This window comes from Ramlibacter montanisoli (genome assembly GCF_013087525.1).
Taxonomy (GTDB): Bacteria; Pseudomonadota; Gammaproteobacteria; order Burkholderiales; family Burkholderiaceae_C; genus Ramlibacter; species Ramlibacter montanisoli.
In genome coordinates, this window is the sequence record NZ_JABFCS010000001.1 from 4,284,959 (window position 1) to 4,332,500 (window position 47,542).

The 47,542-nt window shown below is 69.9% G+C and carries 35 protein-coding genes and 14 pseudogenes (1 of these 49 only partly in view); 20 read left to right on the top strand and 29 right to left on the bottom strand.

Annotated features, from left to right (window positions below; genetic code table 11):
• A pseudogene (locus HK415_RS21310) lies at nt 1–2,714 on the bottom strand (L-glutamate gamma-semialdehyde dehydrogenase) (it extends 254 nt beyond the left edge of the window).
• A gap of 90 nt (nt 2,715–2,804) precedes the next feature.
• On the opposite strand from HK415_RS21310, the gene HK415_RS21315 reads away from it, so the two are divergent.
• Both HK415_RS21315 and HK415_RS21320 read left to right on the top strand, forming a co-directional pair.
• On the top strand, nt 2,805–3,284 hold the full coding sequence (locus HK415_RS21315; RefSeq protein ID WP_171562730.1) for an Lrp/AsnC ligand binding domain-containing protein: 480 nt from the start codon (nt 2,805–2,807) through the stop codon (nt 3,282–3,284).
• Nucleotides 3,285–3,362: 78 nt separating this feature from the next.
• A complete protein-coding gene (locus tag HK415_RS21320; RefSeq protein WP_171562732.1) occupies nt 3,363–3,908 on the top strand; it encodes a DUF3617 domain-containing protein in 546 nt (181 codons plus the stop codon).
• On the opposite strand, the pseudogene HK415_RS21325 reads toward HK415_RS21320, so the two are convergent.
• Nucleotides 3,909–4,600 (bottom strand): annotated as a pseudogene (locus HK415_RS21325) (YggS family pyridoxal phosphate-dependent enzyme). It abuts the gene before it with no gap.
• Nucleotides 4,601–4,664: 64 nt separating this feature from the next.
• Between HK415_RS21325 and HK415_RS21330 the strand changes: the two are divergent.
• The 3 genes from HK415_RS21330 (at nt 4,665) to HK415_RS21340 (ending at nt 7,869) form a co-directional block, all read left to right on the top strand.
• On the top strand, nt 4,665–5,708 hold the full coding sequence (locus tag HK415_RS21330; protein WP_171562734.1) for a type IV pilus twitching motility protein PilT: 1,044 nt from the start codon (nt 4,665–4,667) through the stop codon (nt 5,706–5,708).
• Nucleotides 5,709–5,721: 13 nt separating this feature from the next.
• A complete protein-coding gene (locus tag HK415_RS21335; protein ID WP_171562736.1) occupies nt 5,722–6,858 on the top strand; it encodes a PilT/PilU family type 4a pilus ATPase in 1,137 nt (378 codons plus the stop codon).
• 108 nt (nt 6,859–6,966) lie between these two features.
• Complete coding sequence (locus HK415_RS21340; protein ID WP_171562738.1) at nt 6,967–7,869, top strand: NAD(P)-dependent oxidoreductase; 903 nt, start codon at nt 6,967–6,969, stop codon at nt 7,867–7,869.
• A 31-nt stretch (nt 7,870–7,900) separates the two neighbouring features.
• On the opposite strand, the pseudogene HK415_RS21345 reads toward HK415_RS21340, so the two are convergent.
• Nucleotides 7,901–8,655: pseudogene (locus HK415_RS21345) on the bottom strand (BON domain-containing protein).
• Nucleotides 8,652–9,251: a phosphoheptose isomerase gene (locus HK415_RS21350; RefSeq protein WP_171562740.1), complete on the bottom strand. Its 600-nt coding sequence runs from the start codon at nt 9,249–9,251 to the stop codon at nt 8,652–8,654. The pseudogene HK415_RS21345 and the gene HK415_RS21350 overlap by 4 nt, the downstream one beginning before the upstream one ends.
• Nucleotides 9,252–9,538: 287 nt before the next feature.
• Between HK415_RS21350 and HK415_RS21355 the strand changes: the two genes are divergently transcribed.
• Nucleotides 9,539–9,889, top strand: coding sequence for a hypothetical protein (locus tag HK415_RS21355; protein WP_171562742.1), 351 nt, complete (start codon nt 9,539–9,541; stop codon nt 9,887–9,889).
• Nucleotides 9,890–9,933: 44 nt separating this feature from the next.
• Here HK415_RS21355 and HK415_RS21360 read toward each other — a convergent pair whose 3' ends face one another.
• A complete protein-coding gene (locus tag HK415_RS21360; RefSeq protein WP_171562744.1) occupies nt 9,934–10,290 on the bottom strand; it encodes a YraN family protein in 357 nt (118 codons plus the stop codon).
• Nucleotides 10,291–10,314: 24 nt separating this feature from the next.
• Between HK415_RS21360 and rsmI the strand changes: the two are divergent.
• Nucleotides 10,315–11,220 (top strand): annotated as a pseudogene (gene rsmI, locus HK415_RS21365) (16S rRNA (cytidine(1402)-2'-O)-methyltransferase).
• Between the two features lie 33 nt (nt 11,221–11,253).
• Here rsmI and priA read toward each other — a convergent pair.
• Together priA and hemE are read right to left on the bottom strand one after the other, a co-directional pair.
• Nucleotides 11,254–13,289, bottom strand: a pseudogene (priA, locus tag HK415_RS21370) (replication restart helicase PriA).
• 354 nt (nt 13,290–13,643) lie between these two features.
• Nucleotides 13,644–14,752: pseudogene (gene hemE, locus HK415_RS21375) on the bottom strand (uroporphyrinogen decarboxylase).
• Nucleotides 14,753–14,800: 48 nt separating this feature from the next.
• On the opposite strand from hemE, the gene HK415_RS21380 reads away from it, so the two are divergent.
• Entirely contained in the window at nt 14,801–15,910 is a 1,110-nt protein-coding gene (locus HK415_RS21380; RefSeq protein WP_171562746.1) for a tetratricopeptide repeat protein, read from the top strand.
• Here HK415_RS21380 and HK415_RS21385 read toward each other — a convergent pair.
• The 8 genes and pseudogenes from HK415_RS21385 to HK415_RS21415 all read right to left on the bottom strand — a co-directional run bounded on the left by HK415_RS21385 (nt 15,894) and on the right by HK415_RS21415 (nt 22,855).
• On the bottom strand, nt 15,894–17,216 hold the full coding sequence (locus HK415_RS21385) for an O-acetylhomoserine aminocarboxypropyltransferase/cysteine synthase family protein (RefSeq protein ID WP_171562748.1): 1,323 nt from the start codon (nt 17,214–17,216) through the stop codon (nt 15,894–15,896). The genes HK415_RS21380 and HK415_RS21385 overlap by 17 nt on opposite strands.
• A gap of 36 nt (nt 17,217–17,252) precedes the next feature.
• Nucleotides 17,253–17,744, bottom strand: coding sequence for a CoA-binding protein (locus tag HK415_RS21390; RefSeq protein ID WP_171562750.1), 492 nt, complete (start codon nt 17,742–17,744; stop codon nt 17,253–17,255).
• A gap of 34 nt (nt 17,745–17,778) precedes the next feature.
• The gene (locus HK415_RS21395; protein ID WP_171562752.1) at nt 17,779–19,911 is read right to left on the bottom strand and encodes a protein-disulfide reductase DsbD family protein; all 2,133 of its coding nucleotides are present in this window, start codon (nt 19,909–19,911) and stop codon (nt 17,779–17,781) included.
• Between the two features lie 40 nt (nt 19,912–19,951).
• A pseudogene (locus HK415_RS21400) lies at nt 19,952–20,691 on the bottom strand (alanyl-tRNA editing protein).
• Between the two features lie 172 nt (nt 20,692–20,863).
• On the bottom strand, nt 20,864–21,124 hold the full coding sequence (locus HK415_RS26670; RefSeq protein WP_309246783.1) for a hypothetical protein: 261 nt from the start codon (nt 21,122–21,124) through the stop codon (nt 20,864–20,866).
• Nucleotides 21,125–21,156: 32 nt separating this feature from the next.
• Nucleotides 21,157–21,915: a Fic family protein gene (locus tag HK415_RS26675; RefSeq protein ID WP_309246784.1), complete on the bottom strand. Its 759-nt coding sequence runs from the start codon at nt 21,913–21,915 to the stop codon at nt 21,157–21,159.
• Nucleotides 21,916–22,082: 167 nt separating this feature from the next.
• Nucleotides 22,083–22,256 (bottom strand): hypothetical protein, encoded by a 174-nt coding sequence (locus HK415_RS21410; RefSeq protein ID WP_171562754.1) that lies wholly within the window; start codon nt 22,254–22,256, stop codon nt 22,083–22,085.
• 127 nt (nt 22,257–22,383) lie between these two features.
• Nucleotides 22,384–22,855, bottom strand: a pseudogene (locus HK415_RS21415) (Lrp/AsnC family transcriptional regulator).
• A gap of 104 nt (nt 22,856–22,959) precedes the next feature.
• Here HK415_RS21415 and mdeB point away from each other — a divergent pair.
• The 6 genes and pseudogenes from mdeB (at nt 22,960) to cynS (ending at nt 28,195) form a co-directional block, all read left to right on the top strand.
• Nucleotides 22,960–25,571 (top strand): annotated as a pseudogene (gene mdeB, locus HK415_RS21420) (alpha-ketoglutarate dehydrogenase).
• A gap of 25 nt (nt 25,572–25,596) precedes the next feature.
• On the top strand, nt 25,597–26,406 hold the full coding sequence (locus HK415_RS21425) for a creatininase family protein (protein WP_171562756.1): 810 nt from the start codon (nt 25,597–25,599) through the stop codon (nt 26,404–26,406).
• A gap of 129 nt (nt 26,407–26,535) precedes the next feature.
• A complete protein-coding gene (locus HK415_RS21430) occupies nt 26,536–27,039 on the top strand; it encodes a CBS domain-containing protein (protein ID WP_171562758.1) in 504 nt (167 codons plus the stop codon).
• Nucleotides 27,040–27,061: 22 nt separating this feature from the next.
• Nucleotides 27,062–27,385, top strand: a complete 324-nt coding sequence (locus HK415_RS21435; protein WP_171562759.1) for a plasmid stabilization protein — start codon at nt 27,062–27,064, stop codon at nt 27,383–27,385.
• A 126-nt stretch (nt 27,386–27,511) separates the two neighbouring features.
• The gene (locus tag HK415_RS21440; protein ID WP_171562761.1) at nt 27,512–27,682 is read left to right on the top strand and encodes a hypothetical protein; all 171 of its coding nucleotides are present in this window, start codon (nt 27,512–27,514) and stop codon (nt 27,680–27,682) included.
• A gap of 69 nt (nt 27,683–27,751) precedes the next feature.
• Nucleotides 27,752–28,195 (top strand): cyanase, encoded by a 444-nt coding sequence (gene cynS, locus HK415_RS21445; protein ID WP_171562763.1) that lies wholly within the window; start codon nt 27,752–27,754, stop codon nt 28,193–28,195.
• A gap of 61 nt (nt 28,196–28,256) precedes the next feature.
• Here cynS and HK415_RS21450 read toward each other — a convergent pair whose 3' ends face one another.
• The 5 genes from HK415_RS21450 to HK415_RS21465 all read right to left on the bottom strand — a co-directional run bounded on the left by HK415_RS21450 (nt 28,257) and on the right by HK415_RS21465 (nt 31,417).
• Nucleotides 28,257–28,565 carry a KGG domain-containing protein gene (locus HK415_RS21450; protein WP_171562765.1) on the bottom strand — a complete coding sequence of 103 codons (309 nt, stop codon included), beginning with the start codon at nt 28,563–28,565 and terminating at the stop codon, nt 28,257–28,259.
• Between the two features lie 136 nt (nt 28,566–28,701).
• Nucleotides 28,702–29,082, bottom strand: coding sequence for a thioredoxin family protein (locus HK415_RS21455; RefSeq protein ID WP_171562767.1), 381 nt, complete (start codon nt 29,080–29,082; stop codon nt 28,702–28,704).
• A 24-nt stretch (nt 29,083–29,106) separates the two neighbouring features.
• Complete coding sequence (locus tag HK415_RS25680; protein ID WP_253261981.1) at nt 29,107–29,676, bottom strand: phosphoethanolamine transferase; 570 nt, start codon at nt 29,674–29,676, stop codon at nt 29,107–29,109.
• Between the two features lie 7 nt (nt 29,677–29,683).
• The gene (locus tag HK415_RS25685) at nt 29,684–30,733 is read right to left on the bottom strand and encodes a phosphoethanolamine transferase (protein WP_253261982.1); all 1,050 of its coding nucleotides are present in this window, start codon (nt 30,731–30,733) and stop codon (nt 29,684–29,686) included.
• Nucleotides 30,734–30,736: 3 nt separating this feature from the next.
• Nucleotides 30,737–31,417 carry a phosphatase PAP2 family protein gene (locus HK415_RS21465; protein ID WP_171562769.1) on the bottom strand — a complete coding sequence of 227 codons (681 nt, stop codon included), beginning with the start codon at nt 31,415–31,417 and terminating at the stop codon, nt 30,737–30,739.
• A gap of 55 nt (nt 31,418–31,472) precedes the next feature.
• Between HK415_RS21465 and HK415_RS21470 the strand changes: the two genes are divergently transcribed.
• Genes HK415_RS21470 through HK415_RS21480 form a run of 3 tightly spaced genes read left to right on the top strand, consistent with a single transcriptional unit; the run spans nt 31,473 to nt 33,519 of the window.
• Nucleotides 31,473–32,159, top strand: a complete 687-nt coding sequence (locus HK415_RS21470) for a response regulator (RefSeq protein ID WP_171562771.1) — start codon at nt 31,473–31,475, stop codon at nt 32,157–32,159.
• Nucleotides 32,156–33,307 (top strand): histidine kinase dimerization/phospho-acceptor domain-containing protein, encoded by a 1,152-nt coding sequence (locus tag HK415_RS21475; protein ID WP_171562773.1) that lies wholly within the window; start codon nt 32,156–32,158, stop codon nt 33,305–33,307. The genes HK415_RS21470 and HK415_RS21475 overlap by 4 nt, the downstream gene beginning before the upstream one ends.
• Nucleotides 33,226–33,519 carry an ATP-binding protein gene (locus tag HK415_RS21480; protein ID WP_171562775.1) on the top strand — a complete coding sequence of 98 codons (294 nt, stop codon included), beginning with the start codon at nt 33,226–33,228 and terminating at the stop codon, nt 33,517–33,519. The genes HK415_RS21475 and HK415_RS21480 overlap by 82 nt, the downstream gene beginning before the upstream one ends.
• On the opposite strand, the gene HK415_RS21485 is transcribed toward HK415_RS21480, so the two are convergent.
• From HK415_RS21485 to HK415_RS21515, 7 genes and pseudogenes are all read right to left on the bottom strand, one after another.
• Nucleotides 33,510–34,181, bottom strand: coding sequence for a histidine phosphatase family protein (locus tag HK415_RS21485; RefSeq protein WP_171562777.1), 672 nt, complete (start codon nt 34,179–34,181; stop codon nt 33,510–33,512). The two genes, HK415_RS21480 and HK415_RS21485, sit on opposite strands and share 10 nt — an antisense overlap.
• 28 nt (nt 34,182–34,209) lie before the next feature.
• Complete coding sequence (locus HK415_RS21490) at nt 34,210–34,887, bottom strand: VOC family protein (protein WP_171562779.1); 678 nt, start codon at nt 34,885–34,887, stop codon at nt 34,210–34,212.
• Nucleotide 34,888: 1 nt separating this feature from the next.
• Nucleotides 34,889–35,755 carry a PhzF family phenazine biosynthesis protein gene (locus HK415_RS21495; RefSeq protein ID WP_171562780.1) on the bottom strand — a complete coding sequence of 289 codons (867 nt, stop codon included), beginning with the start codon at nt 35,753–35,755 and terminating at the stop codon, nt 34,889–34,891.
• Between the two features lie 2 nt (nt 35,756–35,757).
• The gene (locus tag HK415_RS25690; RefSeq protein WP_171562782.1) at nt 35,758–36,378 is read right to left on the bottom strand and encodes a glutathione S-transferase family protein; all 621 of its coding nucleotides are present in this window, start codon (nt 36,376–36,378) and stop codon (nt 35,758–35,760) included.
• A pseudogene (locus HK415_RS21505) lies at nt 36,372–37,578 on the bottom strand (aminotransferase-like domain-containing protein). Before HK415_RS21505 ends, HK415_RS25690 begins: the two are co-directional and overlap by 7 nt.
• Nucleotides 37,575–38,503, bottom strand: a pseudogene (locus HK415_RS21510) (DMT family transporter). Before HK415_RS21510 ends, HK415_RS21505 begins: the two co-directional pseudogenes overlap by 4 nt.
• Nucleotides 38,500–39,114 carry a LysE family translocator gene (locus HK415_RS21515; protein ID WP_171562784.1) on the bottom strand — a complete coding sequence of 205 codons (615 nt, stop codon included), beginning with the start codon at nt 39,112–39,114 and terminating at the stop codon, nt 38,500–38,502. Before HK415_RS21515 ends, HK415_RS21510 begins: the two are co-directional and overlap by 4 nt.
• A gap of 126 nt (nt 39,115–39,240) precedes the next feature.
• Here HK415_RS21515 and HK415_RS21520 point away from each other — a divergent pair, with 126 nt between their 5' ends.
• Nucleotides 39,241–40,683, top strand: a complete 1,443-nt coding sequence (locus tag HK415_RS21520) for an aminotransferase-like domain-containing protein (RefSeq protein ID WP_171562786.1) — start codon at nt 39,241–39,243, stop codon at nt 40,681–40,683.
• A gap of 239 nt (nt 40,684–40,922) precedes the next feature.
• Here HK415_RS21520 and HK415_RS21525 read toward each other — a convergent pair.
• Nucleotides 40,923–42,479: pseudogene (locus tag HK415_RS21525) on the bottom strand (phospholipase D family protein); the annotation flags it as partial.
• A 2-nt stretch (nt 42,480–42,481) separates the two neighbouring features.
• Nucleotides 42,482–44,354, bottom strand: a pseudogene (locus HK415_RS21530) (ATP-binding cassette domain-containing protein).
• A 111-nt stretch (nt 44,355–44,465) separates the two neighbouring features.
• Between HK415_RS21530 and HK415_RS21535 the strand changes: the two are divergent.
• Together HK415_RS21535 and HK415_RS21540 are read left to right on the top strand one after the other, a co-directional pair.
• A complete protein-coding gene (locus HK415_RS21535) occupies nt 44,466–44,918 on the top strand; it encodes a (2Fe-2S)-binding protein (RefSeq protein ID WP_171562788.1) in 453 nt (150 codons plus the stop codon).
• Nucleotides 44,915–47,180, top strand: a pseudogene (locus HK415_RS21540) (xanthine dehydrogenase family protein molybdopterin-binding subunit). The gene HK415_RS21535 and the pseudogene HK415_RS21540 overlap by 4 nt, the downstream one beginning before the upstream one ends.
• Nucleotides 47,181–47,542 lie beyond the last annotated feature (362 nt).

A 47,542-nucleotide genomic window follows, 5' to 3' on the forward strand; every position in this document is an offset into this window, starting at 1 on the left:
CGTAGCCGATCCGGTTGATCGCATGGATCACCTCCTGCGGGTCGCCGCGCCAGCGCGCCACGTGCAGCACCGGGCCGAAGATCTCGTGCTTCACCTGTTCGACCGAGGCCACCTCGAAGGCCTGCGGTGGGATCAGCCGCGTCACCGGATCCGGTGTCGCCGGTGGCAGCAGCGGTTTGGCTTCCGCCTGCAGGCGCGCCAGGTGGCGCTGCAGGCCGGCGAAGGCGTCGCCGTCGATCACCGGGCCGACATCGGTGCGCCACTGCGAAGGATCGCCGGTGACCAGTTCGCGCGCCGCACCCTGGATCATGCGGATCACGCCGTCGGCCACCGCCTCGTGCACCACCAGCAGCCGCAGCGCGGAGCAGCGCTGCCCCGCGGAGCGGAAGGCGCTCTGCACCACCGCATCGGCCACCTGTTCGGGCAGCGCGGTGGAGTCCACCAGCATCACGTTGATGCCGCCGGTCTCGGCGATCAGGGGCACGATGGGCCCTTCCTTGGCGGCCAGCGCGCGCTGGATGATCTTGGCGACCTGGGTCGAGCCGGTGAACACGACGCCGGCGATGCGCGGCTCGGCCGGCCACCAGCGCCGCGCCGACGGTCTCGCCGGGGCCGTGCAGCAGCTGCAGCGCATCGGCCGGCACGCCGGCGGCGTGCAGCAGGCGCACGGCTTCCAGGGCGATCGCCGGCGTCTGTTCCGCCGGTTTCGCCAGCACGGTGTTGCCGGTGACCAGCGCCGCCGCCACCTGGCCGGTGAAGATCGCCAGCGGGAAGTTCCAGGGGCTGATGCACACCCAGGCGCCGCGGCCGGTGAGGCGCAGCACGTTGCTTTCGCCGGTGGGGCCGGGCAGCGTGACCGGCTGCAGGATGCGCTCGGCCTCGTTGGCGTAGTAGCGCAGGAAGTCCACGGCCTCGCGCACTTCGGCGACGCTGTCGCCCCAGGCCTTGGAGCCTTCCTTCACCAGCAGCGCGCACAGGCGCGGCAGGTCCGCTTCCATCGCGTCGGCCGCCCGCCGCAGGATGGCCGCGCGCGTTGCCACGGGGACGCGCTCCCAGGAACGCCCCGCTTCGAGCGAGCGGTCCACGGCCTGCGGCACCTGCGCCGCATCGGCGAACGGGATCGCGGGCACGACCGTCGCCGCCAGCGCCCGCTCCAGCGGAGCGCGCATCGCCGGCACCGCGAGGTCCAGCCCCAGGCTGTTGCGCCGCGCCGGCCCGTACAGGTCCGGCGGCAAGGGCAGCGAGGGTTCGGGCGCCAGGTGCAGCGGCGACTGCAGCAGTTCTTCCAGGCCGATGGACTCGTCGGCCAGCTTGTGCACGAAGGAGGAGTTGGCGCCGTTTTCCAGCAGCCGGCGCACCAGGTAGGCGAGCAGGTCGCGGTGCTGCCCCACGGGCGCGTACACGCGGCAGGCGAGCAGCGGGTTCTGCAGCACCTCGCGGTAGATGCCCTCTCCCATCCCGTGCAGCCGCTGCAGTTCGAAGGCCGCGCCGTTGCGGTTGGCCATCTGCACGATGGCCGCGATGGTGCCGGCGTTGTGGGTGGCGAACTGGGGGAAGATCACGTCGTGCGCGTCCAGCAGCGCCCGCGCGCAGGCGAGGTAGGACACGTCGGTGTGGTGCTTGTGCGTGAACACGGGATAGTGCGGCAGGCCCAGTTCCTGTGCGCGCTTGATCTCGGCGTCCCAGTAGGCCCCCTTGACCAGCCGGCACATGAGGCGGATGCCGTGCCTGCGGGCGATGACGGCCACCTCCGTAATCAGTTCGACCGCGCGGGTCTGGTAGGACTGCAGCGCGAGGCCGAAGCCCTGCCACTGCGGATGCGCACGCCCGACCTGCGGGGCGAGCGCCTCGAACACGTCCAGCGACAGCTCCAGGCGGTCCACCTCCTCGGCGTCGATGGTGAGGTTGATGTTGGCCTTCGCCGCCAGCTCGCACAGGCCCCACACGCGCGGCACCAGTTCCTGCATCACGCGTTCCTGCTGCAGGGCCTCGTAGCGCGGATGCAGCGCGCTCAGCTTGATGGAGATGCCGTCGTTGTGCTGCACCGGGCGATCCGGCTGCGCGCCGGCGGCGATGGCGGCGATCGCTTCCTGGTAGTGCAGCAGGTAGCGCTGCGCGTCCTCCTCGGTGCGCGCGCCTTCGCCCAGCATGTCGTAGGAAAAGCGCAGGTTGGCCTGGCGGCGGCGCGCCCCGGCGGCCTCCTGCATCGCTTCGGCGATCGTCTGTCCCAGCACGAACTGGCGACCGAGCAGCTGCACGGCGCGCAGCGTCGCGCCCACCACCGTGCGCGCGCCCAGCCGCGCGAACAGCCCTCCCTCGGCCTGCGCGCCGTCGCCGGGCAGGAAGCGCTTGGACAGCGAGATCGCGCTGTGCGACAGGCGCGCCAGCGCGCTGTCGGCCGAGCCTTCGAAATCGGCGCGCGAGAGCTGGTCGGCGGTCAGCGCGATCGCGGTCTCGGCATCGGGCACCCGCAGCAGGGCCTCGGCCAGGCGCATGAGCGCCAGGCCCTCGGCGCTGGAGATCGGGTACTCCTTCAGCAGGCTTTCCATCGCCCAGAAAGGCGGTGGGTTGCGTCGCACCGCCGCCACCCAGGGCGCGGCGGCCTGTGCCGCGCCGGCCCAGTCCAGAGCACCCTGCAGGGCCTGCAGTCGGTCGGCGACGATGGCGGCCTCGGGCCGGTACGGGTTGGGCAGGCGTTGGGTGGAATTCGGCATGGCATCCAGTGTGGAACGACTGGATCGTCGCTGGTGCGCTGACGAATGTTTCGCTAAAGTTGGCCAATCTGACGAAAGAAAATCCGGCCAGTGGAACTGAACGCCTCCGACATCGACCGCATCGACCTCAAGATCCTGCAGGTCCTGCAGGCGGACGGCCGCCTCTCGAACCTCAAGCTCGCGGAGGCGGTGGCGCTGTCGCCGACCGCCGTGCTGGCGCGCGTGCAGCGGCTCACCCGCGACGGCTTCATCCTCGGTTACGAGGCGCGGCTGGACCCGGTGAAGCTGGGCGTGGGCATGCTGGTGTTCGTGGAGGTGCTTCTGGACCGGACCACGCCCAACGTGTTCGAGGCCTTCAAGGCCGCCGTGCAGGTGCACCCGCAGATCCTGGAATGCCACATGGTCGCGGGCGGCTTCGACTACCTGCTCAAGACGCGCGTGGGCGACATGCAGGCCTACCGCGACTTCGCCGGCACCGTGCTGTGGCAGCTGCCAGGGGTGCGCGAGACGCGGACCTACGCGGTGATGGAGGAAGTGAAAAGCACCACGCGCCTGCCCCTGCGGGTGTAGCGCGCAGGCCATGCGGTGCTGTGCAGTCCACCCGCCGCGCGGCAGAATGGACCGGTTCCCAAGGAGAGAGAGGTCCCCATGCGCATCCCGTCCCTGATCGCCTGCGGCGTGCTCGCCGCCGCCTGCCTGCCCGCCGCGGCCCAGACCCTGAAGCCCGGTCTGTGGGAAATCCACAACAACATGAAGGGCGGCGAAATGGACCAGGCCATGGCCGAAATGCAGAAGTCCATGGCGCAGATGTCGCCGCAGCAGCGCAAGCAGATGGAAGCCGCGATGGGGCAGCAGGGCATGCGGATGGCGCCGGGGTCCGGCGGCGGCATGGCCATGCAGATGTGCTTCACCAAGGAGATGGTCGAGCGCAACGACGTGCCCATGCAGGACGGCTGCCGCACCACCGTGAACCAGCGCAGCGGCAACACGCACAAGTTCGCCTTCACCTGCAGCAACCCGCCTTCCAGCGGCGAGGGGCAGGTCACCTACTCGGGTCCGGAGGCCTACACCAGCAAGATGACCATGAAGATGGCATCGCAGGGCCGCAGCGACACGACCACGATGGAAACCAAGGGCAAGTGGCTCAAGGCCGACTGCGGCAACGTGAAGCCGATGCCCGCGCCCAAGAAGTAGTCAGGCCTTCGCGGGGCGCGCCCCGAAGATCGCCGTCCCCACCCGCACCATGGTGCTGCCGGCGTGGATCGCCGCTTCGAGGTCGCCTGTCATGCCCATCGACAGGGTGTCCAGCGGCAGTCCCGCCGCGCGCAGTTCCTCGTAGAGAGCCCGCGCCCGGCGGTGCACGGCGAGCTGGGCGGCGAACTCCTGTGCGGGTTCGGGAATCGTCAGCAGGCCGCGCAGCTTCAGGCGAGGCAGCGCGTGCACCTCGCGCGCCAGCGCCAGTGCCTCGCCCGGGGCACGCCTGCCTTGCTGGCGCCGCCGTCGATGTTCACCTGGATGCACACCGACAGCGGCGGCATCACCTGCGGCCTCTGCTCGGACAGGCGCTGCGCGATCTTCAGCCGGTCGATGGTGTGCGCCCAGGCGAAGTGCTGCGCGACCAGCCGCGTCTTGTTGCTCTGGATCGGCCCGATGCAATGCCATTGCAGCGGCAGGTCCGCCAGCAGCGCCTGCTTCTCCACCGCCTCCTGGATGTAGTTCTCTCCGAAGGCGGTTTCGCCCGCGGCATGGGCTTCGCGCACCGCCTCGGGGCCGAAGGTCTTGGACACGGGAAGCAGCGTGACTTCGTTCACGTGGCGTTGCGCGGCTGCGCAAGCGTCGGCGATCCGCTGGTGCACGCTCTGGAGGTTGGCTGCAATCGTCGTCATAATGGGCCGGCCACCCTCGGTGGGGCACCGTTGGCGAGGACCATAAAGGAACAAAGAGGGACCCGTGGATATTACCCAGCTGCTCGCGTTCAGCGTGAAGAACAAGGCGTCGGACCTGCACCTGTCGGCCGGCCTGCCGCCCATGATCCGCGTGCACGGCGACGTGCGCCGCATCAACATCGACCCCATGGACCACAAGCAGGTGCACTCCATGGTGTACGACATCATGAACGACACGCAGCGCAAGGCGTACGAGGAGTTCCTGGAGTGCGACTTCTCGTTCGAGATCGAGGGGCTGGCCCGCTTCCGCGTCAACGCCTTCAACCAGAACCGCGGCGCCGCCGCCGTGTTCCGGACGATTCCCTCCAAGATCCTCACGCTGGAGCAGCTCAACGCGCCCAAGATCTTCGGCGACCTGGCGCTCAAGCCGCGCGGCATGGTGCTGGTGACCGGCCCCACGGGTTCGGGCAAGTCCACCACGCTGGCGGCGATGGTCAACTACCTGAACGAGACCGAGTACGGCCACATCCTGACGGTGGAAGACCCGATCGAATTCGTGCACGAGTCCAAGAAGTGCCTGGTCAACCAGCGGGAAGTCGGCCCGATGACGCTGTCCTTCGCCGCCGCGCTGCGTTCGGCCCTGCGTGAGGACCCGGACTGCATCCTGGTGGGCGAAATGCGCGACCTGGAAACGATCCGCCTCGCCATGACGGCCGCCGAAACCGGCCACCTGGTGTTCGGCACGCTGCACACCTCCAGCGCCGCCAAGACCATCGACCGGATCATCGACGTGTTCCCCGCCGACGAAAAGGAAATGGTCCGTGCCATGCTGTCGGAATCGCTGCAGGCGGTGATCTCGCAGACCCTGTGCAAGACCAAGGACGGCAGCGGCCGGGTGGCGGCGCACGAGATCATGATCGGCACTTCGGCGATCCGGAACCTGATCCGCGAAGCCAAGGTGGCGCAGATGTACTCCGCCATCCAGACCGGCAACAGCGTGGGCATGCAGACCCTGGACCAGAACCTCACCGAGCTGGTCAAGCGCAACCAGATCAGCGCCGCCGAAGCCCGCAGCAAGGCGAAGATCCCCGAGAACTTCCCCGGATAAGGAGCCGCGCACCATGGAACGCGACCAGGCAACAAAGTTCATCAACGACCTGCTGAAGCTGATGGTGGGCCGCAACGGCTCCGACCTCTTCATCACGGCCGACTTCCCGCCGGCCATCAAGGTCGACGGCAAGGTGACCAAGGTGTCGCCGCAGCCACTGAACGGCACCCACACGCTGGCGCTGGCGCGTTCGATCATGAACGACAAGCAGGCGGCGGAATTCGAGCGCACCAAGGAGTGCAACTTCGCGATCTCGCCGCCGGGCGTGGGGCGCTTCCGCGTCAATGCCTTCGTGCAGCAGGGCAAGGTGGGCATGGTGCTGCGGGTGATCCCGCAGGTGCTGCCGACCATCGACGGGCTGGGCGTGCCGCAGGTGCTCAAGGAAGTGGTGATGTCCAAGCGCGGCCTGGTCATCCTGGTGGGCGCCACCGGCTCGGGCAAGTCGACCACTCTGGCGGCCATGGTCGACTGGCGCAACGAGCAGAGCTACGGCCACATCATCACCATCGAGGACCCGGTGGAGTTCGTGCACCCGCACAAGAACTGCGTGGTCACGCAGCGCGAAGTGGGGCTGGACACCGACAGCTGGGAAGCGGCGCTGAAGAACACGCTGCGGCAGGCGCCCGACGTGATCCTGATGGGCGAGATCCGCGACCGCGAGACCATGGAACATGCCATCGCCTTCGCCGAAACGGGCCACCTGTGCATGGCCACGCTGCACGCCAACAGCACCAACCAGGCGCTGGACCGCGTGATCAACTTCTTCCCGGAAGAGCGCCGGCCGCAGCTGCTGATGGACCTGTCGCTGAACCTCAAGTCCTTCGTGTCGCAGCGCCTGATTCCCAAGCAGGACGGCAAGGGCCGCTCGGCGGCGGTGGAAATCCTGCTGAACACGCCGCTGATCTCCGACCTGATCTTCAAGGGCGAAGTCTCCGAGATCAAGGAGATCATGAAGAAGAGCCGCAACCTGGGCATGCAGACCTTCGACCAGGCGCTGTTCGACCTCTACGAGAACAACATGATCACCTACGAGGACGCGCTGCGCAACGCCGACTCGCTCAACGACCTGCGCCTGCAAATCAAGCTGAACTCGCAGCGCGCGAAGTCGTCGGACCTGTCGGCGGGCACGGAGCACCTGGCGATCGTCTGACCGTCATCCCCGTGCAGGCGGGGACCCAAGGCATCGAACGAGCGGCCCCGCGGGGCCGCTTTCCTTTGCGGCCATCCTAGAATCGCCCTTCGATCAAACGGAGGACGCATGGCCAGCACCAACCCCAAGACTTACGAATCCACCCCCTCCCGCAAGGTCGCCTTCCTCGGCCTGGGCGTGATGGGCTTTCCCATGGCCGGGCACCTCGCGCTGGCCGGCCACCAGGTGACGGTCTACAACCGCAGCGCGGAAAAGCGCGAGGCCTGGCGCAAGGAGTTCAAGGGCAATGCCGCAGCCACGCCGCGCGAGGCCGTCGCGGGCTGCGAACTGGTGTTCTGCTGCGTCGGCAACGACGACGACCTGCGCTCGGTGGTGCTGGGCGAGCAGGGCGCCTTCGCCGGCATGAAGCCGGGCGCGATCCTGGTCGACCACACGACCGCTTCGGCCGACGTCGCGCGCGAACTGTCCGCCGAGGCGAAGCAGCGCGGCCTGCAGTTTGTCGATGCGCCGGTGTCCGGCGGCCAGGCCGGCGCCCAGAACGGCATGCTGACCGTGATGTGCGGCGGCGAGCAGGCGGCCTTCGATGCCGCGAAACCGGTGGCCATGGCCTTCTCGCGTGCCTTCACGCTGCTGGGTGCCAGCGGCTCGGGTCAACTCGCCAAGATGGTCAACCAGGTGGCGATCGCCGGCCTGGTGCAGGGCCTGTCGGAAGCCATCGCCTTCGGCATGAAGGCCGGCCTGGACATGGAGCAGGTGCTGGAAGTGATCGGCAAGGGCGCCGCCCAGAGCTGGCAGATGGACAACCGCGGCAAGACCATGATCGCCGACAAGTTCGAGTTCGGCTTCGCGGTGGACTGGATGCGCAAGGACCTGGGCCTGGTGCTGGACGAGGCCAAGCGCAACGGCGCGCGCATGCCGGTCACCGCGCTGGTGGACCAGTTCTATGCGGACGTCCAGGCCATGGGCGGCAAGCGCTGGGACACCTCCAGCCTGATCAAGCGCCTGCGCTGACGCGCCGCCCGGGCGCGCCGGCGCACCGCCGCTAGCGCACCGGCGTGGCGATCGCGCCGCCGGCGGCGGGCGCTTGGCCTGCTGCCGGCGCGCTGGCCGGCGCGAGCGAGGTGGGCGCCACGGTGGTCGCGGGCGCGACCGTCGCCGGCGTCAGCGGGCCGGCCGGCACGTCCACGCCGGCCTGCCGCAGTTCCTCGGGCGACATCACCTCGAAGATGCGCACCACGCGCTGCACGCCGTTGATCTGGCGCGCGATGTTGGTGGCGCGCTCGGCCTCCCGTGGCGTGACGCGACCCATCAGGAACACGCTGCCGCGTTCGGTGACGACCTTGAAGGCGTTCGCCTGCAGGTCCTGCGCGTCCACGAAGGAGGCGCGCACCTTGCCCGTGATCAGCACGTCGGCCGAGCGCTGCGGCAGCGTGGTGGGCGACATGATCGCGATCTCGTTGACGATGGAGCGCACGTTGTCCACGCGCGAGGCGATCTGTTCGGCCTGCTGGCGGATCGCCTCGGTGGGCGCCTCGCCGGTCAGCAGCACCTGGCGGTTGTAGCTGGTGATGTTGATGTGGGCGCGCTCGCCGATCTGCTCGCGCAGGCGGGCGCCCGCGCGCAGCTCGATCGCCTCGTCGTCGATCTGGGCGCCGGAGCTGCGCCTGTCGTTGACCATCAGCACGGTGCCGACGGCGGCGCCGCCGAGGATCAGGGGGCGCAGCCGGCCAGCGTGGTGGCCAGCAGGGCGGCGGCCAGCGAGGCCAGGGGCAGGGAAGAGAGGGCTTTTCGGGTCATGTGGGGTTGTCCTGGTCGCCGAGGAGTTGCGCATCCACGCCGTCGCAGATGCAGTGCAGCGCGAGGATGTGCACTTCCTGGATGCGCGCGGTGCGTTCGTGGGGCACGCAGATGTGCACGTCGGTCTCGCGCAGCACGCCCGCCATCTTGCCGCCGCCGCGGCCGGTGAGCGCCACCACCGTCATCTCGCGCTCGTGCGCCGCCTCGATGGCGGCCAGCACGTTGGCGGAGTTGCCGCTGGTGGAAAGGGCCAGCAGCACGTCGCCGGCCTGTCCCAATGCGCGCACCTGCTTGGAGAAGATGCGGTTGTAGTCGTAGTCGTTCGCGATCGCCGTCAGGATGGAACTGTCGGTGGTGAGCGCGATGGCACCGAGCTCGGGGCGTTCGCGTTCGAAGCGTCCCACGAATTCGGCGGAGAAGTGCTGCGCGTCGGCGGCGGACCCGCCGTTGCCGCAGGCGAGCACCTTGCCCCCGCTGGTGACGCACGCGAGGATGGCTTGCACCGCCTGCGCGATCGGCTTGCTGAGGGTCTGCGCCGCCTGGTACTTCAGGTCGGCGCTGTCGATGAAGTTCTGCTGTATGCGTTGCTCGAGCATGGCCTCTGATGATACCGCCGTGCCTCGCCGTGAAAAATGTCCGGCCTGTGCAGCGTGCGTGAACATCGCGTTACCCCATCTGTCGCAATGTTTCGCCCGATGCGCCTCATGTAGTCCGCATCGGACGCGCGTGGGGAGGCAATGGCCGACGCACCCCCGACCTGACCCGACACGAGGTCCCGCATGGAACTGACCCCCGCCAAAGTTGCGGCTCACTATTCTTGCGTTGCTGGCTTAGATGCCTGCAGGGTTCAAGTTCCACAAATCAAGTTCTAGGAGAAGTTGCAATGGCTGTTCTGAAAAAAATTGCCGGTCTGGTTGCCGGTATGTCCGCTGTCGCCGTGATCGGTGTTGCTGTCGCCCAAGGCGTGCCGCCGAACCCGTTCGTCACCAACCATGCGCTGGGCGCTGGCCAGCAGAGCTCCCACATCACCTCCATGGGTGAGACGGGCGTTCCCGGCCTGATCGACCAGGTCCAGACCGCCCAGATCACCACCGTGGCCCCCGTGGCCGTGGTGGAGCAACCCGCCGTCGTCGCGGAAGCCCCGGCTCCCGTGATCGTGGAAGAGCGCCAGGCGATGGGTGCGGCCCCCGCCCCCGCCGAACCCGTGATGGCCCCCAAGGCCGACCGCGGCTAAGCACCGAGTGCGTTTTCTGCTGGGGCTCGTCCTGCGGGCCAGCCTCAGCCAGCATCGAAGGCGGCACGCATCCACTGGATGCTGCCGCCTTCCATGCTGATGACGTCGAAACGGCATGGCGGCGGCGCCTGCAGCCTCATCAGGTAGTGCCGCGCGGCGAACACGATGCGCCGCTGCTTGTCCCAGCCTATGCTCGCGGCCGCGCCGCCGAAGCTGCGGCTCGCGCGCTTGCGCACCTCCACGAACACCAATGTGCCGTCGCGATCGCGCATGACCAGGTCGATCTCGCCGCCGCCGCGCCCGGGCGTCCGATAATTGCGCACCAGCAGAGCCAGGCCCCGCGCGCGCAGGTGCGCGAGGGCCCGGTCTTCCGCGGCATCGCCCTGTTCCTTGGTGCTCACCCCCGGCCTTTCGAAGGAGACTGATTGAGCGCTTCCTTTGCATCCGCGCTCGCCGCGGCGCGCGACGCGGCCGCGGCGCAGCAGTACCCGCAGGGTAGCCTGTACGTGCTGGCCACGCCCATCGGCAACCTCGCGGACATCACGCTGCGCGCGCTGCACGTCCTCCAAATGGTGGACGCCGTGGCCTGCGAGGACACCCGGCACACGCAGGCCCTGCTGCGCGCCTATGGCATCGACAAGTCGGCCTGGCTCGGCGTGCACCGCCACAACGAGGCGGAAGGCGCGCAGGAAGTGGTTCGCCGGCTGCAGCTGGGCCAGCGCGTGGCCTATGCCAGCGACGCCGGCACGCCGGGCATCAGCGATCCCGGCGCGCGCGTGGTCGCCGCCGTGCGGGCCGCGGGCCTGCCGGTGGTGCCGGTGCCGGGTGCCAGCAGCGTGACCGCGATCCTGAGCGTGCTGCCGGCCCAGGCGGAAGAAAGCGCGTTCCTGTTCTTCGGCTTCCTGCCCGCCAAGGGCGGCGAGCGCCAGCAGGCGGTGGAATCGCTGAGGCAGGAAGTGCGCGCCGTGGTGCTGCTGGAGGCGCCGCACCGCATCGCGGCCCTGGCCGAGACCCTGGCGGCCCTGGGGGAGCGCGAACTGACGGTCGGCCGCGAGCTCACCAAGCAGTTCGAGGAGATCGCCACCCTGCGCTGCGCGGACTTCCCGGCATGGCTGCAGGGCTCGCCGCAGCGCACGCGCGGCGAATTCGCGCTGGTGCTGCACCCGTGACGGCGGTCCGCGACGAGGGACGCGCAGCGGGTGCTGAAGCTGCTGCTGGCGGAACTGCCTGTGAAGACGGCGGTGAAGCTGGCGGCGGAGATCACGGGGGCGCCGCGCAACACGCTGTACCAGCAAGCCCTGCTTTTGAAAGGCGGTGCGGCGGATTCGTAGGCTGGCGGTGCAAGCGAAGCGGCACCCCAGCGGTCAGATCGCCAGCGGATCCACGTCCACCGCCCAGCGGATCAGCCCCTTCACCCGCAGGCCCTGCAAGACCGGCTGCCACGCGGCCAGGAAGGCCTGCAGCGCCGGCCGCGAGCCGCTTTCCAGCAGCAGCTGCGCGCGTTCCACGTTGGCCACGCGCTGCACCGCCAGCGGCACCGGCGCGTACACCACGACGTGGCCGCTGCCCTCCAGGCCGGCACTGTGCTCCGCGGCCGAGCGCAGGAACTCCTGCGCCACCTCCTGCGTGCGCGCGTCGGCGCGCAGCAGCGCCTGGTAGGCGAAGGGCGGCATCGCGGCCTGCTGCCTTTCCTTGAGCTGCTGGCCGGCGAAGGCCGGATAGTCGTGGCGCTTGAGCGCGGTGAACAGCGGATGCTCCGGATTCCAGGTCTGCACCCACATCTCGCTCGCCTGCGCGTGCACCACGTCGCGCCCCGCGCGGCCCGCCGCCTGCATCAGCAGGCTGAACAGGCGCTCGGGCGCGCGGAAGTCGCTGGAGAACAGCGCCGAGTCCGGGTTCACCGCCGCCACCAGCGTGATGCTGCGGAAATCGTGGCCCTTGGTCACCATCTGGGTGCCGACCAGCACGTCGACCTCGCCCGAATGCACCTGCGCGAGCTGCTGCTCCAGCGCGCCCTTCAGGCGCGTGCTGTCGGCATCCATGCGGGCGATGCGCACCGGCTCGCCGTCCGGCCGGCGGGTGTCGGCCAGCAGTTCGGCCAGCTGCTCCTCCAGCCGTTCCGTGCCGCGGCCCAGCGGCTGGATGTCCACGTTGCCGCACTTGGGGCAGGAGCGCGGCACGCGCTCCGGTGAAACCGCAGTGGTGGCAACGCAGCGTGCGGTCGATCTTGTGGAAGACGCGGAAGGCGCTGCAGTGGGGGCATTCGCTGCGCCAGTCGCAGGCCATGCAGGCGAGCACCGGCGCGTAGCCCCGGCGGTTCAGGAACACCAGGGACTGTTCGCCGCGGGCCACGCGCTGGGCGATCGCCGCCAGCAGGGGCGGGGAGAACAGCGTGCCGCGCGGCTGGTGGTTCATGTTGACGATGCGCACCGCCGGCAAGGCGCCGGACCCCACCCGGCTGGGCATCTCCAGGCAGCGGTAGCGCCCCCGCTCGCAGGCCTGCCAGCTCTCCAGGGAGGGCGTTGCCGACCCCAGGATCACCTTCACGCCCTCCAGCCGGCCGCGGTACACCGCCAGGTCGCGCGCCGAGTAGCGGGCGCCCTCCTGCTGCTTGTAGCTGGGGTCGTGCTCCTCGTCGACCACGACCAGGCCCAGCCGTGGCAGCGAGGCGAACACCGCCATGCGCGTGCCCAGCACGATGCGGGCGCTGCCCAGGTGCGCGGCGATCCAGCTGCGCAGGCGCTGCGGGTTGGTCATGCCGCTGTGCAGCGGGACGACCGCGCCGGTTCCGAAGCGCTGCTCGAAGCGCGCCTGCAGCTGCGGCGTGAGGTTGATCTCCGGCACCAGGACCAGCGCCTGCGCCTGCGGGTCGCGTTGCAGCAGTGACTCGACCGCGCGCAGGTAGACCTCGGTCTTGCCGCTGCCGGTGGCGCCGAACACCAGGAAAGGCCCTGCTTCCGCTGCGATGGCCGCCAGCGCCTGCGCCTGGTCCGGCGTGGGCTCGGGCCTGGCGTCGGCGACGCCGGAGTCCACCTCGGCCGTTGCGCGCTTGAGACGGCGCGCCAGCTGCACCGCGTCGAGCTCGCGCAACTGCGGGGGCAAGGCGGCCAGGGCGACTTCCCCCAGGCTGCGCTGGTAATAGGTGGCGGCGAAGCCCACCAGCTCCGCCATGCGGCGGACAGCGGGGAGCCCGCCCAGGGGGCGCCGATGGATTTCAATTCGGCCGGGGCCGCAGCTGTATCGGCCGGCGCGTCCCAGGCCACGCCGCAGACTTCGCGGCGCCCGAGGGGCACGCGCACCAAGGAGCCCGGGGCGAGTGGGAACTCACTGCGGTAGCTGAGGGGGCCCCCACCGTGCTGTGCGCCGGCGTCGGGACCACGACATGGACCAAGGTGCTCATCCGTTCGCGAGCTTAGGCTGGCTGCTTAAGCCCAGCTCTTGAAAACCCGGGTAAGTCCTTGATTCCACATGATTTTGATCCCACCCCTCGATTCTGTGGATAACTTTGTTGATAGGGGCCCGCCCGCTGGCCGGAAGACCCCGAAAAATCAATGGCTTGGCTGGGCCGTGCGAAAAATGTGCATCCGCGCGACCCTAGCAAAATCAACAACTTACGAGCGCTACTGATTTTGAAGCGCTCTTTTGTTGCGGCTGGGCTGGCGCGGCCCCCGCAACACAGTTTTTGTGCATAAGTCAAGCTCGCGCGGTCGTCATTCCCTGCCTTGTCAGCTAGGGAACTCCCTGATGCACGGACTCAGGCCTTGCGTCCTGCAGCGCGCATGTGCGCGGAATGTGAATGCACCGCTTCCACCAGCGCATGCACGTGTTCCGGCGGGGTATGTTGGCTGATGCCGTGCCCGAGGTTGAACACGTGTGTGGGGCCGGTGCCCGTGCCGCTGTGCGGCGTGCCGAAGTCCTCGAGCACGCGGCGCGCTTCCGCGGCCACCTGTTCGGGCGGCGCGAACAGCACGGCCGGATCGAGGTTGCCCTGCAGCGCCTTGCTACCGCCCACGAGGGCGCGCGCCCGCGCGAGGTTCACCGTCCAGTCCACGCCGAGCACGTCGCAGTCCAGCTTCTCCATCTCGTCGAGCCACAGGCCGCCGCCCTTGGTGAAGACGATGCGCGGGATGGTGGTGCCGGCGGCGTCGGTGCGCTTGAGCTTGGCGAGCACCTGCGCCGTGTAGCGCAGGCTGAATTCCTGGAAGGCATTGTCGGCCAGGGCGCCGCCCCAGCTGTCGAACACCATCACGGCCTGGGCGCCGGCGTCGATCTGCGCGTTCAGGTAGCCGGCCACCGCTTCGGCATTCACGGCAAGGATCCGGTGCATCAGGTCCGGGCGGCTGTACAGCATGCTCTTGACGCCGCGCCAGTCGTCCGAGGAACCGCCGCCTTCGACCATGTAGCAGGCCAGCGTCCACGGGCTGCCGGAAAAGCCGATCAGGGGCACGCGGCCATTGAGCGCGCGCCGGATCGAGGTCACCGCGTCGAACACGTAGCGCAGTTTCTCGAGGTCCGGCACCTGCAGGGCGCCGACGCTCTTCTCGTCGCGCAGCGGCCGTGCCAGCTTGGGGCCTTCGCCCTCGGCGAAGCTCAGGCCCAGGCCCATGGCGTCCGGCACCGTGAGGATGTCGGAGAACAGGATGGCCGCATCGAGCGCGAAGCGGTCCAGGGGCTGCAGGGTCACCTCGGTGGCGTATTGCACGTTGGTGGCCAGGCCCATGAAGCTGCCGGCCCGGGAGCGGGTCGCCTTGTATTCGGGCAGGTAGCGGCCGGCCTGGCGCATCAGCCACAGGGGCGTGTAGGGGTGGCCTGGCGCAGGCAGGCGCGCAGGAAGGTGTCGTTGGCAAGCGGCGGGAAGGACATGGGCGTGATTGTCGCAGGCCCTATCATCCCGCCTCTTTGAGGGAAAGCATGGACAGTGAACTCGAGCGTGCGCGGGCGCTCTTCCTGGACGGCGTGGGGCACTACCAGGCCGGCCGGCTGCGGCAGGCGGAGCAAGCCTTCGCCGCCGCCCTGGTGCTGGCGCCGGGCCGGCCGTCCGTGCTGACCAACCTGGGCGTCGTCCGCCTGAAGCTGGGTCGCCTGCCGGAGGGCCTGGCCCTGTTGCAGCAGGCGCTGGCCCAGGAGCCGGACAACACCGAGGCGCTGGGCCATTGCGGCACGGCGCTGGCCGACCTGGGCCGGCCGGCGGAGGCGCTGGCGCACTTCGACCGGGCCGTGGCGCTCGATCCCTCGGCACCGGCCCCCTGGATGTTCCGCGGCAACGTGCTGAAGGAACTGGGTCGCCCGCAGGAAGCCGCGGCTTCCTTCCGCGAGGCGCTGGCCCGCGGCGGCGATCCCCAGCTGCTGGCCTATTACCTCGCGGGGGTGGAAGCGGGTGAGGCGCCCGCCCAGCCGCCACGCGTCTACGTGGAGGCCCTGTTCGACGGCTATGCGACGGGCTTCGACCAGCACCTGCAGCAGGCGCTGCGTTACGACGCACCGCAGGTGCTGGTGCAACGCATGGCGGCCGCAGGCGCGCGCTTCCGCAATGCGCTCGACCTGGGATGCGGCACCGGCATGGCCGGCCCGCTGCTGCGGCCGCTGGCCGAACGCCTCACCGGCGTGGACCTGTCGGCCAACATGCTGGACCAGGCCCGCGCGCTCGCGGTCTACGACGCGCTGGAGCACGCGGACGCGCTCGAATTCCTGGCGGCCGCGCCGCAAGCCTTCGACTGCGTGCTGGCCGCGGACGTGTTCATCTATGTCGGCGAGCTGTCGCAGGTGTTCCGCGCGGTGGCCGCCCGCATGTCCCCCGGCGGCGTGTTCGCCTTCACGGTGGAGGAAAGCACGCGGGGCGAGCTGGAGCTGCGCTCCACGCTGCGCTACGCGCATTCGGAAGCGGGCATCCGGCGGCTGGCGCAGGAGCACGGCTTCCGGGTCGCGGCGATGGAGCGGCGGCCGGTGCGCGAGGAGCAGCGGCAGGCCATCCCCGGCCTGTTCTGCTGGCTGGAACGCGAACCGGCTACACGGCCTTCCTGAGCGCCTGGTCCAGGTCCCACAGGATGTCCTCGACATCCTCGATGCCCACGGAGAGGCGGATCATGTCCGGCCGCACCCCGGCGCGCGCCAGTTCTTCCTCGTCCAGCTGGCGGTGCGTGGTGGACGCCGGGTGGATCACCAGCGTCTTGGCGTCGCCGATGTTCGCCAGGTGGCTGAAGAACTCGCAGGCGTCGATGAAGCGCTCGCCGGCCTTCACCGCATCGGCGGCCCGGATGCCGAAGGTGAGGATGCCGGACGCGCCCGGCTGGCCGTCGATCGCGCGGAACTGCTTCTTCGCCAGCGCATGGTGCGGCGAATTCTCGAGGCCGGGGTAGTTCACCCAGCTCACCAGCGGATGGTCGCTCAGGAATTCCGCGACGCGGCGCGCGTTGCGGCAATGCGCCTGCATGCGCAGGTGCAGGGTCTCGATGCCTTGCAGGATCAGCCAGGCGTTCAGCGGCGACAGCGCGCCGCCGAAGGTGCGGTTGACTTCCATGCGGGCCTTCATCGTGTAGCCGAAGTCGCCGAAGGTCTCGTAGAACTTCACGCCGTGGTACGCGCGGCTCGGTTCCAGCATCTCCGGGAACTTCTGTCCCGCGAGGCCGCTGCCCCAGTCGAACTTGCCCGACTCCACGACGACGCCCGCCATGGTGGTGCCGTGGCCGCCGAGGTACTTCGTCGCGCTGTGCACGATGATGTCGGCGCCGAAGGCGAAGGGGTTGCACAGGTAGGGGCTGGCCACCGTGTTGTCGATGATCAGCGGCAGGCCCTCGGCGTGCGCGACCTGCGCCACCGCCTCGATGTCGAACACGTTCACCAGCGGATTGCCCAGCGTCTCGCCGTACACGGCGCGCGTGTTGGGGCGGATCGCGCGCCGGAAGTTGTCGGGGTCTTCGGGATCGACGAAGGTGGTCGCTATGCCGAGCCGGCCGAAGCCGATGCCCAGTTGTCCCACCGTGCCGCCATAGAGCGTGGAGGCGGCGACGATGTGGTCGCCCGCCTTCAGGATGGCGAGGATCGCCGTCATCTGCGCCGCCATGCCGGTGGCGCAGGCCAGTGCCGCGCGGCCGCCTTCGAGCGAGGCCACCCGTTCCTCCAGAACTGCGACGGTCGGATTGCTGATGCGGCTGTAGACGTTGCCGAAGGTCTGCAGGTTGAACAGGCTGGCGGCGTGCTCGGCGGAGTCGAACACGAAGCTGGTGGTCTGGTGGATGGGTGTGGCGCGGGCGCCGGTCACCGGGTCGGGGATGGCGCCGGCGTGGATCGCGCGCGTGCCGAAGCCGTAGTCGTGGTCTTTCTGGCTCATGGTCGTAGGCTGGTGGTGAGCGAAGCGAACCCCAGCTCAGTAGAACAATTGCTGCGGCCGGCGCGCCGAGATCACCTTGGTGTTCACGCCCGCCCAGTTGAGGCCGCCGAACAGGCGGGCGTGCTCGATCTTCACGCAGCGGTCCATCACCACGTCGAGGCCGGCGGCGCGCGCCTTGGCCGCCGACGCTTCGTCCACCACGCCGATCTGCAGCCACAGGCACTGCGCGCCGATGGCGATGGCTTCTTCGGCGATCGGCGGGATGTCGCTGCTCTTGCGGAAGCAGTCCACCATGTCGATCTTCTGGCCCTGCTTCTCCAGCGCCTCGGCGGCGGCGGTCACGCTGGCGTAGCTGCGCTCGCCCAGGATCTCGGGGGCCGAGGGATTGACGGGCACGATGCGGTAGCCGTGCTCCTGCATGTACTTGGCGGCGAAGAAGCTGGGGCGGTGCCATTGCGGCGACAGGCCCACCACCGCGATCGTGCGGCAGGTGCCGAGGATGCGGCGCAGTTCGTGGATCGTGCTCATGGGGGCAGTGTACGCACCGCCGCCCACCGGGGGACTAGAGCGCGATCGCGCTGCGCACTTCGTCGACGCTCAGCACTTCGGACAGCACCACCGGCGGCCGGCCCGGCCGGTACACCACGTACACCGGCACGCCGTTGCGACCCAGCTGCGCCAGGGCGGCGGTGATCGCCGGGTCGCGCCGCGTCCAGTCGGCGCGCAGCAGCGTGTACTTCCCGGCGGCGAAATCAGCCATCACCTCGCTGCGCGAGAGCGTGGTCTTCTTGTTGTACTGGCAGGTGACGCACCAGGCGGCCGTGAAGTCCACGAACACCGGCTGCCCCGCGGCCACCAGCTGCTGCACGCGTTCGGGCGCCCAGGGCTGCCAGCCGTCCGCCTTGGCCGCTGCGGCCACCGGGCCGGTGCTGGCACGCGTGATCGCCGCACCCGTGGACCAGCCGACGAACAGCAGGCCCGCGACCGCGATCGAGGCGAGGGCCACCCGCGTGCGACCGCGCAGCGTCAGCGCCCACACGACCATGCTCATGGCCACCAGCAGCGCCAGCAGCGCGCCGGCGCCGTCGATGCCGCTTTGCTGCCCCAGCACCCAGACCAGCCAGGCCACGGTGGCGAACATGGGGAAGGCCATCAGGCGGCGGAAGGTTTCCATCCACGCGCCCGGACGCGGCAGGTGCTTGGCGAAGGCGGGGATCCAGCTGGCCAGCAGGTAGGGCAGCGCCATCCCGAGTCCCAGCACGACGAAGATCGCGAGGGCTTCCGCGGCCGGCAGCGAGATCGCCAGGCCCAGCGATGCGCCCATGAAGGGCGCGGTGCAGGGCGAGGCCACGGCCACCGCCAGCACGCCGGTGAGGAAGGCATTGGCGACGGGGTGCCGCGCCTCCAGCGTCGCCAGGCTGCTGGGGAGCATGGAGCGGAACTCGAACATGCCGGCCAGGTTCAGCGCGATCAGCGTGAACAGCGCCGCCAGGGTGGCGACCACGGCGGGCGACTGCAGCTGGAAGCCCCAGCCCAGCTGTTCGCCGGCCGCGCGCAGCGCCAGCATCACGGCACCGAGCGCAGCAAAGGACGTGACGACGCCGGCCGTGTACGCCAGGCCGCTGATGCGGTGGCCGCGCCTGTCATCCGCGTGTTTCGTGAAACCGACGACCTTGATCGCCAGCACCGGGAACACGCAGGGCATCAGGTTCAGGATGATCCCGCCCAGCAGCGCGCCGAGCAGCGCCGCCAGCAAGGTGCTGGCGGGCGTGGCGGCCGGCGCGCCGGGTGCCGCTGCGGCATTGCGCAAGGCCTCCTGCAGGGCCGGGGAGACGGCCGCGACCGGGGCGGCGGCGGCCGGCCAGGTGCCGCTGACCTTGGCCTCGCTGCGCCAGCCCTGGTCGCCCAGCGCCAGCACCAGCGGCATGACGGAGGGGCTTTGCGAGCGATGCGGCGACAGCGGCACGCTCGCGGTCCAGGTGTTGCCCTTCCAGGCCTGGGTCCAGCGGCCGGCGGGCTCGATCACTTCCCCGGTTTCGGGGAAGAACTCCAGGTCCTTGCCCACCACCTTGGCGGGGAGGCCGCGCACGGTCACCTGCAGCGCCTGGCCCTCGACCACCGCTTCCGCCGGCGACTTGAGGGCCTGCGGCTGCTGGTCCCAAGCCGCCTGGAAGGCGGCGCCATGCATGGCCGTCGTGCTGCGCGCGGGCAGCTTGAGCGTGAAGCTGCCGTCTTCGGGAATGCATTCCTTCTTGCAGACCAGCCAGGTGGACTTGAGCTTGATCTCGGCCTCGCCGAACACCGAGGGCTGCCAGGCAGCCGTGACCTTCAGCGGCACCGGCAGCAGCACCGTGCCTTCGTAGCCGTAGTTGGCCAGCGGCCCGACCGGGATCTTCTTGGGCACCGGCCAGGCGACCTCGCCGGCCTCGATGCCGGCCGGCAGCGTCCACTCGAAGGTGGTGGGCAGGCCGGAATCGCCCGGGTTCTTCCAGTAGGTATGCCACTCGGGCTGGTGGGCGATCTGCAGCCCCAGCCACAAGGGCTTGCCGGGCGCTATGCCTTCCGGGGCGTGGGCCACGAGTTCGGCCCGCACGCGCTCGGTGGTGACCACGGGCCCCTTGGCCTGCGCCGACGCGGCGGCGGGCAGGAGGGAGGCGGCCAGGGCGGCGGCGGCGAACAGGTGTGCGAAATTCATCACTTCAGTGGAGCTCGGCAGGCGGGCGAAGTTCCGGCGTTCAGGAAAAGCCCAGCACCACCCGGCGGGTGGTGGCGCTCTTCTTCTCGATCTTGGTAACGACGACCCCCTATTTCGGAGGTACTTGCAACATGCGTGCCGCCGCAGGGCTGGTAGTCCACCAAGGCCTCGCCGCCGATGCGGATGGTGCGGATGCGCCCGGTGCCGCGCGGCGGCTGGACGGACATGCTCTTGACCAGCGCCGGGTTCGCATCGAGCTCCTCGTCGGTGATCGAGCCGATCTGGACCGCGTGTGCCGCGGCCACCAGGCGGGCGATCCCCTCGGTGAGCGTTTCCTTGTCCAGCGGATCGGTCATGTTGAAGTCCAGCCGCGCGTAATCGGGCGTGATGGAGCAGCCGTTCACCAGCTTGCGGCACCAGGTGGCACAGCAGGTGGGTGCTGGTGTGGAAGCGCATCAGCCGGTGGCGGCGGTCCCAGTCGATCCGGGCCACGACGCCGTCGCCGGGATGAAGACGTGCGAGCACCTGCTCCTGCCCCGGGGCCGGCACGTGCGCGATCTCCGCCGTGGGCTTGCCCTCGGCGTCCTTGCACTTGCGGGTGTCGGCGACCTGCAGCTCGGTGCCGTCCGCCAGCACCAGCACGCCGGCGTCGCCGGCCTGGCCGCCGCCCAGCGGGTAGAACACGGTGCGGTCCAGGACGATGCCCTGCTCACCGACGGCAGTGACCGTGGCGGGCGTCTCGCGGAGATAGGCGTCCTGGCGGAACAGCTCTTGGGTCATCCCGGCATTGTCCCGCTTTCACCAGCCACCCTCGCCAAGTGAGGTCAAGCAGGCAGCTTGCGCCCAGGTCAGGCCGCGTCCGCCTCCGCCTCCGGCCACAGGCGTGGGAACAGGAAGCGCAGGGCGTGCTGCGGCAGCCCGAAGCGGACCTTGCCCTGGGGTGAATCCGACTTCAGCAACCCCTCTTCACAAGCGCGCCCAGGGCGTCGGTGGCGCTGCGCTCGGCCATCCCCAGCATGGCCTTGAACTCACCGCGCGCGATTTCCTCGCCGCTCAGGAAAAGGTAATGCAGCGGTCGCAGGGCCTCCGGGCGGACGCCGGATTTCATCGCCTTCGCCTCGTACACCAGGCAGGCTTCGATGCGCTCCTTCATCGCCCCGAAATCGAGCATTCCCGCCATGAAGTCCACCTGGTCCAGGCAGGTGTCGAGCACGTAGGCAATCCAGTCGACCAGGGCCTGTTCGCTCAGGTTCCCGCGGCCGTCCAGGTCGCCGCGGCGCGGTGCGTCTGCGTCGGCCAGCAGGGCGTAGTAGCGCTCCGTGTTGCGCGCAAAACCACGCAAGGGCGACCAGAGTCCCCCGTGTAACCCAGCGCGCTCAGCATGGTGTGTGTGTGCAGCCGCATCACGCGGCCGTTGCCGTCCACGAAAGGGTGGATCCATCCCAGACGCTGGTGTGCGGCTGCCAGGGCGATCAGCGCTGCCTCGCCGCGCCGCACGCCGCGGTAGAACGTGCCCCATCGCTCCAGGAAGGCAGGCAGGCTGCCGTGGGTTGGTGGCACGTGCTGACCGACGCGGACCTCGCGTTTGCGCAACTGCCCGGGTACGACGGGCTCCTCTTCGGAGGTGAGCAGGTCCTTGGCAGGGAGGCGCGCGAACAGCTCGCGGTGCAGGTCCTGCACGGCCTCCGTGGAGTACAGGGCAAGCGCGCCTTCGTCGCCCTGGTAGCGCGTTTCCAGCGCGGTCTCGGCCTCGATGTGGGCGACGGCCAGCCTTTGGCGCGCGGCCAGGTCTGCGTTCCTGGAGAAGTCCCGGCGCAGCGCCTCCTCGATCTCATGGGGCCGGGTGTGCTGGCCCTCGATGCGGTTGGTGTAGTAGGAGTTCATGCTGCGCAGCAGGGTGCGCAGCTCGGGAGGCACGCGGGTGCCGGCCAGGGTGGTGGCTTGCCGGGCCAGGTCGTGCGCCTTGGCCAGCAGCGGCTCCAGCCGCGCCTCGGCCGGCAGCAAGGGCTCGAACTGGTGAGGCCGGCTGTACATGCCCCGATTGTTGCCAAGGTCAAAGGTTTTGTAAACCGATGATTTTCATTGGCTTTTCTGGGAATGAGCCAAGTTTTTTGCCAACTCTGATGCGTGCCCTGGCGCAGGGGCCTCGTCACAGGGGCCCGGTGAGGGCTTCAGGCGACCAGGTGCGACAGGGTGGACAGGTTGGCCAGCACCATGGCGGTGATGGAGGGGCCACGGGTGCAACCGTCCAGGGCTGCCGCGACGGTGATCGCCAGGGACGGCCAGAAAGCTCGGTTCCAGCTCTCGCGCCAGGCGGTTTCAGCGAAGGTGTGCAGCGTTTCCATGAAGACATGGTCGCGCGATCGCGGGGCCCTGTGATTCGGCGGACTTCGCTACTGCGATGCCGCCCGCAGGCTGCGCGGCGGTCAGCATCGGGGCGCCGGGGGCGCGCGCCGGTACTACGTATGTCGGTCAGGACCGCACGGGCAGCGGGAGCGCCGTCTTGTAGCGGACCTGCTTGAGGGCGAAGCTCGAGCGGATCTTCTCGATGCCGGGGATGGGCGTGAGCTGCTCCAGGATGAAGCGCTCCAGGGCCGCGATGTCCGGGACCGCCACGCGGATGAGGTAATCGCTGTCGCCGGTCATGAGGTAGCACTCCATCACCTGGTCGTGTTCCGCGATGCGCTGCTCGAACTCCGCCAGAGCCTGCTTCGATTGCGTCTTCAGGCTGATGTTGATGAAGACGTTCAGTCCCAGGCCCCCAGCTTTTGGCGCTGGCCAGGGCAACGTAACGCTCGATCACGCCGCCCGCTTCCAGCGCCTTCACCCGCGCCAGGCAGGGCGAGGGCGACAGGTGCACCCGCCGCGCCAGTTCCACGTTGCTCAGGGAGCCGTCTTCCTGGAGCTCGGCGAGGATGCGCAGGTCGAGGGCATCGAGTTGCATGGAATGCTGTTGGAGGTGAATTCGGCGGCATTTTATGCCGTGACTCGGCCGTTGCGGCCCACATTCGGTAGCCCATGCCGGCCGGGAACGCCTACAGTGGCAGCATGGCCGACGACAGCATCACCCGTTACCTCGCCGACCAGGCCGGCGACATCGACCCCGGCGAGACCGCCGAATGGCGCGAGGCCTTCCAGGCGCTGGTCGCCACGCATGGCGCGGCGCGCGCCCGCTTCGTCCTTGACCAGCTGGCCGTGCTGGGAAGGCACCCCGCCGTCGGCTGGTCGCCCGAACTGGTCACGCCCTATGTGAACACGGTGCCCGTGGACCGGCAGCCGGTGTTCCCCGGCGACCTGGCGATCGAGGAGAAGCTCGCGTCGATCATGCGCTGGAACGCGCTGGCGATGGTGGCGCGCGCCAACAGCGCCTACGGCGAGCTCGGGGGCCACATCGCCAGCTATGCGAGTGCCGCCGACCTGTTCGAGGCCGGCTTCAACCACTTCTTCCGCGCGCGCAACGCGCAGCACGGTGGCGACCTGGTGTTCTTCCAGCCGCACAGCGCGCCGGGCGTCTATGCCCGCGCCTTCCTCGAAGGGCGGCTGCAGGAGCAGGACCTCGCGCATTACCGGCAGGAGCTCACGGCACCGGCGCAAGGCGCGCGCGGCCTTTCCAGCTACCCGCATCCCTGGCTGATGCCGGACTTCTGGCAGTTCCCGACCGGCTCCATGGGCATCGGCCCGATCAGCTCGATCTACCACGCGCGCTTCATGCGCTACCTCACGCACCGGCAACTCGTGGACTGCACCGGCCGCAAGGTCTGGGGCGTGTTCGGCGACGGCGAGATGGACGAGCCCGAGAGCATGAGCGCACTCACGCTGGCCTCGCGCGAAAAGCTGGACAACCTGGTGTGGGTGGTGAACTGCAACCTGCAGCGCCTGGACGGCCCGGTGCGCGGCAATGGCCGCATCGTCGACGAACTGGAAAAGCTGTTCCGCGGCGCCGGCTGGAACGTGATCAAGCTGCTGTGGGGCAGCGACTGGGACGGCCTGTTCGCGCGCGACACCACGGGCGCGCTGGTGCGCGCCTTCGCGCATACGGTGGACGGCCAGATGCAGACCTTCGCGGCCAAGGATGGCCGCTTCAACCGCGACAACTTCTTCGGCCAGGACGACGAGCTGGCGCGCCTCGCGCAGGGCATGACCGACGAACAGATCGACCGCCTCAAGCGCGGCGGCCACGACCTGGTGAAGGTCCACGCCGCCTACGACGCCGCGGCCAGGCACCGCGGCCAGCCGACCGTGATCCTCGCCCACACCAAGAAGGGCTACGGCATGGGCGCCGCGGGCCAGGGCCGCATGACGACGCACAGCCAGAAGAAGCTGGACGACGCCGCGCTGCTGGAATTCCGCAACCGTTTCAACCTGCCGCTGTCGGACGAACAGGCGACGCAGCTGGCCTTCTACAAGCCGGCCGAGGACAGCGCGGAAATGCGCTATCTGCATGCGCGCCGCGAGGCGCTCGGCGGCTACCTGCCGAAACGCGAGACCGCCTGCGCCGTGGTGCCGGTGCCGGACGCCAGCAGCTATGCCCAATTCGCGCTGGCGGCGGCGGGCAAGGAGATGTCCACCACCATGGCCTTCGTGCGCCTGCTCGGCGCGCTGCTGAAGGACCCGCAGCTCGGGCCGCGCATCGTCCCCATCGTGGCCGACGAGGCGCGCACCTTCGGCATGGCCAACCTGTTCAAGCAGGTGGGCATCTATTCCAGCGCCGGCCAGAGCTACGAGCCGGAGGACATCGGCTCGGTGCTCTCCTACCGCGAGGCGCTGGACGGCCAGATCCTGGAGGAAGGCATCAGCGAAGCGGGCGCCATCGCGAGCTGGACCGCCGCGGCCACCAGCTACAGCGTGCATGGCTTGGCCATGCTGCCCTTCTACATCTACTACTCGATGTTCGGCTTCCAGCGCGTGGGCGACGCGATCTGGGCGGCGGCGGACCAGCGCGCGCGCGGCTTCCTGCTCGGTGCGACCTCCGGCCGCACGACCCTGGGCGGAGAAGGCCTGCAGCACCAGGACGGCAGCAGCCACCTGGTCGCCGCCACCATCCCGAACTGCAAGGCCTACGACCCGGCCTTCGCCGGCGAGATGGCGGTGATCGTGGACCGCGGCATGCGCGAGATGCTGGTGGAGCAGCGCGACGTCTTCTACTACGTCACGCTGATGAACGAGAACTACGCCCAGCCGGACCTGCCTGCCGAGGCGCGCGAAGGCGTGATCCGCGGCTGCTACCGCTACGCCCGCTACGGCGACGAGACGGCACGCCAGCGCGTCACGCTGCTGGGCTCCGGCGCGATCCTCACCGAGGTGGTGAAGGCGGCGCAGCAGCTGGCGGCCGACGGCATCCCCAGCGAGGTGTTCAGCGTCACCAGCTGGAGCGAGCTGGCGCGCGACGGCATCGCCTGCGAGCAGCGCGCCATGGGGGCGAAGCCGATGCGCTCCCCTACGTGACCTCGCAGCTGGCCGGCCAGGGTCCGGTGATCGCCGCCAGCGACTACGTGCGCGCGGTGCCGGAAAGCATCCGCGCCTGGGTGCCGCCGGGCCGCCGCTACCTGACCCTGGGCACCGACGGCTTCGGCCGCAGCGACACGCGGGCGGCCCTGCGCGCCTTCTTCGGCGTGGACGCGGCGAGCATCGTGAAGGCGGCGCACCACGCGCTGTCCTGAGGCGCGGCCGGGCTAATATCCGGCCATGCCGTCCCCCTCCCGTTACTGGGCCGACCTCGCCACCACCGACTTCGCTGGGCTCGATGCGGCCCGCACGGTCGCCGTGCTGCCGCTGGGCGCGACCGAGCAGCATGGCCCGCACCTGCCGCTGGCGGTGGACCAGTGCCTGGTGGACGGCATCGTGGCGCAGGCGCTGCCGCAGTTGCCCGCCGACTTCCCGGTCCTCGTGCTGCCGACGCAGCAGGTGGGCTACAGCCCGGAACACGCCGACTTCCCCGGCACACTGACGCTGCCGGTCGAAACGGTGATCGCGACCTGGACCGCGCTGGGCGAATGCGTGGCACGGGCCGGGGTGCGCAAGCTGCTGCTGTTCAACAGCCACGGCGGCCAGGTGAGCCTGATGGACATCGTGGCCCGCGAGCTGCGCATGCGCTGCCAGCTGGTGGTCTACAGCTGCAGCTGGTGGAACCTGCCGCTGGGCGACGCGGTCACCGGCCTGTTCCCGGCCGACGAACACCGCTTCGGCGTGCACGGCGGCGACATGGAGACCTCCCTGATGCTGGCACTGGCCTCCGGTCGCGTGCGCATGCCGCAGGCCCGGGACTTCGGCTCCAGCGCGCGCGAACGGGCGGCCCGCCATCCGGTCCTGGGCAACGGCCGCAGCGCCAAGCTGGGATGGGCCATGCAGGACTACAACCGCGAAGGCGCCGCAGGCAACGCGGCGGCCGCCACCGCCACCAAGGGCCAGGCGGTGCTGCAGGCGGCCGGCAGCCAGCTGGCCGCGTTGCTGCAGGAGCTGGTGCAGCTGCCGCTGTCCACCGTGGTCGAGCGCTGAAGGGCACGGCCCAGCCGGTCCGTCCTACGCCAGCTTGCGAGCGCGCCGACACGCCGCGCGAGCCGCCCCGCTAGATTGGAAACCGTGGGCCGGCGCGAGCCCGGCCTCGACTGTCCAAGGAGAACATCAATGACGACGGTGGCAGATGTCATGACGCGCGACGTGCGCACCATGAAGCCGAGCGACTCGGTGGTGGATGCGGCGCGCTGCATGGACGAACTCAACGTGGGCGTGATCCCCGTGTGCGACGGCGAGAAGCTGGTGGGCATCGTGACCGACCGCGACATCGTGGTGCGCGGCCTGGCCCAGAAGGGCGAAGTCCAGGGCATGAAGCTGGCCGACGTGATGAGCGGCAGCGTGCGCTGCGCCAAGGAGGGCGACGACATCGACCAGGTGCTGGGCGAGATGGCCGAGGCCCAGATCCGCCGGCTGCCGGTGGTGGACGCCAACCAGAAGCTGGTGGGCATCGTCACGCTGGGCGACATCGCCGCCAAGGGCCCCAACGAGGAACGCGACGTGGGCAGCTCGCTGGGCGACATCTCGTCGCCGGCCGAACCGGACCGCTCGGAGACCGGCAACGGCCAGTCCCAGTCCCAGTCCCAATCGCAAGGACAGGGGCGCATCAAACACTGAACGGCAAGGAAAGGAGCAGACCATGCCGAAAGCGTGGAGCGCCAAGCGCGAACGCCAGTACGACCACATCAAGGACGGCCTGAAGTCGCGCGGCAAGAGCGAGAAGGTGGCGGAGGAGATCGCCGCCCGCACGGTCAACAAGGAGCGCGCCCAGCACGGCGAGGCCAGGCATGCCAGCGCGCAGTCGCTGCGCGACATGCCGGCCTCCAGGCGCGGGGGCCAGCGCTCCCACAAGGGCGAGGGCGGCCGCACCCGCGACCAGCTCTATGAGGAAGCGAAGCGAAAGGGCATCTCCGGCCGGTCCACGATGACCAAGGCCGAACTGGAGCGCGCCGTCGGCCGCTGACCGAGGGTTCCCACGGGGGTGGCGTTGGAATGCGGCCACGGCCGCGCCAAGCTTGTCGCTCCCCCTCATCCTTCCGGGTCATGCATTTGTCATGTTCGCCTGCCAGACTGTGGGCAGGTGAACCACATGCGTTTCTCGGCCCTCTTCCAGACCCCGCTCTCGCAGCCGACGGCTGCGCAGGTGGAGCCTGTGCTGCCGGAAACGCCCCCGCCGGCCGCCCTGCCGGTGCAGGACCTCCCCGACGACCTGGACGCCCGCGTGCGGCTGGTCGGCGAGTGGCAGCTGCTCGAGTCCTGAGGCACTCTCCTTGCTAGCGTTCCCGGCAAGCCCGGGCGCGCCGCTCCGGGCCCCCACGCAGGAGCCCGCATGAACCGCAACGACGTCACCGAGAAGATCATCGCCGCCAAGGTGTCGAAAGGCATCACCTGGGAGGAGGTCGCCCGCCGCATCGGCCAGTCCAAGGAGTGGACGACCGCCCTGTGCCTGGGACAGATGACGGCCAACGCCGAACAGGCGCGCGCGCTGGGCGAGGTGTTCGGCCTGGGGGAGGAGGAGCAGAAGTGGCTGAAGGTGGTGCCGTACAAGGGATCGCTGCCCACCGAGGTGCCTACCGATCCCCTGATCTACCGCTGGTACGAGATCGTCAACGTGTACGGGAGCACGATCAAGGAGCTGATCCACGAGGAGTTCGGCGACGGGATCATGAGCGCCATCGACTTCTCCATGGACATCACGCGCGAGCCGGATCCCAAGGGGGACCGCGTCAAGGTGGTGCTGTCCGGCAAGTTCCTGCCTTACAAGACCTACTAGCGTGCAACAAAAAGGGGCGTCACCCAAGCAAGGGACGCCCCTGGCACGAAACTGCCCGGCCTTAGTTGCTGCCGTGCGAGCCGCCGCCGCTGTTGCCGCTGCCGCTGTGCGAGCTCATGCCGCTGTTGCCGCTGGCGTGCGAGCTGCTGCCGCTGCCCGACTCCATCGCCTTGCGGCGGTTGGCGCTGCGGGCCATGCCGCCCTTGCGGCCGGCTTCACGGGCTTCTTCGGAAGTGAACTCGTGCGCCGTGCCCTTCTCGTGGGCGGCGCGGCCGCCCTCGCTGGCAATCTCGCGCTGCCGCTGCGGGTCCATGGAGGCGAAACCGCGGTTCGATTTCCCGCCCTGGTTGCCCTGATTGTTGGAAGCCATGTGAGGATCTCCTTGCAAAACTGAATGTTGGAACTGCATGCCCGGTCTGCGCCGGCCATGGTCTGATTGAGCTTGCAAGTGCGTACTACGCTCGTCAGGCAGCAAAGCTGCCGGATGTAGGAGCGGCCCTACCTCTTCAAACGAGGGCGCGGGGCAGGACTTCGGCCTTCAGCCGACGGAGTAGGGCATTGGCCTCCACGCCGACGCCAGGGTCAGGCCGCGGCTGAGCTTGGAGGCGCGCCAGCAGGCGCGTGAACTGCGAGGCGAGGGGCGGGATCGGCGCCAGGAAAAGCACTTCGTCACCGCGTGCAACGAGCAGCGTGGGAAATGTTTCGATGTCGACCTCGCCCATGGTCTCGTCTTCGTCCTCCACGTCCACCCACGCGAAGCGCATGTGCGGGTTCGCGCCCGCCTGCGCCGTGAACATCGGCAGGAAGTCGCGGCACACGCCGCACCAGGCGGCGCACAGGCACGCGACCCACCAGGTGGGTTGGTCGTCGCCTGCCATGCTGTCCATGGCGGCAGTTTACCGGCGGCCCGTTCAGTGCACCGCGCACTCCGCGTACGCGTCCAGCGAACGTCGATAGATGGCGGTGCCCACCTGCATCAGTCCCAGCACCGAGTGGAACAGGTGGTCGTGGGTCACGCGTTGCTGCGCGTGGGCGCGCAGGCATTGCAGCGACAGGCCGGACTGCTGCTCGAAGCCGGAGGACAGCCACGTGATCCACGGCACGTGCTTCTGCACGTCGGGGGCCAGCGCATAGGGCAGGCCGTGCAGGTACAGGTTGTTCTCGCCGAGCGATTCGCCGTGGTCGGCGACGTACAGCATCGCCGTGCCGTAGTCGTCGCGCCGCTGCAGCCAGGCGATGGTGGAGGCCAGCAGGTGGTCGGTGTAGGCGATGGTGTTGTCGTAGGCGTTGCGCAGTTCCTCGCTGCTGCAATCGGGCAGGTGGCTGCTGGTGCATTCCGGCAGGAAACGCTTGAAGGCGGCGGGGGTGCGCGCCGCGTAGTCCGGGCCGTGGCTTCCCATCTGGTGCATCACCAGCACGACGCCCTTGCCGCGGGCCTCGGCCGACAGCCCGTCGAGGCGTCGGTCGAGGTCTTGAAGCATCACCTCGTCATGGCACTCGCCGTGCGCACAGCGCGGGGTCGTGGAGGCCCGAGGTGTTCACGGTGGGAACGCGGTCGCACACGCCCTTGCAGCCGCCCGGCTGGTTGTCCACCCAGAGCACCGCCACGCCGGCGTGCTGCAGCACGTCCAGCAGGTTTTCGGTGTCGCGGGCGCGCGCCAGGAAGCCCTCGCGACCCAGGGGCGAGAACATGCACGGGACCGATGCCGCGGTGCTGGTGCCGCAGGACCAGGCGTTGCCGAAGCTGGCCGGCTGCAGCCGCCCCAGTTCGGGCGTGGTGTCGCGCGCATAGCCATTGAGGCCGAAGTTGCCGCTGCGCCCCGTTTCACCGAGCACCAGCACCAGCAGGCGGGGCTTGCCGGCGGGGGCAAGCAGCACCGCGTCCCGGCCGGCGGGCGCCAGTTCGCCCTTCGCACGGGAGCCGCCCACCGCCGTGCGCGCAGCGGCATAGAGCGTGTTCAGCGGGTTCATCAGGTAGCGCAACTCCTTGTGGTTGCGCATGGTGGACGCCAGCGGCTGGAAGCTCAGCAGGAGCAGGCCCGCGAACAGCACGATCGCCATCGATGCGCCGCCCAGGTTGCGCAGCACCTGCTGCCGCCACGGACGATGATCGATCCGCGCCCGCCACACCATCCACGAGGGCAGCGCCGCGCCGGCCAGCACCACCAGCGCCAGCCGCGAGGTGAGCAGGGCGTGCACCTCGTGCCAGTCGGTCTGCAGGGTGTTGGCCGCCATCGCGCTGTCGATCACCACGTGGTAGGTCCACATGAAGTGCGCGCCCAGGGCCGATGCGAACAGCAGCACGACGATCGCCGGCTTGAGCACCGGCCGCCACGCCACCAGGCTCAGCAGTGCGTGCAGCGCCGCGGCCATCATCCCGGCCAGCGCGAACAGCAGCAGCCAGCCCCCGTGCGACTGCAGCACGCCGAGATCGAGCAAAGCGCGCCAGAGCGGGGCATTGCCGGCGCCCGCCATCCAGACGCTCGCGCCCGCGACCGGCAGTGCGGCCGGCATGCGCCGCTGCGGATGGACCTGCATGCCTCAGATCCCTTCGGCCGACCAGGCCCGCGGCCAGGTTGCGTGCACCGCATGGGCGACCGACCAGCACAGTGCCCCGCTCCACAGCGTATGGCTCATGAAGTGCGCGCCGCGCCACTGCTGCGCGAGGCCGAAGACCAGGCCGGCCGCGGCCGCCGTTGCGAACCAGAGTCGCGCCAGCCGCGGGTCGGCGCGGCGGAACGCGAAGTAGCCGCCGACGAAGCTGAAGCCGGCCGACGCGTGGCCGGCCGGGAAACAGTGCCCGCTGCCGCCGTCCGGCCGCAGGCTCCAGTGCGAGGCATACGGCACCAGGCCGCCGAAGTCGCTCAGCTCCCAGGGGCAACTGGTGTCGCTGCCCGCCTTCAGCAGGGAGACCGCCAGCGCACCCAGCAGGGTCGAGACCGCCAGCTGCAGGCGTTCCGGCTGGCCGGTGCGCGCCATCGGGCCGACCGGCCACCAGACGGACAGGCACAGGGCCAGCGCCAGCAGCCAGGCCGCGACGCGGCCGCCTTCGTGCAACACGCCGGCGAGCAGCCAGTGGTCCCGCCAGGGAAAACCGCGCGCGGAACCCGCCAGCCGCGCCAGCGGCAGGTCCAGTCCGCTGGCGTCCCAGGCCAGGGCCAGCGCGAACAGCGCCAGGGTCGCCCAGGCCGCCGGCGACAAGCGGATCTCCCGTGGTGTCATGGCGCGGGATCGTGCTTGTAAGCGCTTAAGCAGCGCTTAACGTCACAATCCCGACATGCGAGTGCTGGTGGTGGAAGACGACAAGGGGATCGCCGAGGGCCTGGCGGCGCACCTCGCGCGCGCGGGCAATGCGGTGGACTGCACGCCGGCCATGGGCCCGGCCTGGGCGGCACTGGCCGCGGAACCCTACGACGTGGTGCTGCTGGACCTGGGTCTCGCCGATGGCGACGGCATCGACCTGCTGCGCCGCTTGCGGCAGGCGCCTGCCGGCAGGCTGCCGGACCCCGCGACGCCGGTCCTGATCATGACCGCGCGCGACCAGGTCTCCTCGCGCATCGCGGGGCTGGACCTCGGCGCCGACGACTACCTCACCAAGCCTTTCGATCCCGACGAACTGGCCGCGCGCATGCGGGCGCTCGCGCGCCGCGCCACCGGCCGCGCGCAGGCCACCATCCGCTACGGCGAGCTGGAGATCGACCCGGCGGCGCGCAGCGTGCACCGTGCCGGCGAAGCGGTGGAACTCTCGACGCGCGAGTTCTCGGTGCTGCTGGCGCTGATCGAGGCGCGGCCCCACGTGCTCTCGCGCGCGCAGATCGAAGCCAAGCTCTACAACTGGGACAGCGCGCTGGAAAGCAATGCCATCGAGGTGCACGTGCACCGGCTGCGGCGCAAGCTGGGCGACGGCATCGTGCGCACGGTGCGCGGCGTCGGCTACTACGTGCCGGCGGAGGCCGGTCCATGAAAGCGGGCCGTGCGCCGTCATTGACGCGGCACCTGCTCGCGTGGGCGCTGGGCGCGCTCACCATCGTCTGGGGCACCTTCATCGTGTTCGGCTACATGACGGGCGAACACGAGGCCGACGAACTCACCGACGGCCACCTGGCCAGCGTCAGCTCCCTGCTGCTGCCGCTCGCCCCCGGCGGCCTGCAGACCAGCGGCCGCACGCCGGTGGTGATCCCCGGCAACGACATCAAGGCGCACGACTACCAGCGCTCGCTCACCGTGGTGGTGTGGGATGCGCAGGGCAGGATGCTCTCGCGCACGGGCGACGCGCCTTCGCCTCCCTTCAGCAACAGCGAGGGCTTCGCCACGCTGCAGCTCGGGGAGCCGCTGGAGCCCTGGCGCACCTATTCGCGCTGGGATCCCGCGCACGGCAACAAGATCATGGTGCTGCTGTCGCACGCGGAACGCGACGACCTCGCGCGCGACATCGCCGGCCAGGTGATCGTGCCGGGCCTGTGGCTGATGCCGGTGGTGGCGCTGGTGCTGGGCCTGGCGATCCACCGCGGGCTGCGGCCGATGCGCGAGCTGGCGGCGGAAGTCCATGCGCTCGACCCGCAGAAGGCGCAGAAGGTGGAGTCGCCGGTGCGCTTCGAGGAGCTTGCCGCGACGGTGTCGGCGATCAACCGGCTGGTGGACCGCTACAACGCCGCCCTCGACCGCGAACGCGCGCTGGCCAACGAGTTCGCCCACGAGCTGCGCACGCCGCTGGCCTCGATCGCGCTGCAGGCCCGCGGCATCCAGGACACGGCGCCGGGCCCCGGCCAGCAGGCGGCGCTCGCGCGGCTGCAGGAGGACGCGCTGCGCGCGGGCGAGGTGCTCGCGCACCTGCTGGCGCTGGCGCGCACCAGCCGCGCAGAACTGGACGAGACGGCGGAGACCGTGGACCTGGACGCACTGGCCCGGCGCGTCGTGTCCGACTTCGCGCCCGACGCGCACGCGGCCGGCCGCGAGCTCGGACTCACCAGCGCCGGACCGTTCCCCTCTCCGGCCATCCCGTCCTGCTGGAACTGGCGCTGCGCAACCTGGTGCAGAACGCGTTGGCGCACACGCCGCCGGGCACGCAGGTCGAAGTCGAACTCGATCCGGCGGCGCGCCTGCTGCAGGTGAGCGACGACGGCCTGCGCCACAGCGGCGATCCGGGCGCGTCGGCGCCGGCGGCGGTGCAGGCGCTGCGCCTCGGCCTCGGGCACCGCGTGGTGGAGAAGGTGGCCGCCCTGCACGGCGCGGCCTTCGAGCCGAACGTGCCGCTGGCCGGCGACCGCCGCGCCTGGCGCCTGCGCTTCGACGCGGCGCAGCCGCAGCCGGCCCCTCAGGCGTAGGTCACCCAGTCCTTGTATTGCGGCGCATCGAGGTGCGGCACGGCGTTGAAGCCGACCAGCATGTGGCGCTTGGGCGTGAAGGCGAACTCGGTGATCGCGGTGTTGCGGATGCGCATGTTCAGGTCGATGGTGACCTCCGGTTTCGTGCCGAGCACGTGGCCCACCGCGGTGGAGATCGGCCCGCCGCTGGTGACCACCAGCACGTTCTGGCCGTAGTGGTTCGCGCGCACGTGGTCCAGCGCGCCCGCGACGCCGGCGACGAAGTCGGTGTAGCTGGGCATGCCGCGCGGGCTGGTCGCGCCCGCCATCCAGCGCGCCAGTCCGTCGCGCAGCAGGCGGAAGTGGTGGCGGTACAGCTCGGGCGAGGTGGGCTTGGCCAGCTTGCCCTCGTGCACGGTGGCAATCACCGCCTCGCTGTCGTATTCGTTCAGGCCTTCCCAGGACAGGGGCTCGCCAGCGTGGTTCATGCCCTCCAGGATGCCTTCCAGCGTCTGCTTGTGTCGGCGCAGCGTGCCGGCGATGAGTCCGTCGAAGCGGATGCCGCGCTCGGCGAAGTACTCGCCGAGGCGCACGCTCTGGCGGCGGCCGAGCTCGCTCAGCTGGTCGTAGTCGTCGGCGCCGAAGGAAGCCTGTCCGTGGCGGACGAGATAGAGGGTGCCCATGGGGGCATTGTGGCAAACCGCGCGGGGATCAGAGTCCGCCCGACTCCAGCTTGACCCGCCCGCGCGGCGTGGCGAGCACTGCGCACAGGTTGGCGCTGCCTTCCTGGACCGCAACGGCCTGCAGGTCGATCGCGTCGAATGCCTGGCGCAGGCCCGCCGCTTCCGGATGGACGCACGTCAGCGACTGCAGCGTGACGCCCGACTCCGGCATGGCCGAAGCGGGGTGGGTCGTGCCCCATTCGATCAGCGTCGGCAGCACGCCGCCGAACAGCCGTTGCCCGTCCTCGCGCACCGTGATCTGCCACTCCAGCAGGCCGCGCGGCGTCATGCGCGATGCGGCCACCGCCTCGCCGCGGTCCATGCCGAGCTTGCCGAGCGCCGCGATCGCCTGCCGCACGTCCGGCACGCTGGCGACGAAATGCAGCAGGCGCGGCCCGCTGCGCGCGAGCGTGTCCCGGACGTGCTCGTCGTCCAGGTCGAACCAGCGGCGCGCGCGCTGCGGCGTGCGCCCGGGCTGCACCGCGAGGATCTCGAAGTAGGCGCGCGGATGGTCCACGGTCGCCACGCGCAGCAGGCGGTTGTGCGTCCCCATCAAGGGATGCTCGCCGCCGGGGCCGGGAACGACGCCCAGCGTCGCTTCGCACCAGGCCACGCCTTCCTCCAGGCTGGCGGCGCCGACAATCAGGTGGTCGATGCGGGCCGCCACCTCAGAGCTCCACGGTGCCGCGGATGCAGGTCACCGAATCACCGCCGATCCAGGTCTCGCCGGCGGCGTCGCGTTCGACGTGCACGCGCCCTGCGCGGCCCAGCGCCGTGCCCTGGCTCGCGATGTACTGCGGCGGGGCGATCCCCGCGCCGATCAGCCATTGCGCGAGCGTCGCGTTGAGGCTGCCGGTGACCGGGTCCTCCGTCAGGCCGTTGTTGCCGGGGAAGAAGGCGCGCACCTCGAAGGCGCACTCGTCGCCGGCCGCGCGCGAACCGACCACGCCGACCTTGCCGCGCGGACCGACGACACCGATGTCGAGTCCCGCGAGGACGGCGCCATCCGGCTTGAGCGCCAGCACCTGCTCGGCCGACTCCAGCAGCACGCCGCGCCAGTTCGGTCCGTTGTCGCACCATGCGTGGCCCACGATGTCGCTGCGCGCGATGCCCAGGCCGCGCGCGATCAGCGCCACGTCTTGTTCGGGCAGCGGGCCGCCCTTGCGCAGCGGCGGCGCGGCGAAGGCCAGGCGCTCGCCCTGGCGCCTGAGCTTCACCAGGCCGACGCCGCATTCCTGCACCACGTACTCCCCGTCCGGCTTGCCGCCGGCCTGCAGCCAGGCATGGCAGCTCCCGAGCGTCGGATGGCCCGCGAAGGGCAGCTCGCGGCCGGGGCAGAAGATGCGCAGGCGGTAATCCGCGCCGGCCTGGGTCGGCGGCAGCAGGAAGGTCGCCTCCGACAGGTTGGTCCAGTTGGTGAAGGCCTGCATCTGCTCGGTGGACAGCCCGCTGCCGTCGAGGACGACCGCCACCGGGTTGCCGCGGTAAGGGGTGGCGGTGAACACGTCCACCTGCTGGAAAGGTCTTTGCATCATGGTCAGCTCAGGGGAAGGTCGAGGACGCCGCGGGCTGCCGGCAGCCCGCGCATGCCTTCATACCAGCGTTGCAGGTGCGGATGGGGCGGGTGTTCCAGGGGCAGGCCCCACCAGCGGTGCATCTCGCAGGCGATCGGGATGTCGGCCATGCCGATGCGGTCGCCGCCCATGAAGCGTCGGCGGCCGAGGTGGGCGTCGAGCATCGCCAGCAGTGGTTCCGTGGCCGCCACCGATGCCGCGATGGCCGCCGCGTTGCGCTTCTCGGGCGGTGTCCGCACCAGCTGGATGAAGGCCTCGCGTCCGGCCGGATTGAGCGTGGTCTGCTGCCAGTCCATCCAGCGCTCGGCGTCGAAGCGCTCGCGCAGGTCCTGCGGACAGAAGTCGCCGCTCGCGTGGCGCGCACACAGGTAGCGCACGATGACGTTCGACTCCCACAGCGCGAAGTCGCCGTCCTCGATCATCGGCACCAGGGCGTTCGGATTGCGCGCGAGGTAGTCCGGCGCCTTCACGATGCCGAAGGCGGCGCCGGCATCCACCCGCTCGAAGGGCAGCTGCAGCAGTTGCGCCGTGAGCACCACCTTGCGCACGTTGATGGACGAGATGCGGCCCCAGATCTTCAGCATGGGGCCGCCCGCGCGTGTTCGCGGATGGCGGCGGCGAGCGCCGCAACGCCGGCTGCGATCTGCTCCGCGCTGGCGGTGACGAATGACAGTCGCAGGGTGCGCGCATCCGGCTCGCCAGCGTAGAAGGCGCTGCCCGGCACGAAGGCCACGCCGCGCTCGACGGCCTGCGGCAGCAGCGTGATCGCATCCATTTCCCGCCGGCAGACGGGCCCACAGGAACATGCCGCCATCGGGCGCATTCCAGGTGACGCCCAGGCCCTGCATCTCGTGCTCGAGCGCGGCCAGCATGGCGTCGCGCTGCGCCTTGTACAGCGCGCGGATGGTGGGCACGTGCCGCTCGAGGAAGCCGCCTTGCAGCACCTGCGCCACCATGCGCTGGTTGAAGCCGGGGCTGTGCAGGTCCGCCGCCTGCTTGGCCTGCAGCAGCTTGGGCATGACCTGTGCGGGGGCGACCACGTAGCCCAGGCGCAGGCCCGGCGCCAGCACCTTGGAGAAGGAGCCGAGGTAGATGGTGCCTTCGGGATGGCGCGCCGCCAGCGGCGCCGGCGGCGGCACGTCGAACCAGAGGTCGCCGTAGGGGTTGTCTTCCACCAGCGGCAGCGCGAGCTCGCGCGCCGTCTGCACCAGCGCCTGGCGCCGCGCCTCGCTCATGGTGCGGCCGGTGGGGTTCTGGAAATTCGGCAGCACGTAGAGGTGGCGGGCCCCTTCGCGCCTGGCCGCCAGGTCGGCGACGTCGATTCCCTCGGCATCGCTGGCGACGCCGACCACCTGCGGCTCCATCGGCGCGAAGGCCTGCAGCGCGCCCAGGTAGGTCGGCGTCTCCACCAGCACGCGGCTGCCCTGGTCCACCAGCACCTTGGCGACCAGGTCCAGGCCCTGCTGCGAGCCGGTGGTGATCAGCACCTGGTCCGGATCGACGCTCCAGGGCAGCATGCGCGCCACCTCTTCGCGCAGCGGCCGATAGCCTTCGCTGGCCGCGTACTGCAGTGCCCCATGCCCGTCGTCGGCCAGCACCTTCCGGCAGGCCTCGGCGAAAGCCTCGACCGGGAAGGTGCGCGGCGAGGGCAGCCCGCCGGCGAAGCTGATGATGCCGGGGCGTTCGGTGACTTTCAGGATCTCGCGGATCACGGAAGGGTTCATGCGCTCGGCGCGGCGCGCCAGCGTCCAGCCCGTTGCGGGCGGCAGGTCGTGCAGTTTCATCGGGGCTCCACGGCAGGGGACAGGACGGGCGCGGCGGCGGCGCTGCGCACCGGCATCCGCTTGCCCATGAACACGGTGGCGATCACCGCCAGCGCGAAGGCGATCGTGACGGCATCCAGCCGCTCGCCCAGCAGCGGCACGGCGAACAGCATGCTCAGGAAAGGTTGCACCAGCTGGACCTGGCTCACGCGTACGGTACCCCCGAGCGCGAGGCCGCGGTACCAGGCGAAGAAGCCGATCCACATCGAGAACACGGCGACGTAGCCGAAGCCCCACCAGGCATGCGTCGGCATGGCGGACGCGGGCCGGCTCCACCACGCCAGCGGCACGGTGATCGGCAGCGCGATCACCAGCGCCCAGCAGATCACGTGCTCGGCCCGCATGCGTTGCGACAGCCGCGCCCCGTAGCCGTAGCCGACCGCGGCGCAGGCCATCGCGGCCAGCAGCAAGGCGTCGGCCGCGTGCAGGCGCACGCCCTGGCCGGCATGCAGCAGCGCGTACGCGACCACCAGCGCGCTCCCCAGGGCCGCGCACAGCCAGAAGCCGGCGGAAGGGCGCTGCCGGTGCAGCAGCGCGCCGACCAGGGCGGTGGCCAGCGGCAGCACGCCGACGATCACGCTGGCGTGCACCGCCTCGACGTAGCGCATGGCCACGGACGTGAACAGCGGAAAGCCGAACACGACGCCGCCGGAGGTGATGACCAGCGGCCACCAGTCCTCGCGGCGCGGCAGGGGGCGCGCGTGGCCAGCAGAAAGACCGCGGACAACGCCGAGGCCACCACCGCGCGGCCCAGGGCGATGAACACGCCGGACATCAGCGGCGCCTCGGGCGTGCCGACGGCCAGGCGCGTCATCGGCAGCGTGAGGGCGAAGATCGCCACGCCCAGGAAACCCAGCCAGAGGCCGCGCTTTTCCTCGCGCCTCATACCGTCACCATCCAGGCCGGGGTGCCCACCAGCACCAGGGCCAGTGCGCGGTTGAACCAGAGCAGGCGACGGCCATGCGCCAGCCAGCCTCGCAGCAGCGAGCCGACCAGCGCATAGGTGAAGTTGCTGGTGAAGGCGAACACGGCCATCAGCGCGCAGATGATCGCCAGGCGCTCGCCGGGGTTCGACGCGGGCTGGCCCGCGCCATTCACCACCCAGCCCGCGGTGAGCGTCAGGGCCAGCATCCAGGCCTTGATGTTCAGGAACTGCAGGCCCACGCCCTGCCAGAAGGTCACGTGCAGGCGGCGCGCGTCCACCTGCGCCATCCGGTCGGCGCGGGCGAGCTTCCACGCGAGCCACAGCATGTAGGCGACGCCCGCCAGCTTCACGGCCCAGCGCAGTGCCGGAACGCCCAGCACGAGCGCGCCGAGGCCCAGGCCGCTGCCGATCATGAGCAGCGTCCAGCCGGCCGGCACCGCGATGCAGAAGCGCAGTGCGCGCGGCAGCCCGCCGTTGGCCGCCAGCGCCGTGGACAGCGTGGTGTTCGGCCCGGGCGAGAAGCTCATCGCCGTGCAGAACAGCAGCAAGGCCGTCAGTTCGGCAGCGCTCATGGGGCGGGGGATTGCAGGGGCATGAGGACCAATGTAATCTGCGGCACCAGTACACGGCCAGTACAGATTGCCAGATCACCGCGTCATCTGTACTGGCCGGAAACCCAATACACGAAGGAGCCTCCGATGCTGATGAAGGCCTCGTCGCAGTCGCTGACCGAGCAGCTTGCCGGGCGCTTTTCCGAGCGCATCCGCAACCGCCTGCTGGCCCCCGGTGCGCGGCTGCCTTCCGTGCGCCAGTGTGCTGAGCAGCACGGGGTGAGTCCGACGACCGTGGTCGCCGCCTATGACCAGCTGCTCGCGCAAGGGCTGGTGGAGGCGCGCAAGAACCGGGGCTTCTTCGTGCGCGAGGCTGCGCCGCCAGCGGGCGAAGGCGAGACTGCGGCGCCGCCTGCCATGCCCGCGGGCTGGAATGCGGCCCACTGGATCGTCGCGCGCCGCGGCCCGGCGCCGGTGAACGCCACCTCGCTGATCCGCGGCATGTTCCACAAGGTCAGCAACAAGCCGCAGCCCGGCATGGGCGTGTTCCCCTCCGAATGGCTGGAGTCCACCTTCATGCCGGCGGCGGTGCGCAAGGTGACCAGCACTCGCGCGCTGCACGACTTCTCGCTGCAGTACGGCGAGCCGCTGGGCGACACGGGGCTGCGCCGTGCGCTGGCCACCAAGCTGGCGGCGCTCAACGTGCCGGCTTCGCCGGAACAGATCATCACCTCGGTGGGCGCCACCCACGCGCTGGACATCGTCAGCCGCACGCTGTTGCGCCCGGGCGATCCGGTGATGGTGGAGGAGCCGGGCTGGGCTGTGGAGTTCGCGCGGCTCACCGCGCTGGGCATGCACCTGCTGCCGGTGCCGCGGCGGGCGGACGGGCCCGACCTCGACGTGATGGCGAAGTACTGCGCGGTGCACAAGCCCAAGCTGTACGTGAGCGTGAGCGTGTTCCACAACCCGACCAGCTACTGCCTGTCGCCCGGCAGCGCCCACCGCCTGCTGCAGCTGGCCAACCAGCACGACTTCCACATCGTCGAGGACGACACCTACAGCCACATCGCGCCCGCGCATGCGACGCGCCTGTCGGCCCTCGACGGCCTGCAGCGGACGATCTACGTCGGTGGCTTCGCCAAGATCCTCGCGCCGAACTGGCGCATCGGCTTCCTGGCGGCGCCGCCGGCGCTGGTGGAGCAGATGCTCGATACCAAGCTGCTGGGGACGCTGACCACGCCGGCCCTGCTGGAAAAGGCGCTGGCCCTGTGCATCGAGCAGGGCCAGCTGCGGCGCCACAGCGAGCGCATCCGCACCCGCCTGGACGTGGCGCGCGGCCGCAGCGTGAAGCTGGCGCTGCAGGCAGGCTGCCGTTTCGCGGCGGAGCCTGCGGGCCTGTTCGGATGGGTGGACACCGGCGTCGACACCGACGCGCTGGCGCAGCGCATGCTGGACGAGGGCTACCTGCTGGCGCCCGGTGCGCTGTTCCATGCGGAACGCACGCCCAGCACGCTGATGCGCATCAACTTCGCGACCACGCAGGACGCGGCGTTCTGGAAGAAGTACGTGGAGCTGGTGAAGCGGATGTGAGCCGCGGGCCGGCTACAGCATTTCTTCCGGGGCGAAGGGGCCGAGCACGCGCACCAGGACCCGGAGCTTCGTGCTCGCGCCGGGTTCGCGCGTTTCGTCGCCGTAGGAGGCGCCCTGGGGGCGCGCCAGTGGTACTTGCCGTCGCGGCGCTCCAGCCGGTAGGCGGCCGTGTTCATCGTGTTCTCGATCTGCCGCGTCGCCTCCTGCGACAGGGCCGTGCTGCGGATCACGAGGCCGACCTCGCTGTTCTTCAGCTGCGAGCGCAGGTCCAGGTTCATGGAGCCGATGACCGCCAGCCGCTGGTCGATGATCACGGCCTTGGAATGCAGGCTGGCCCGCGAGTCCGCATTGCCCGCCTGCGAGCCGCCCGCGCCGCCGCTCCACGGGCCGCGTCGCCTTTGTTCCCGCGCGGCACCGGAGCCGAGCAGGTCGGCGGCGGATTCGGGGTCCGAGCGCATCTCGTGCAGCTCCACGCCCATGTCCAGCAGCGCCTTGCGGTAGCGGGCGTAGCCCGCGTGGGCTGCCGGCGCGTCGTTCGACGCCAGCGAGTTGGTGAGCACGCGGATGCGCACGCCGCGTTTGCGCATCTGCTCGTACACGGCCATCATCCGCGCGCCGGGCACGAAGTACGGCGTGATGATCAGCACTTCGCGCTGGGCGACCTGCATGAGGTTCAGCAGGCCGTCGATGACGGTTTCACCGGCATCCACCTCGTCGTCGCCCGGGCCGATCTTGCCGGGCTCGTCGACCAGCAGCGTGGCCGGCGCCCAGGTCAGGCGCACCGTGCGCAGGTCCATGGAAGCGCGGTCCGCCTGGTTGGCCTCGGCCTGGGTGACCGTGGGCAGCACCGTGCCGGATGCGGCGACCGGAATCACCGGCTTGGGCAGCTGGCCCGTCGACGCCGGCGCCAGCGGCTTGGCCAGGGCCTCGAGGTCTTCCTTGTCCAGGAGCGTCTGCACCGGATAGGCGAGCTTGTCGTTCCAGAAGCGGTCGAAGCTCGCCGACATGTCGCGCACGATGCGCCCGGCCGCGAGCACGTCGAGGTCCACGAAATTCTGCTTGTCTCCGGTGCCGAAATAGCGGTCTCCGAGGTTGCGGCCGCCGGTGATGCCCCAGGCGTTGTCGGCGATGAACAGCTTGTTGTGCATGCGCTTCTGCATGCGGCCCACGTCGTGCAGCGAGGTGATCACGCGTCCGATCAGGTTGTTGCGCGGGCCGGGCAGCGGGTTGAACAGCCGGATCTGCACGTTCGGCTCGAAGGCCAGGCGCAGCACCTGTGCGTCTTCACCCACCGTATTGAAGTCGTCCAGCAGGATGCGCACGCGCACGCCACGCCGCGCGGCCTCGCGCAACCTCTGCAGGATCACTTCGGTGCTGGCGTCCGCGTGAATGGCGTAGTACTGCAGGTCCAGGCTGCGCTGCGCGCCATCGACCAGTGCCAGCCGGCTCGACAGCGCGGTGTCCACGCTATCCAGCAGGAAGAAGGCGGAGTCGCTGCGTGCCGCGGCCTGTGCGCGCCGTGCCTGCACCAGTTGGCCGAGTGCGGTCTGATCCGCCTGCGTGAAATGCGTGGACGCCGTGCGGCCGTCGTTGGCCGGCAGGCTGGCGCAACCGCTCGCCCAGCCGAGGTAGAACGCCATGGCGAGCCAGCGCAGGAGCCGCGGCCAGGCGGCGAACGAGGAGGGCGCGGCGCGGGCGGAACTGCAGGTTTCCATGGGTGGAGCGACTGTAGCCGCCGCCTTTGCGCCACGGGGTTCATGAAGGTCAGCAATGGCCGCTTGTCGGTGACGGCGCATGCCTACAGTTGACCCAGGGCCTCCCAGCGCTCGAGTGCGGACATCAGCTGCTCCTCGATCTGCTCGCTGCGCACGGCCAGTTGCTGCGCGCGGCCAGGGTCCTCGCTGTACACCTTGCCGCGGGCGAGTTCCGCCTGGATCGCTTTCTGTTCCTGCTCCAGCGACTCGATGAGTCCCGGCAGCGATTCGAGTTCGCGCTGCTCCTTGTAGCCCAGCTTGCGCTTTCCGGCCGCGGCCGGGGCAGGTGCCGTCGGCGCAGGCTTCTCCCGCGGCGACGCGGCGGGCGCGGCGCCCGCCTGCGCGAATTCCCGGCTGCGGCGCGATTGAGCCAGCCAGTCCTGCACGCCGCCCTCGTATTCGCGCCAGCGGCCGTCGCCTTCGAAGGCGATGGTGCTGGTGACCACGTTGTCCAGGAAGGCGCGATCGTGGCTCACCAGGAACACCGTGCCTTCGTAGTCCTGCAGCAGTTCCTCTAGCAACTCCAGGGTGTCGATGTCTAGGTCGTTGGTGGGCTCGTCGAGCACCAGCACGTTGGCGGGGCGCGCGAACAGGCGCGCCAGCAGCAGGCGGTTGCGCTCACCGCCGGACAGGGAGCGCACCGGCGATCCCGAACGCGCGGGTGAGAACAGGAAGTCACCCAGGTAGCTCTTCACGTGCTTGCGCTGCTTGCCGATCTCGATCCATTCGCTGCCGGGGCTGATGAAATCCTCCAGCGTCGCGTCGGGGTCGAGTGCGGTGCGCATCTGGTCGAAGTAGGCGACCTGCAGGTTGCTGCCAAGCCGCACGCGGCCTTTGTCCGGTTCCAGTTCGCCGAGGATCAGCTTGAGCAGCGTGGTCTTGCCCGCGCCGTTCGGGCCGATCAGTCCCACCTTGTCGCCGCGCAGGATGGTGGGAGCTGAAGTCGCGCACCACCACGCGTTCGCCGAAGGCCTTGGTCACGTGCGCGAGCTCCGCCACGATCTTGCCGGTGGGCTGGCCGGTGGCGACTTCCATGCTCACGCGGCCGAGCGCGTCTCGGCGCGCGACCCGCCTGGCGCGCAGCTGCTCGAGCCGCGTGATGCGGCCCTGCGCACGCGTGCGCCGTGCCTCCACGCCCTTGCGGATCCACACTTCCTCCTGCGCGAGAAGCTTGTCCGCCTTGGCATTGACCACGGCCTCCTGCGCGAGCTGGTCCTGCTTCAGCTGCTGGTACTGCGAAAAATTGCCGGGGTAGGAGAGCAGGCGGCCGCGATCGAGTTCGACGATGCGGGTGGCGACCCGGTCCAGGAAGGCGCGGTCGTGCGTGACCAGCACCACGCTGCCGCGGAAGTCGAGCAGCAGGTTCTCCAGCCACTCGATCGAATCGAGGTCGAGGTGGTTGGTCGGCTCGTCCAGCAGCAGCACGTCGGGGCGCCGCACCAAGGCCTGCGCCAGCGCCACGCGCTTGCGGTTGCCGCCCGACAGGGAGCCGATGCGCGCTTCCGGATCCAGGTGCAGCCGGTGCAGCGTCTCGTCGATGCGCTGCCGCCAGTTCCAGCCGTCCTGTGCCTCGATGCGGCCCTGCAGGGCGTCGAGGTCGCCGCGGCTGTGCGTGTAGTCGTCCACCAGTGCGATCACGTCCGCCAGGCCGGACTGCACCGATTCGAACACGGTGGCGTCCTCGCCCAGCTGCGGTTCCTGGGCGACGAAGGCGGTGTGCAGCCCTTGCTGGCGTTGCACGTGCCCGTCATCCGGACGTTCCATGCCTGCAAGGATGCGTAACAGCGACGACTTTCCGGCGCCGTTGCGGCCGATCAGTCCGATGCGTTCGGCTGCCTCCAGCGAGAAATCGGCGTGGTCCAGCAGGGGTACGTGCCCGAAGGCAAGCTGGGCGCCGGTGAGCGTGATGAGGGCCATGGATGCGGGAGAAAGCCAGCGAGCGTATCACCGCCGCCGCATCCGCGATGCTTTGCACTATCTCCTGCGCGAGGTGCTGGCTATAGTGGGATCTGTTCGAGGAGGGGTTCCGTGGAACTCAATATCAATGGCGCCCGGCTGCAGGTCGAGGCGGATGCCGCCATGCCCTTGCTGTGGGTGCTGCGCGATGTGCTGCAGCTCACCGGCACCAAGTTCGGATGCGGAGTGGCGGCCTGCGGCGCCTGCACGGTGCGCATCGACGGCCAGGCGGTCCGGTCCTGCGTCACGCCTGTCGGCAGCGTCGCCGGCAAGGCCATCCAGACAATCGAGGGCCTGGGAACGACCACGCGCCCCCATCCGCTGCAGACCGCCTGGATCGCGGAACAGGTACCGCAGTGCGGCTACTGCCAGAGCGGCATGCTGATGGCGGCGGCTGCCCTGCTGGAGAGAAAACCCAGGCCGACCGACGCGGACATCGACGAGGCGATGACCAACATCTGCCGTTGCGGTACCTACCAGCGCGTGCGCGCCGCGATCAAGCGCGCGGCGGGGCAGAAGGCGTGAAGCGGCGCAGCTGGCTGCTCGGAACCACGGCGGTCGGCGCGCTGCTGGTGGGGTGGGCCGCCCTGCCGCAACGCTCGCGTCTCGGCCTGGCGTCGATGATGGCGCCCGGCGAGGGCGACTTCGCGCTGAACGGCTGGATCAAGATCCTTCCCGATGGGGGCGTCGTGCTGGCGATGCCGCGCAGCGAGATGGGGCAGGGGTGCACACTGCGCTGCCGCAGCTCGCCGCCGAGGAACTGGATGTGCCGCTCGCGAGCATTCGCATCGAGCAGGCAGGGTGGGACACCGTGTACGGCAACGTCGCCATGCTGGTGGGCAACCTGCCTTTCCATCCTTCCGAGGAAGAAGGCGAAGACGGCTTCGGCCGGGTGAAGGCGAGCCGCTGGATGGTCGGCAAGCTGGCGCGCGAGCTGGGTTTGAACGCCACGGGTGGATCGAGCAGCGTGTCGGATGCGTGGGAAGTCGTGCGCCTGGCGGCGGCGACGGCGCGGGCATCGCTGGTGGGTGCCGCGTCCCTGCAGTGGAGGTTGCCGTCCGAGGACCTGAAGGTGGCCGATGGCGTGGTCTCGCACCCGTCAGGGCGTTCCGCTGGTTATGGAGAGCTGGCACGCAGCGCGTCGGCCACGCCGCCTGGTTCGGTGGAATTGAAGGATCGAAAGGCCTGGCGCGTGATCGGGCAACCGGTACCGCGGCTGGACGTGCCGGCCAAGGTGAGCGGCATGGCGCGCTTCGGGCTCGACGTGCGCCTGCCCGGGATGCGTTTCGCGGCATTGCGCCTGGCGCCGACGCTCGGCGGCGCGCCCGGCTGGGTCGATGCAAGAGCGGCCCTGGCGATGCCAGGAGTGGAGCGGCTTGTCATGCTGCCCGCGTATGCCGGCTCCACGGCCGGATTCGCCGTCGTCGCGCGCAGTTACTGGCAGGCCCAGCAGGCTGCGCTGGCCGTGGAGGTGGACTGGCGCGCGCCGGCCACCGGCCTGCTCGACTCGGAGCGGATCGCCGGGCAGCTGCACGAAGCGGTGAAGCTGCGGGACGGGTACCAGTTCTACGGACGCGGCAATGTGGACGAAGCGTTCCGTGCCGGCGGGCGGACCGTCGAAGCCTGGTACAGCGCGCCCTACCTGGCGCACGCGACGCTGGAGCCGATGAACGCGACGGCGCGGGTGGGGGACGGGCGCGTCGAGGTCTGGGCGCCGACGCAGGTGCCGCAGATGTGCCGCGCGGCGGCCGCACGCGTCGCCGGCGTCGCCGAGGAGAAGGTGGACCTGCACGTGACCTTGCTGGGCGGCGGCTTCGGCCGGCGGCTCGAGGTGGACTACGTCGTGCAGGCGGTGCGCGTCGCCATGGACTTGCCCGGCGTCCCGGTGCAGCTGATCTGGTCGCGCGAGGAGGACACCCGGCACGATTTCTACCGGCCGATGCAGGTGGCCCGCGTGCGCGCAACGCTGGACGGGGCGGGATTCCCCCTTGCCTTGCACATCAAGTCGGCCGGCGATGCGATTTCACCGCGGTGGATGGAGCGCGGCCTGCCGGCCCTGGCGGGGCCGGTGGACCTTCCCGACAAGACGGCCTCGGAAGGCCTGTTCGACCAGCCCTACGCGTTTGCCCACCAGCGCATCGAGCACGTGTTCACGCGCAGCGGAGTGCCGGTGGGCTTCTGGCGCTCCGTGGGGCATTCGCACAATGCGTTCTTCACGGAGTCCTTCATCGACGAACTGGCGGCGGAGGCGCAGAAGGATCCCGTGGAGTTCCGGCGCAGCCTGCTGAGGCGCTCTCCGCGCCACCTCGCGGTCCTGAACGAGGCAGCAGAGCGTTCCGGCTGGGGGCTGCGGCCGCTGCCGGCGGGCCGGGCCCGGGGCGTGGCCCTGCACGAATCGTTTGGTTCGGTCGTGGCGCAGGTGGTCGAGGTGTCCCTTGAAAAGGGCACTCCCCGCATCCATCGTGTGGTTTGCGCGATCGACTGCGGCACCGTGGTCAATCCGCAGATCGTGGCCCAGCAGATGGAAGGGGCCGTGGTGTTCGGGCTGACCGCTGCACTGCACGGACGCATCGACATCCGCGGTGGTGTCGTGCAGCAGCGGAACTTCCCCGATTACCCGATGCTCAGACTCGGCGCTGCCCCCAGGTGGAGACGTGGATCGTCCCCAGCGAGCGGCCGCCGTCGGGCGTCGGTGAGCCGGGCGTGCCGCCGGTGGCTCCTGCGGTGGCCAGCGCTCTGTGCACCCTGACAGGCAGGCGGTATCGGTCGCTGCCTTTCGCGGCGTAGCGTACGGGTTTTCCCTTGTGCTATAGTCGCGGGCTTCGCTGACGACGGCGCTGCGCAAGCGGCAACGACGGCAGCAGAAGAAAAAGAGCCCGGGTTCGCGGCGGACGATCAAAAGTCGGTATAGAATCTAGGGCTTCGCTGATGACGACGGTGACTCGCGCAAACCGCGCGGATCGCAGACGAAACAGCAAAAAACAGCTGGACAGGGCTTCGAAAAATCTGTCATAATCGAGGGCTTCGCTGATCGCAGCGGGGTTGGCAAGAAGGGAAGGCGCAAAGCCGGAAGATCTTGCGGGGTTCGTTAAAAATATACAGCCGATAAGCGTGGGCGTTTGATGGCGACTGCCAAGTTCTTCGGAACA

Excerpts from the sequence above, each read along its gene's own strand:
- HK415_RS21340 (WP_171562738.1), top strand. The coding sequence starts at position 6,967 with ATGGCCAGCACCAACCCCAAGACTTACGAATCCACCCCCTCCCGCAAG.
- HK415_RS21320 (WP_171562732.1), top strand. The coding sequence starts at position 3,363 with ATGCGCATCCCGTCCCTGATCGCCTGCGGCGTGCTCGCCGCCGCCTGC.
- HK415_RS21450 (WP_171562765.1), bottom strand. The coding sequence starts at position 28,565 with ATGGCTTCCAACAATCAGGGCAACCAGGGCGGGAAATCGAACCGCGGT.
- HK415_RS21520 (WP_171562786.1), top strand. The coding sequence starts at position 39,241 with ATGCTGATGAAGGCCTCGTCGCAGTCGCTGACCGAGCAGCTTGCCGGG.
- HK415_RS21470 (WP_171562771.1), top strand. The coding sequence starts at position 31,473 with ATGCGAGTGCTGGTGGTGGAAGACGACAAGGGGATCGCCGAGGGCCTG.
- HK415_RS21475 (WP_171562773.1), top strand. The coding sequence starts at position 32,156 with ATGAAAGCGGGCCGTGCGCCGTCATTGACGCGGCACCTGCTCGCGTGG.
- HK415_RS25690 (WP_171562782.1), bottom strand. The coding sequence starts at position 36,378 with ATGCTGAAGATCTGGGGCCGCATCTCGTCCATCAACGTGCGCAAGGTG.
- HK415_RS21455 (WP_171562767.1), bottom strand. The coding sequence starts at position 29,082 with ATGGACAGCATGGCAGGCGACGACCAACCCACCTGGTGGGTCGCGTGC.
- HK415_RS21465 (WP_171562769.1), bottom strand. The coding sequence starts at position 31,417 with ATGACACCACGGGAGATCCGCTTGTCGCCGGCGGCCTGGGCGACCCTG.
- HK415_RS25680 (WP_253261981.1), bottom strand. The coding sequence starts at position 29,676 with ATGCTTCAAGACCTCGACCGACGCCTCGACGGGCTGTCGGCCGAGGCC.
- HK415_RS21390 (WP_171562750.1), bottom strand. The coding sequence starts at position 17,744 with ATGAGCACGATCCACGAACTGCGCCGCATCCTCGGCACCTGCCGCACG.
- HK415_RS21515 (WP_171562784.1), bottom strand. The coding sequence starts at position 39,114 with ATGAGCGCTGCCGAACTGACGGCCTTGCTGCTGTTCTGCACGGCGATG.
- HK415_RS21485 (WP_171562777.1), bottom strand. The coding sequence starts at position 34,181 with ATGGGCACCCTCTATCTCGTCCGCCACGGACAGGCTTCCTTCGGCGCC.
- HK415_RS21395 (WP_171562752.1), bottom strand. The coding sequence starts at position 19,911 with ATGAATTTCGCACACCTGTTCGCCGCCGCCGCCCTGGCCGCCTCCCTC.
- HK415_RS21350 (WP_171562740.1), bottom strand. The coding sequence starts at position 9,251 with ATGCTCGAGCAACGCATACAGCAGAACTTCATCGACAGCGCCGACCTG.
- HK415_RS21495 (WP_171562780.1), bottom strand. The coding sequence starts at position 35,755 with ATGATGCAAAGACCTTTCCAGCAGGTGGACGTGTTCACCGCCACCCCT.
- HK415_RS21435 (WP_171562759.1), top strand. The coding sequence starts at position 27,062 with ATGCCGAAAGCGTGGAGCGCCAAGCGCGAACGCCAGTACGACCACATC.
- cynS (WP_171562763.1), top strand. The coding sequence starts at position 27,752 with ATGAACCGCAACGACGTCACCGAGAAGATCATCGCCGCCAAGGTGTCG.
- HK415_RS21440 (WP_171562761.1), top strand. The coding sequence starts at position 27,512 with ATGCGTTTCTCGGCCCTCTTCCAGACCCCGCTCTCGCAGCCGACGGCT.
- HK415_RS21355 (WP_171562742.1), top strand. The coding sequence starts at position 9,539 with ATGGCTGTTCTGAAAAAAATTGCCGGTCTGGTTGCCGGTATGTCCGCT.
- HK415_RS21430 (WP_171562758.1), top strand. The coding sequence starts at position 26,536 with ATGACGACGGTGGCAGATGTCATGACGCGCGACGTGCGCACCATGAAG.
- HK415_RS21425 (WP_171562756.1), top strand. The coding sequence starts at position 25,597 with ATGCCGTCCCCCTCCCGTTACTGGGCCGACCTCGCCACCACCGACTTC.
- HK415_RS21385 (WP_171562748.1), bottom strand. The coding sequence starts at position 17,216 with ATGAGCCAGAAAGACCACGACTACGGCTTCGGCACGCGCGCGATCCAC.
- HK415_RS21380 (WP_171562746.1), top strand. The coding sequence starts at position 14,801 with ATGGACAGTGAACTCGAGCGTGCGCGGGCGCTCTTCCTGGACGGCGTG.
- HK415_RS21410 (WP_171562754.1), bottom strand. The coding sequence starts at position 22,256 with ATGGAAACGCTGCACACCTTCGCTGAAACCGCCTGGCGCGAGAGCTGG.
- HK415_RS25685 (WP_253261982.1), bottom strand. The coding sequence starts at position 30,733 with ATGCAGGTCCATCCGCAGCGGCGCATGCCGGCCGCACTGCCGGTCGCG.
- HK415_RS21335 (WP_171562736.1), top strand. The coding sequence starts at position 5,722 with ATGGAACGCGACCAGGCAACAAAGTTCATCAACGACCTGCTGAAGCTG.